The sequence below is a fragment of the Actinokineospora inagensis DSM 44258 genome, assembly GCF_000482865.1.
Classification (GTDB): domain Bacteria; phylum Actinomycetota; class Actinomycetes; order Mycobacteriales; family Pseudonocardiaceae; genus Actinokineospora; species Actinokineospora inagensis.
Genome location: NZ_AXWW01000032.1, coordinates 1 through 57,671 on the forward strand (window position 1 = coordinate 1; position 57,671 = coordinate 57,671).

The 57,671-nt window shown below is 68.4% G+C and carries 50 protein-coding genes and 1 pseudogene (1 of these 51 running past the window's edge); 27 read left to right on the forward strand and 24 right to left on the reverse strand.

Annotated features, from left to right (window positions below; translation table 11 throughout):
- Positions 1–362, forward strand: a 362-nt coding sequence (locus tag H504_RS41980) for a hypothetical protein (protein ID WP_035304328.1), incomplete at its 5' end; no start/stop codon positions are given.
- Between the two features lie 1,044 nt (positions 363–1,406).
- On the opposite strand, the gene H504_RS0113990 is transcribed toward H504_RS41980, so the two are convergent.
- The 4 genes from H504_RS0113990 to H504_RS0114005 form a co-directional block, all read right to left on the reverse strand.
- Positions 1,407–1,898, reverse strand: coding sequence for an NUDIX hydrolase (locus tag H504_RS0113990; protein WP_026423295.1), 492 nt, complete (start codon positions 1,896–1,898; stop codon positions 1,407–1,409).
- A gap of 64 nt (positions 1,899–1,962) precedes the next feature.
- The gene (locus H504_RS0113995) at positions 1,963–2,802 is read right to left on the reverse strand and encodes an endonuclease/exonuclease/phosphatase family protein (RefSeq protein ID WP_026423296.1); all 840 of its coding nucleotides are present in this window, start codon (positions 2,800–2,802) and stop codon (positions 1,963–1,965) included.
- Complete coding sequence (gene tmk / locus H504_RS0114000) at positions 2,793–3,431, reverse strand: dTMP kinase (RefSeq protein WP_026423297.1); 639 nt, start codon at positions 3,429–3,431, stop codon at positions 2,793–2,795. The genes H504_RS0113995 and tmk overlap by 10 nt, the downstream gene beginning before the upstream one ends.
- Positions 3,428–4,540: a radical SAM protein gene (locus H504_RS0114005; RefSeq protein ID WP_026423298.1), complete on the reverse strand. Its 1,113-nt coding sequence runs from the start codon at positions 4,538–4,540 to the stop codon at positions 3,428–3,430. Before H504_RS0114005 ends, tmk begins: the two co-directional genes overlap by 4 nt.
- Positions 4,541–4,728: 188 nt before the next feature.
- Between H504_RS0114005 and H504_RS34940 the strand changes: the two genes are divergently transcribed.
- Complete coding sequence (locus tag H504_RS34940; protein WP_084467679.1) at positions 4,729–5,841, forward strand: LysR family transcriptional regulator; 1,113 nt, start codon at positions 4,729–4,731, stop codon at positions 5,839–5,841.
- Positions 5,842–5,956: 115 nt separating this feature from the next.
- Here H504_RS34940 and H504_RS42400 read toward each other — a convergent pair whose 3' ends face one another.
- Positions 5,957–6,238, reverse strand: coding sequence for an endonuclease domain-containing protein (locus H504_RS42400; protein ID WP_035304329.1), 282 nt, complete (start codon positions 6,236–6,238; stop codon positions 5,957–5,959).
- 810 nt (positions 6,239–7,048) lie between these two features.
- Here H504_RS42400 and H504_RS34950 point away from each other — a divergent pair.
- A complete protein-coding gene (locus H504_RS34950; protein ID WP_245614244.1) occupies positions 7,049–9,469 on the forward strand; it encodes a tetratricopeptide repeat protein in 2,421 nt (806 codons plus the stop codon).
- Positions 9,470–9,618: 149 nt separating this feature from the next.
- Positions 9,619–10,242 carry a hypothetical protein gene (locus H504_RS0114025; protein ID WP_157440392.1) on the forward strand — a complete coding sequence of 208 codons (624 nt, stop codon included), beginning with the start codon at positions 9,619–9,621 and terminating at the stop codon, positions 10,240–10,242.
- 690 nt (positions 10,243–10,932) lie between these two features.
- Here the strand turns inward: H504_RS0114025 and H504_RS0114030 are convergent.
- A complete protein-coding gene (locus H504_RS0114030) occupies positions 10,933–11,247 on the reverse strand; it encodes a hypothetical protein (RefSeq protein WP_026423300.1) in 315 nt (104 codons plus the stop codon).
- 216 nt (positions 11,248–11,463) lie between these two features.
- Here H504_RS0114030 and H504_RS0114035 point away from each other — a divergent pair, with 216 nt between their 5' ends.
- The 3 genes from H504_RS0114035 (at position 11,464) to H504_RS43625 (ending at position 14,652) form a co-directional block, all read left to right on the forward strand.
- Positions 11,464–13,209: a sensor histidine kinase gene (locus H504_RS0114035; RefSeq protein ID WP_084467685.1), complete on the forward strand. Its 1,746-nt coding sequence runs from the start codon at positions 11,464–11,466 to the stop codon at positions 13,207–13,209.
- A complete protein-coding gene (locus tag H504_RS34955; protein WP_051385825.1) occupies positions 13,200–13,895 on the forward strand; it encodes a response regulator transcription factor in 696 nt (231 codons plus the stop codon). The genes H504_RS0114035 and H504_RS34955 overlap by 10 nt, the downstream gene beginning before the upstream one ends.
- A 628-nt stretch (positions 13,896–14,523) precedes the next feature.
- On the forward strand, positions 14,524–14,652 hold the full coding sequence (locus tag H504_RS43625) for a hypothetical protein (protein WP_281173622.1): 129 nt from the start codon (positions 14,524–14,526) through the stop codon (positions 14,650–14,652).
- A gap of 127 nt (positions 14,653–14,779) precedes the next feature.
- Here H504_RS43625 and H504_RS0114045 read toward each other — a convergent pair whose 3' ends face one another.
- Positions 14,780–16,213 carry an argonaute/piwi family protein gene (locus tag H504_RS0114045; protein ID WP_026423302.1) on the reverse strand — a complete coding sequence of 478 codons (1,434 nt, stop codon included), beginning with the start codon at positions 16,211–16,213 and terminating at the stop codon, positions 14,780–14,782.
- On the reverse strand, positions 16,210–17,619 hold the full coding sequence (locus H504_RS0114050; protein ID WP_084467687.1) for a DUF4365 domain-containing protein: 1,410 nt from the start codon (positions 17,617–17,619) through the stop codon (positions 16,210–16,212). The genes H504_RS0114045 and H504_RS0114050 overlap by 4 nt, the downstream gene beginning before the upstream one ends.
- Positions 17,620–17,970: 351 nt before the next feature.
- Here H504_RS0114050 and H504_RS0114055 point away from each other — a divergent pair, with 351 nt between their 5' ends.
- From H504_RS0114055 to H504_RS38665, 10 genes are all read left to right on the forward strand, one after another.
- The gene (locus tag H504_RS0114055; RefSeq protein WP_026423304.1) at positions 17,971–18,792 is read left to right on the forward strand and encodes a hypothetical protein; all 822 of its coding nucleotides are present in this window, start codon (positions 17,971–17,973) and stop codon (positions 18,790–18,792) included.
- A gap of 608 nt (positions 18,793–19,400) precedes the next feature.
- Positions 19,401–20,609, forward strand: a complete 1,209-nt coding sequence (locus H504_RS0114060) for an ABC-three component system protein (protein ID WP_026423305.1) — start codon at positions 19,401–19,403, stop codon at positions 20,607–20,609.
- On the forward strand, positions 20,606–21,091 hold the full coding sequence (locus tag H504_RS0114065) for a three component ABC system middle component (RefSeq protein ID WP_026423306.1): 486 nt from the start codon (positions 20,606–20,608) through the stop codon (positions 21,089–21,091). Before H504_RS0114060 ends, H504_RS0114065 begins: the two co-directional genes overlap by 4 nt.
- Entirely contained in the window at positions 21,088–23,043 is a 1,956-nt protein-coding gene (locus H504_RS0114070; RefSeq protein WP_026423307.1) for a DUF3732 domain-containing protein, read from the forward strand. The genes H504_RS0114065 and H504_RS0114070 overlap by 4 nt, the downstream gene beginning before the upstream one ends.
- Positions 23,044–23,335: 292 nt before the next feature.
- Positions 23,336–23,941, forward strand: coding sequence for a hypothetical protein (locus H504_RS41155; protein WP_157440393.1), 606 nt, complete (start codon positions 23,336–23,338; stop codon positions 23,939–23,941).
- A gap of 153 nt (positions 23,942–24,094) precedes the next feature.
- Positions 24,095–24,364 (forward strand): hypothetical protein, encoded by a 270-nt coding sequence (locus tag H504_RS0114080; protein ID WP_026423309.1) that lies wholly within the window; start codon positions 24,095–24,097, stop codon positions 24,362–24,364.
- 39 nt (positions 24,365–24,403) lie between these two features.
- Positions 24,404–24,580: a hypothetical protein gene (locus H504_RS41160; RefSeq protein ID WP_157440394.1), complete on the forward strand. Its 177-nt coding sequence runs from the start codon at positions 24,404–24,406 to the stop codon at positions 24,578–24,580.
- Positions 24,577–24,924: a hypothetical protein gene (locus H504_RS0114090; protein ID WP_026423310.1), complete on the forward strand. Its 348-nt coding sequence runs from the start codon at positions 24,577–24,579 to the stop codon at positions 24,922–24,924. Before H504_RS41160 ends, H504_RS0114090 begins: the two co-directional genes overlap by 4 nt.
- Positions 24,925–24,979: 55 nt before the next feature.
- Positions 24,980–26,428 (forward strand): WD40 repeat domain-containing protein, encoded by a 1,449-nt coding sequence (locus H504_RS0114095; protein WP_342668776.1) that lies wholly within the window; start codon positions 24,980–24,982, stop codon positions 26,426–26,428.
- Positions 26,429–27,870: 1,442 nt separating this feature from the next.
- Entirely contained in the window at positions 27,871–28,323 is a 453-nt protein-coding gene (locus tag H504_RS38665; RefSeq protein ID WP_157440396.1) for a hypothetical protein, read from the forward strand.
- Here H504_RS38665 and H504_RS34965 read toward each other — a convergent pair.
- Entirely contained in the window at positions 28,301–29,515 is a 1,215-nt protein-coding gene (locus H504_RS34965; protein WP_051385827.1) for a hypothetical protein, read from the reverse strand. The two genes, H504_RS38665 and H504_RS34965, sit on opposite strands and share 23 nt — an antisense overlap.
- Positions 29,512–30,687 carry an ImmA/IrrE family metallo-endopeptidase gene (locus H504_RS34970; RefSeq protein WP_157440397.1) on the reverse strand — a complete coding sequence of 392 codons (1,176 nt, stop codon included), beginning with the start codon at positions 30,685–30,687 and terminating at the stop codon, positions 29,512–29,514. Before H504_RS34970 ends, H504_RS34965 begins: the two co-directional genes overlap by 4 nt.
- A gap of 549 nt (positions 30,688–31,236) precedes the next feature.
- Here H504_RS34970 and H504_RS44030 point away from each other — a divergent pair.
- On the forward strand, positions 31,237–31,548 hold the full coding sequence (locus tag H504_RS44030; RefSeq protein ID WP_425394058.1) for a transposase: 312 nt from the start codon (positions 31,237–31,239) through the stop codon (positions 31,546–31,548).
- Positions 31,549–32,151: 603 nt separating this feature from the next.
- Here H504_RS44030 and H504_RS0114125 read toward each other — a convergent pair.
- Together H504_RS0114125 and H504_RS0114130 are read right to left on the reverse strand one after the other, a co-directional pair.
- Entirely contained in the window at positions 32,152–33,792 is a 1,641-nt protein-coding gene (locus H504_RS0114125) for an NACHT domain-containing protein (protein WP_157440398.1), read from the reverse strand.
- 40 nt (positions 33,793–33,832) lie between these two features.
- Positions 33,833–35,170, reverse strand: coding sequence for an NACHT domain-containing protein (locus H504_RS0114130; RefSeq protein ID WP_157440399.1), 1,338 nt, complete (start codon positions 35,168–35,170; stop codon positions 33,833–33,835).
- A gap of 303 nt (positions 35,171–35,473) precedes the next feature.
- On the opposite strand from H504_RS0114130, the gene H504_RS34980 reads away from it, so the two are divergent.
- Positions 35,474–37,669: an ATP-binding protein gene (locus H504_RS34980; RefSeq protein WP_051385830.1), complete on the forward strand. Its 2,196-nt coding sequence runs from the start codon at positions 35,474–35,476 to the stop codon at positions 37,667–37,669.
- Here H504_RS34980 and H504_RS0114140 read toward each other — a convergent pair.
- The gene (locus H504_RS0114140) at positions 37,614–38,714 is read right to left on the reverse strand and encodes a HesA/MoeB/ThiF family protein (RefSeq protein WP_035304354.1); all 1,101 of its coding nucleotides are present in this window, start codon (positions 38,712–38,714) and stop codon (positions 37,614–37,616) included. The two genes, H504_RS34980 and H504_RS0114140, sit on opposite strands and share 56 nt — an antisense overlap.
- Before the next feature lie 5 nt (positions 38,715–38,719).
- Positions 38,720–38,887, reverse strand: a complete 168-nt coding sequence (locus tag H504_RS41165; RefSeq protein WP_157440400.1) for a hypothetical protein — start codon at positions 38,885–38,887, stop codon at positions 38,720–38,722.
- Between the two features lie 193 nt (positions 38,888–39,080).
- Here H504_RS41165 and H504_RS0114150 point away from each other — a divergent pair, with 193 nt between their 5' ends.
- Positions 39,081–42,929, forward strand: a complete 3,849-nt coding sequence (locus H504_RS0114150) for an NACHT domain-containing protein (protein ID WP_026423315.1) — start codon at positions 39,081–39,083, stop codon at positions 42,927–42,929.
- A 60-nt stretch (positions 42,930–42,989) separates the two neighbouring features.
- Positions 42,990–43,139 carry a hypothetical protein gene (locus H504_RS41985; protein ID WP_169735388.1) on the forward strand — a complete coding sequence of 50 codons (150 nt, stop codon included), beginning with the start codon at positions 42,990–42,992 and terminating at the stop codon, positions 43,137–43,139.
- A gap of 362 nt (positions 43,140–43,501) precedes the next feature.
- Here H504_RS41985 and H504_RS34985 read toward each other — a convergent pair whose 3' ends face one another.
- Positions 43,502–44,044, reverse strand: a complete 543-nt coding sequence (locus H504_RS34985) for a Wadjet anti-phage system protein JetD domain-containing protein (protein ID WP_169735389.1) — start codon at positions 44,042–44,044, stop codon at positions 43,502–43,504.
- Between the two features lie 148 nt (positions 44,045–44,192).
- Between H504_RS34985 and H504_RS34990 the strand changes: the two genes are divergently transcribed.
- Together H504_RS34990 and H504_RS34995 are read left to right on the forward strand one after the other, a co-directional pair.
- The gene (locus H504_RS34990) at positions 44,193–44,564 is read left to right on the forward strand and encodes a hypothetical protein (RefSeq protein WP_245614245.1); all 372 of its coding nucleotides are present in this window, start codon (positions 44,193–44,195) and stop codon (positions 44,562–44,564) included.
- A 53-nt stretch (positions 44,565–44,617) separates the two neighbouring features.
- Positions 44,618–44,815: pseudogene (locus H504_RS34995) on the forward strand (rhodanese-like domain-containing protein); the annotation flags it as partial.
- Positions 44,816–44,845: 30 nt separating this feature from the next.
- On the opposite strand, the gene H504_RS0114170 reads toward H504_RS34995, so the two are convergent.
- The 4 genes from H504_RS0114170 to metK form a co-directional block, all read right to left on the reverse strand.
- Positions 44,846–45,958, reverse strand: a complete 1,113-nt coding sequence (locus H504_RS0114170) for an IS630 family transposase (RefSeq protein ID WP_026423316.1) — start codon at positions 45,956–45,958, stop codon at positions 44,846–44,848.
- Between the two features lie 289 nt (positions 45,959–46,247).
- The gene (locus H504_RS0114175; RefSeq protein ID WP_026423317.1) at positions 46,248–47,537 is read right to left on the reverse strand and encodes an MFS transporter; all 1,290 of its coding nucleotides are present in this window, start codon (positions 47,535–47,537) and stop codon (positions 46,248–46,250) included.
- Positions 47,534–48,547 carry a carbohydrate kinase family protein gene (locus tag H504_RS0114180; protein ID WP_026423318.1) on the reverse strand — a complete coding sequence of 338 codons (1,014 nt, stop codon included), beginning with the start codon at positions 48,545–48,547 and terminating at the stop codon, positions 47,534–47,536. The genes H504_RS0114175 and H504_RS0114180 overlap by 4 nt, the downstream gene beginning before the upstream one ends.
- Positions 48,544–49,725 carry a methionine adenosyltransferase gene (gene metK, locus H504_RS0114185; protein ID WP_425394059.1) on the reverse strand — a complete coding sequence of 394 codons (1,182 nt, stop codon included), beginning with the start codon at positions 49,723–49,725 and terminating at the stop codon, positions 48,544–48,546. Before metK ends, H504_RS0114180 begins: the two co-directional genes overlap by 4 nt.
- 249 nt (positions 49,726–49,974) lie before the next feature.
- On the opposite strand from metK, the gene H504_RS0114190 reads away from it, so the two are divergent.
- From H504_RS0114190 to H504_RS0114205, 4 genes are all read left to right on the forward strand, one after another.
- Complete coding sequence (locus H504_RS0114190; RefSeq protein WP_051385832.1) at positions 49,975–50,454, forward strand: ester cyclase; 480 nt, start codon at positions 49,975–49,977, stop codon at positions 50,452–50,454.
- Entirely contained in the window at positions 50,454–51,440 is a 987-nt protein-coding gene (locus tag H504_RS0114195) for a zinc-dependent alcohol dehydrogenase family protein (RefSeq protein ID WP_026423321.1), read from the forward strand. The genes H504_RS0114190 and H504_RS0114195 overlap by 1 nt, the downstream gene beginning before the upstream one ends.
- Positions 51,441–51,513: 73 nt before the next feature.
- On the forward strand, positions 51,514–52,065 hold the full coding sequence (locus H504_RS0114200) for a hypothetical protein (protein WP_026423322.1): 552 nt from the start codon (positions 51,514–51,516) through the stop codon (positions 52,063–52,065).
- Entirely contained in the window at positions 52,062–53,180 is a 1,119-nt protein-coding gene (locus H504_RS0114205) for an MAB_1171c family putative transporter (protein ID WP_026423323.1), read from the forward strand. The genes H504_RS0114200 and H504_RS0114205 overlap by 4 nt, the downstream gene beginning before the upstream one ends.
- Here H504_RS0114205 and H504_RS41170 read toward each other — a convergent pair whose 3' ends face one another.
- The 5 genes from H504_RS41170 to H504_RS0114230 all read right to left on the reverse strand — a co-directional run.
- Positions 53,181–53,462: a hypothetical protein gene (locus H504_RS41170; protein ID WP_157440401.1), complete on the reverse strand. Its 282-nt coding sequence runs from the start codon at positions 53,460–53,462 to the stop codon at positions 53,181–53,183.
- A 233-nt stretch (positions 53,463–53,695) separates the two neighbouring features.
- On the reverse strand, positions 53,696–55,828 hold the full coding sequence (locus H504_RS0114215; protein ID WP_026423325.1) for a xanthine dehydrogenase family protein molybdopterin-binding subunit: 2,133 nt from the start codon (positions 55,826–55,828) through the stop codon (positions 53,696–53,698).
- A 38-nt stretch (positions 55,829–55,866) separates the two neighbouring features.
- Positions 55,867–56,862, reverse strand: a complete 996-nt coding sequence (locus tag H504_RS0114220) for an FAD binding domain-containing protein (RefSeq protein ID WP_035304331.1) — start codon at positions 56,860–56,862, stop codon at positions 55,867–55,869.
- Positions 56,852–57,379 (reverse strand): (2Fe-2S)-binding protein, encoded by a 528-nt coding sequence (locus tag H504_RS0114225; protein ID WP_051385833.1) that lies wholly within the window; start codon positions 57,377–57,379, stop codon positions 56,852–56,854. The genes H504_RS0114220 and H504_RS0114225 overlap by 11 nt, the downstream gene beginning before the upstream one ends.
- A gap of 22 nt (positions 57,380–57,401) precedes the next feature.
- On the reverse strand, positions 57,402–57,671 hold the end of the coding sequence (locus tag H504_RS0114230; protein ID WP_026423328.1) for an MFS transporter. The gene runs 945 nt beyond the window's last position; 270 of the gene's 1,215 nt are visible here — the last part of the coding sequence; its start codon lies beyond the right edge, outside the window; the stop codon is at positions 57,402–57,404.

Sequence of the window (57,671 nt, forward strand, 5' to 3'; positions counted from 1 at the left end):
GCTACGGACTGCCCACCCCCGAGAAAATCACCCTCCGCCTGCGAGCAGGAGTCGACCCCACCGACGACCAGGTCGCCGTACACGTCCAGGTGGACACACTCGCCGCCATGGCCACCACCGTCCTGCACTGGCACAAAACCTTCGCCCAGGCCAACATCGACATCGTCGGAGGCGACAACCACAAGGGACCGGAAATCACCGTCCGCGGCATCCCCCTCGGTAGCCTGCTCCTCATCGACGTACTCGCCCACCCCACCACACGCGAATGCTCGACCATCCGCGGACACGTGCTCCACGGCAACGACGCACTCCACTGGCCCCACCAAGCCGCCGCCGGCGCCATCAACACACCCAGCACATAACACCCACCAGCCACCAAGGCCACCGACCGACATCGCGCTCCACCACCCCGAACACACGCCCCCCACTCACCCGGTGCCGGCGCGACGTTCACACCGGCGTCACCACCACCAGGAAGGCCACACCCATGCACAACCCCGAAATCGACCTCTACGCCAAATCGTCGGGAACTGCGCACTGACCCCCCACACCGCCGAGTTCACCATCGGCACCAGAAACGGCAACCTCATCCACCTCACCATCGACCACGACCGAATCCACGAACTCATCACCCAGGCCACCCACGCCCTCAACCAACTCAACCAGCGGCAGGACAACCGAGCCAACCCCGCCCCCACACCGGTGGCCTGACCAGCCGCAAGACCTCTGCCGGTCGAGGACCCACCACGACCCCGACCGGCAGAAACCCACACCGCCCACTCCCACGAACACACCGGTCAAGGCCGACAATCACAATCGACCGCCGCCGCGAGTCAATGTCGTCGCCTCCGGGGCATCCACACGACAAGCAGCCCGCTGCTGGGTTCCTGCGGTGCTCACCAAGGTCGCAGGTAGGGACGCCCACTCAAGCACTGTGACCGTGGAGCCGTTGCCACCACCCCAACAGGCGGCCAGCACGTGGGACACGAGCGGCTCCCACGAATTCGCGAAGAACACCACCCGGACCGGGCAACCGGCCCCTTTCACACACACCAGCGGACGCAGCGGCCTCGGGCACCGTGGGAAGGCGCTCTGACGTCTCCATCTCCGGCCACCGGTAATGACCGGTCACGACGTCTGCCTCCTCCAGGACATTGATGCCGTAGTTCAACACCTGTCCTCGCGGCCCGCGGCGCAACTGGGCCAGCACGCCATCAAGTATTCAGGCGAGCAGTTGTCGTAGGCGTCGCGGGTGATCGCGGCACCGATATCACCCGGTTGGGTGTCCTGCCTCCGCGCGGCGCGCCTACGACGCCGCTGACGGTGGCGGCTCCTGCCGCGACGCCATCATCGAGGCTGGACGTCCAGCACCGCCACGTTCAGGTTCCCGACGGCAGTGGGGCCGGTTAGTCGGCGAGTGTCAGTGGTTCTGGGCTGAACTGGTGGGTGAGGAGGTCGTGTAGGAGGGTGGGCAGTGTGGGGGGTAGGAGTTTGTCGTGGCAGTGGCGGAGTTCCTGGAGTGGCCACCAGCGGCGTTCGATGAGCCCGGTCTTCTCGTTGGCTGTGGGTGTGGGTGTTGTCTGGGGTGTTGTGGTGGGGGTTCGGGCGAGGAAGACGTGTTCGATGCGGTGGTGGTCGCGGCCTTTGTAGTGGAAGCGGGTTTCGCGTGTCCAGAGTTTGCGGCCGAGGTGCGTGAGGAGGATTCCGGTTTCCTCGGCGAGTTCTCGGCGTGCCGCGGTGTGGAGATCTTCGCCGTGGTCGAGGCCGCCGCCGGGGAGTTCCCACCAGTGGTGGTCGGGGTCGGTGGGGTCGAGGGCATGGATGAGCAGGACGCGGTCGGTGGGGTCCAGTAGGAGGACGCGGGCGCCGATGCGGGGTGTTGTGGTGCGGGTGGGCATGGCGTGGGCTGGTCCTCGCGGTCCGCTGGCGGGCGTGGTGTGCCTGCCGGACCGTGGTGGGGGTTCAGAACAGGGTCGGTTCCGGCTCGGCGAGTGTGGCCGCCGTGGCGGGATCGGACGTTAGCAGGCGTGTGGTGGCGGTCAGGGCCAGGCGCACCGAGAGTGCGGAGTGGTCGGTGAGTCGCGTGCCATCGGAGGCGAGTGTCCTGGTCTCGTGGAGGTAGTCGCACGCGAGCAGCGCGTCGGCCAGTGCGTGTGTGCCATGGGCGTGGTCGTAGCGGTAGCCCAATTCGGGTCGACGTGCCCAACTGTGTTCGACCTCGTGTGGGTGAACGTGCCGGAACAGGTCGCGTAGGCCGTGGCGGTGGGTGAGGTCGGCGTAGAAGTCGTGCTCGAATGGAGCGAATTGGCCCCGGTGTGGGGGTTGGTGGTGCGGTTCGAGGACGTTGAGGTCCCCGAGCAACAGCAGCGGAGCAGTACCCGCTGTGCTGGTCAGAGCCTGGGTGAAGTGCCGGATCCACTTCTTCTTGCGTTCGGTCTTCTCGGCGCCGGCATCTCGTGAGGGCACATAGGCGCCGATCACGCGCAGAGGCCCGTCCGTGGTGTCGATGATGACGCCGGTGGCGCGTGCGGGCAGGTAGTCGAGCGCGGCGTTGAGCGGGTCCGGGGTGGTCGGGAGTGTGCTGGCGATCATCACGCCGAGCTCGCCGGGGCCGTGGGTGGGGAAGGTGACCGCGTATCCGGCGGTGGTGAACGCCTCGGCGAGGTAGTGGCTGCCCGCGGTGGCTTTGGTCTCGGTGAGCACCAGGACGTCGTCAGACCGGTGGGTGAGCCAGCGCAGTTGGCGTTGGGCGCGGTCGAGGGAGGGGGCGCCGACGTTGACGGTGATCAGGCTCAGGGGCATGCCGCGCTCTTCTCGGTCAGGGCGTGGTGGACGAGGGACACGATGGCCGCGGCGATTGTCTCCGGTGGGTCGGTGGTGGCCTCCACCGAGGTGACCGACCAGTCCCGTTCGCGCAGGTTGTCGATGGCTCGGAGATAGCACCGGACCTCGCGGAGGCTGTTGTCCGGAGCGCGTTCGAAGCGGCTGTGGCCGCCGCGTGCCCTGAGGCGGGCGCTGATGACCTGGGCGTCGCCAGTGAGGACGACCGACAGATCAGGCTGGTAGACGCCCTGGTTGAGTTGCCACACCACCTCCGTGGGCACATCGTCGAGCCCTTGGAGGACCAGGGAGGACGCGACATACCGGTCACACACCACCACGGCGCCCTCCACCAGGGCGGGCAGGATCTCGGTATCGAGTTGGTGGTGGCGATCGGCCGCACACAGGCAGGCCAGGGCCATGCCGCGGTAGGTGTCCGTTCCGTGACGTGCCAGCTCACCCAGGCGGGCGCGGGAGGGCTGGGCTGTGGAGTGCACAGGCAGGCCCGAACGCGCGAGCGTCTCGGTGACGAGCCGAGCGGTGGTGGACTTGCCCACACCACCAGGCCCGTCCAACGTGAGTAGCAGGCCGGGAAGCCGAGTGGTGTTCACGCGGACGTCAGCGGCAACAGCCTGCGCCCATCCGCGGGTGCGGTGATCGGGCACTGCTCGGTGTCGACATCGCCGATGCGTCCACCCGCGGCGACGACGGCTGCCGGGCACCCCTTGCCGCAGCCCGAGCCCAGGGAGCACGCCGCGCAGGTCGGGTTGGCGCCGACCCGGTAGCGGTCGTGGAACCGGTAGTCGTCGAGGCGTTGAGCGATGTCGGAATCGGTGAGGATGTTGCCGACGATGAACTCCGTGTCGGCATGTCGAGCACCGGGGGTACGGGCTGCGAACACCAGGTACGGGCACACCGTGACCTCGCCGGGGGTGAACACGTAGATGATCGTGCCCGCCTCGCACCCGGCCAGCGGGCGGCCGGCGGTGTTGGGGAAACGGATGTGCGCGACGTCGAGGTCCGGGCCGTCGAAAGGGGCGGTCAGCTCGAAGATCTCCCGCATGTGCAGGGTGGTCTTGGCCAACCTCGCCCGGGATTTCACGCCGCGGCCCATGCTGCCGAGCGGGTTGAGCAACACATAGCGGGCACCGTGAACGCGGGCAAAGGCACAGAGCCGGGCGTACTCCTCGTTCTGCGCCAACGTGTTCGGCGTGCACAACAACCCCTGCAAGATCCCCACCGCGGCAAGCTTGGCCACGGTGGCGACAGTGACAGCGAAACTTGCCCGGTCACCGCGGAACTTGCCGTGCGACTCGGCCGCGAACCCGTCCAACGACACATTGCAATGCACCCCCAGGGCAGCCAGCGCGCCGATCCGGGCGTCGTCGAGCGCGGTGGCGTTGGTGCACACCCCGACACTCATCCCCGCGGACCGGAACGCGGCCACGATGGCCAGGAACTCCGGATGGATCGACGGCTCGCCACCGGTCAACGTCACCCGCGTGACCCGGGACGCCGCCAACCCGGGGATCACCTTCCCCACAACGTCTTCCAGCGACATCCGCCCACCGATCCTCGTCGCCGAGACGAAACAGTGCGCACAGCGCAAATTACAGTCCTCGTTGATCTGGACCAGCGCTTTGCGAAACGGCTGCTCCACCGTGGTGCGGAAGTAGCACGACGACGCCACCTCGTCGGTGGCGATGCTGCGAGCGGTCATCGGGAACCTCGCTTCCCCAAGCGGTACACCGAAAGAGCCCGAACGGGCGAAAACCCACATGATGTCCGCTCGGACAGTAGCGCGACCCGCGATGTCTCGGCGAACATCTCTGGGCCACCCCCACGCGAACTGCGGCCAACGACAACCCAACTGTCCCCACGAACATCAACGAACCCGCGGGGAGAACCATGCCTGGCACGGACACCGGCGCGACGGAAACCCTCACGGCGCTACTGGGATGCCCGCCTCACCTGCTCGACCTCAGCCTCGACCAACTCCGCACCCTCGCCGTCGTGCACGCCACTGGCACGGCCCAACGCGCCGCCCGCGCACTCGGACGCGAGCAATCCAGCGTGCAGAAACAACTCGACCACCTCAACAAGACCGCCACCCGACTCGTCGGCGAGGCACTCGTGGTCAAACAAGGCCGCGGCAAGGACTTCCTGTTCACCACCACCGGGGAAGAACTGGTCGCCCTGGCGCACAGCACACTCTCGGACTGGAACAACAGCCTGCACCACAGCCGACGACGACTCGGATCCACCGTCACCTTCGGCACCACCGAGTTCACCGTCCAGTTCCTCGGCGCCATCTGGCCCACACTCCGCCACGACTTCGAAGCCCGCGGCATCCACCTCACCATCGAACACGTCCGCACCCGCGACCTCTGGCGCACCCTCGACAGCAAGAAAGTCGACATCGTCTGCGGCAGCCTCGCCGCCCCACCCAACCAAACCCCCACCCACGACTACGACTTCCTCGAATGGCACCGAGAACACGTCGCCATCCTCACCAACCTCACCACCCGAGAACTCCCCGACACCCCCATCACCGCCACCCAACTACCCACCCTCCCCCTCCTCACCCCCACCGCAGGACTCCTCGCCGACTTCCTCACCCACTGGTACGGCCCCGACCACCACTCCACCCTCAACGTCATCGCCACCATCGACTCCCTCAACTACGGCCTCAACCTCCTCACCACCCACCTCCTCCACGGCTGCCTCCTCACCACCGACCGCGTCGCCGACGCCGCCCTCGACGGCCGCCTCCCCGGCCAAGGCCTCCGCAAACTCACCCTCGCCAACGACTACCACCCCCACCTCGAAATCGTCACCGGCATCCTCACCCGCAAACACGAACGCGACCACTACACCCCCGACCACCCTGCGCGTGCCGAAAACTACGTCCGCGCAGTTCAGGAGGCGTGTCGGTACTCGTGGATGACTCCGCCGATTCGGTCCAGTCGGCGTACGGTGAGGCGTTCGGGCCGAGGACAGCTTGGGCGGTGGCTTTGCTGACGGTGGCGGAGTCGCAGCCAGCGGTCTTTGCTGTTCGCCCCGCGGTGCCGTCGCTTCAGCCGAGACCGCCGCCGGGCTGTTAGGCTGCGACGATGCACAGCGGCGCATGAGACAGCTACCGGCCTTTGGGGAATGGGTCGAAGCCCATCAGCTCTATTCTGTCCTTATTCCACGAGCTTGCCTTGGTCGCGTCGGGGTGCCGGATGCCGAGATGCTCCGCGGGTGGGCTGTTGAGGTAGTCGGCCCACCTACACACGGACAGATGCGGGCACTTGTCGATGTTGTTGTTGCAGTGCGTGCACAGGAGCCCGCGGACGGCTCCGGTGAAGTGGTCGTGGTCCACCACCGTGCCGAAGTCGCGGCCGCATGCGTGGCAGGCCGATCCCGCCAGGTCCACCAATGTCGCTCGGATGCGTCCGAGCGGGGTGGATGTGTCGAGATCCGGTGGCCAGGCGGCACGTCCACCGAGGAAGTAGCATCGCACGCTCGCCGAGACATGTGCGGGATCGACTTCCTTATCCTGGAATTGAACCGTCCAGGTGACTTCTCGTGTCCGTTCGGAGTAGGCCCTTCCTGATCCCAGGGTGTGTCGAAGTTGCCGAGCCCGCGGCGGCGGCGTGGAGGAAGCTCCCGATAGTGGGTTCCATCGGTGTACCAGCGGAATCGACGGGTGTGGACGTTGTCGAGCGGTAAGAGGGCCGGAGTCAGCAAGTCCGGCTTGCGACCGCCCGAGCACAACGGAAACGTGCCCTCGAGCAGGTGGTAGCGCCCGTCATCACCCAACACCGCCCGGAGTGCCATACCGCCCCACCGGCGCCTACGCAGAGAACACTCGGTTCCAATGGCGTCGCGGACATGGCGGTCGACCGCGTCGTGGTCCAGCTTCAACGCCATCCTCGACAGGAGGTTCCTCCTCCGTCCTTCCGGCCATTCATCAAGCCCAACTGAGTTCGCCACGCGTTCACGCTATCGCGGCGAACACGCCGCGATAGCGCCGTTCACCGTGGCGAGCGCGCGTAGCGTCCAGTGCTTCGCCCCACAGGATAAGGTCCAGCTTGTGTCCTTGGATGACTCCGCACGCGAAGGTGCCGACAGACTCGACCCCGCCTCCGATTCGGCGGAGGACCGGGCGGTGACGGAGCCGAGGCAAGACTCGCTGCGGAGCGGCGTGGTCAACTCGGTGATGGGCGAGGTGTCCGGGTTGCTGGTGCAGGCGGGGCGAATCGAGGGCGGGGTACACCAGCATCACCACGCGGCAGCCAGGGCGACGGTGAGTTTTCCTCACCGAGCGGGTCCACTTCCCCTGCGAGCGGCGTCGTTCCAGCGCCGTGCGCTGTCGGAATCTCTTGCCCCGCTCGTGGACACCATCGTGTTGTCGGGGATGGGGGGCACGGGCAAAACCCAACTCGCGGCCGAGTATGCCGAACGTGCGTGGACGGCTGGTGAGATCGACCTTCTGGTGTGGGTCAGCGCGGGGACGCGGGACGCGGTGATCTCCAGCTACGCGCGTGTCGCAGCCGATGTGACAGGCGTCGAGGACGCCCGTCCGGACGACGGAGCGCGACGGTTCCTCGACTGGTTGGCCAGCACGTCGATGCGATGGTTGGTCGTCCTCGACGATGTCCGGACACCGGCAGACCTCGTGGAGCTATGGCCCGCATCCTCCACGACGGGGCAAGTGGTGGTGACGACCCGGCGTCGCGACGCCGCGCTGCAGGCCCAAGGCCGGGTCTTCGAGGTGGAGCCGTTCACGAGCGCGGAAGCGGAGGCGTATCTGGCCAGTGTCGTGGAGGGGCGACGGCATCTGTTGGACGGCAGCATTGATCTGGCCACAGCCTTGGGATGCTTGCCGCTGGCGCTGGCTCAGGCCGCCACGTACATGCTCGATCGAGAACTGTCCTGCACCGCCTACATGAGACGGTTGGCCGATCATCGAGTACGACTGGCAGCCGTGTTGCCAGAAAGGGAGGCCCTGCCGGACGCGCATCAAGTGACCGTCGCCGCGACATGGTCGCTGTCCATCGAGCTCGCCGACCGACTCGCACCCGTTGGCCTGGCGAGTCCTCTGCTGGACGTGGCTGCGCTTCTGAGCCCCGACGGGATTCCGGTGGGCCTGTTCAGGGCGCCGAGCGTGGTCAGCTACCTGGGTGAGCGGGCCGGACGGGCCGTCAATGGTCAGGATGTCCAGGATGGTCTGCGGTGCTTGCATCGGGTCAGTCTGGTCATCTTGGACGGGCCGGTCGTACGAGTCCACGGTTTGGTGCAGCGAGCCGCGCGAGACGACGTGACCCCGGACAAGCTCCAGACGCTGGCACGCGCGACGGCCGACGGGCTCCTGCACTTGTGGCCAGACGTCGTGCGGAACTCGCCGCTCACCCAGGTACTCCGGGCGAACACCGACGCCCTGGCGACCAACTGCGACGACCACCTCTGGCACGACGGTGCGCACGAGGTGCTGTTTCGGGCAGCGAGCAGCCTCGGCGCGACCGGCATGGTCACCTCCGCGGTCAGCCGATTTCGCTCGTTGCACTCCGCCGCGAATCACCGCCTGGGACCTGACCACGCCGACACCTTGACGACGCGCTCCGAGGCCGCCCACTGGCAAGGGGAGACCGGCGACAGCACCGGCACGGTGCGCGCGTTGACGGAGCTGCTCTCCGACCGGACACGAGTCCTGGGACCAGACCACCCCGACGTATTGACGACCCGCAACGACCTGGCCCATTGGCAAGCCCGCGCAGGCAACGTGCACGACGCGATCCGTACTGCCCAGGAGCTGGTGCTCGACCAGACCAGGCTGCTCGGAGCCAACGCCCACGCCACCCTGGTCACCCGCGCCAACCTCACCACCTGGCTGCGGCACACAGAGCAGCAGGCGCAGGTGCACGACACATTCGAGGATCTGCTCGCTGACCTGCTGCGAGTCCTGGGAACCGATCATGAACTCACACTGAAGACCCGAGCCAACCACGCCATCACACTGGCCGAGTCGGATGACCCGTCCCGAGCGATCCCCGTGTTCGACGAACTGCTGCCCGACCTCGTGCGAGTCCTCGGGCCAGACCACCCCACCACCCTCGACGGCCAACTGGCCGCAGCCGCCGCACGAGGACACGCAGGAGACCCGGCCGGTGCCACCGCGGCGTTCGAGGACATGCTGGTCGACCACCTTCGAGTGCTCGGTCCCGACCACCCCAAGACACTGATGACCCGACACAACATCGCTCATTGGACAGCCGAGGCAGGCGACCCGACGAAGGCCACACAGGCACTCGATGACTTGCTACCCGACATGCTGAGAGTTCTCGGCGCGGACCACCCCTACACACTGGCCTGCCGCTACGCGCTGGCCACCGTACGCGGGCAGGCAGGCGACCCGAACGGCGCCATCGCGGCGTTCCAGGAACTCCTCCAGGACCAAGAGCGCGTCTTCAGCGCCGACCACCCGCAGACCCTCGACATCCGCGGCACCATCGCCATCTGGCGCAACGAGGCAGGCGACTTGACGGGAGCCATAGCCGCCCTGGAAGCCCTGCAACCCGACCAACAGCGCGTTCTCGGACCTGAACACCCCACCACGCTCATCACCCGCGAAGCCATCGACATGTGGCGAGCTCTGTTTGGATGACCGCTTCTCCAGCACGTGCAGAGACCGCTCGCCTGCCCCGCACGCGCGGCTCCATGAAGTGTCGGCACCGTCATCTACTCTGGTCGCCTACCCGATGGTCCGAGGCGAAGGAGCAGGCAGGTGACAATCGCGCGGTTCGACGCCGCAGCATGGCTACCGCAGCCCACCTCCCCGAAACCCACCAGGCGGGGTGGCAACTGGTATCGCACTGGCTAGAAGCACAACAGCGGCGAATCGGCGCACCGGCCGTGCTGTTCACCGACGAACTACGAATCGGTTCCGACGGTTTGCTGGACACCTTCACCCGCGGCACCACCCACTTCAGCCTCCGCAGCGCCGGCCCACCGACCCCGGGACCCGTTCTGGCGTACCGCCCGACCTTTAAGGCACTGCGCGCAGCCCAGCGGATGGCAACGTCGGCCATCTGCGTGTGGGAACTCGGAGACACACCGATCCGGGGCTGGGCAGGCCAGGTCGGAGCGATCGACCTGACCACCGGGCTTCCCACCCCGGCGGACCAAGCTGTGCAAGAACACCTCGACGACTTGGTGTTCGCAGGCAACAACGGCTACGCCGACAAGCCCGGCCTCCGCGACGCCCGCCGCATCCTCACCGAACTACACGACCTCGGCCTGCCCACCGACACCATCCCCAGCAGCCTCGCCGCCCACACAGACCTCTCCACCGAAGCGATAAAGCGCATCGCCGCACTCCTCACCTCCCTGCCCCGCCCACCCCTCCAGCCCTACCAAGCCGACCTGGACCAACTGTGACTTTGTCCGGCCCCCGTGAAGCCGCATCCAGTCGGGAGCACGATGGGGAGCAAGAATGCGCTCAGAACAGCCGTGAGCGGCACTTGACAAAATTGAACGAACTCGTGTTGACCTGCGGAAACACCAATTCCGCAGGTCAACACGATATGCCGTACATAGTTCACACATAAAGGCTCTTTAAGCAGCGCTCAACGACATGCAACAGCATCCAGCAGAAGGTCAAATGCGTCGTACGGCTAGCTCGGGAGCCGCAGGTCGGTGAGCACTCATCTATCACCAGTCTCGAACGCCGCAGACAACATCCCAGCAGCCGCAAAACCCACCGACACCCAGTCATTACCCCCCATCTGGGCACACCAGGCCCAACCTGACAGCTCACCCCGCAGGCCCGAGTTATCGAGCCGAGTTTTGGAGCCCCATATGCTGGCCAGCAGAGAGATCCTTACGAACAGCCAGATTAGGGTCAAGCACCGGGCAGATCCGGATCAGTGCTGCGGGCAGCCTGCTCAGTTGCGACCATTCCACGGTTGCGACCGCAAGGCTGCTCGGCAACCCGGCTCAGTTCGAGTCGAGCTGGCATCGCTTCCTCCGATGACGCAGTCCCCGGCTGTAGCATACCGGGGACCGCGTCACGGGCCGAAGGACGACGCGCCTGTGCTCACATCACCGTTGGCGCCGGTTTGAACGGCCTCAGCAGGGCTTGATGTCGCGGACCGCGGCCCAGCCCGCGATGATGCGCGTGGCCGAGATGGTGTCTCCGGCGCCGATGGTGTGACACGGGCCGTCCGTGGTTCCGGCGATGTCGAGCTTGCGCTTGACCGTGTAGGAGTGGCAGTTGCGGATCGTGTAGTAGACGATTTTCAGTGGACCGCCAGGCACGTCGCCCACCGAGTAGCTCAATCCGCACGGAGCGGCGGCAGCCGCTTCCGACGCGCCCAGGACGGCCATTCCGGATGTCAGCAGTGCGATCGTGGCCGCCGAGGCGGCGAGACGCTTGGAGAGCATCGTCGTGTTATGCCTTTCTTACTGAAGAATCGGACGATCGTTTCGTGGTACGACGATATCGACTGCAGTGTCGAGGCACAGTCGAACAAGTCGCAGGTTCTCGTACGAATTCCACGGGTCAGCCGGTAACGCGCCTGCTCAGCACTCGATGGGTAGATCACCCAAAGCCGCACCCGACCCGGGACATCGGGGGGGTCGAGGTGCAACGATAGCGCCATGCCTGTGCCGCGCTCCTGGTCATCGCCGGTGAACGTGGCGATCGCGCGCCTGCTCGGCCGTCGTGCCAAGGTCAACCTGTTACTGCTTGTGCTGGTCGCGGTCGCCGTGTCGGTGCTGTGCGCGTGGCCGCTGTGGAAGCGGGCGCCAGGCTTCGCGCTGGTTCCGGTGTTCGTCTCGGTGTCGTTCTGCGGGTCGCTGCTCGTCCTCAACGACGAGCTGGGCCGGGGCCGCGGCGGCGCCACCTCGATCCTCTTGGTGGTCGCCGGGCTTGTCTGGCCCACCAACTACCTTTACGAGTGGGGCACGCCCCTGACCATCCACCTGTCCATGATCGGCAGCACGGTCTTCTGGTGGGTAAGCGCGTGCGCCTGCCTGATGTACCCCCAGCAACGCCTGGAGGGCTTGGAACGCGGATACCTGGTGGTGCAGGGCCTGTGCCTCGGCGGCCCCGAGATCTACCTGGTTCTCACCGGGGAGACCTACGACGCGCTGCCCTACTTCGAGTACGTCGCCCTGGGTTTCGGCATCGGGTTCCTCGGCGTCATGTCGATCCGCTACCGTCGGTACAAGGGCGTGGCCCGGAAAACGCTGATCCCGGTATTGATATCCGGTGTCGCGCTCGCGCTGACCGGCGCCTTTTCGTGGTTTCTGCTGCTGTCCAGCGGAATCTACACCCCGCGCGTCGATCAAGGCTTGGTTGACCTGGTGTTCTGCGTCCAGGGGTGTCTGCTCGTCGTCGCGGCACCCATCGGATTGGTGGTCGGCGGTCTCCGACGGAGGTTCATCCAGGCGGCGGTCGCCGATGCCCTCGCGCGGCTTCCCCCGGACGCGCCGCCCGAGGTCCTGCGGGAAGCCCTGCGCCGCGCGCTGCGCGACGACCGACTGGACATCCTTTACCGCTCGCCCAACCAGGGCGTCTACGTCAATTCGGACGGCCACACGGTGGAACCGCCCGAAGAGGACTCGGACAAGGTCGCGATCCAGCTCCACGCGGGCGGGGACCGCGCGATGGCGGTGCTCGTCGCGGACAGGCAACTCGCGGGCGAGGTGGCGCTGTTCGGGGACGCGGTCTCGGCACCGAGGCAACCCGTGCTCGCCGTGTGGTTGCAGGTCCACGAGCGGGCCAACCGGGAACAGCAGCGCGCCCTGTATCGGCGCCTCGAAGAAGAGCGGTGGAAGGAGCGCCAGCGGCTCAGCCGGGATCTGCACGATGGCGTCCAGCAACACCTCTACATCCTGGGGATGTGCCTGGCCCTGGCGGGCGAACAGGTGAAGGACGACGCCGCGGCCGACAGCGTCGAACGGGCGCGAGGCCAGTTGTCCGCCATCCTGCCCGCCTTCCGCGACCTGATCCACGACCTGGCGCCACCGGAGTTGGCCCGCAACGGGTTGGGGTGCGCCATCCACGCCCTCGTCGAACGCCAACCCATCTCCGTCGACCTGCACCTCGGCTCAGCCCGCGCCCCCATCTCCGTTGAGTACATCGCCTACCTCATCATCTGCGAGGCGCTTACCAACATCATCAAGCACGCGGTTGCGAACCAGGTCGTGATCATGACCGCGATACGCGAGAACGGCCTTGAACTCACGATCTCCGACAACGGCATCGGCGGCGCGGACATGAACCGCGGGATAGGACTGGTCAGCCTGCGGGACAGGGTCCAGTCGGTAGGTGGTCGACTGTCGCTGGATTCCCCGCCAGGGTCCGGTACTCTCATCGAAGCGAGGATCCCGTGCGAGTAGCTGTCGCTGATGACATCCCGCTGTTCCGGGAGGGCCTGGTTCTCCTGCTGGAGCGGTTCGGCGTCGAGGTCGTGGCCCAAGCCTGCGATGGCGACGCGATCGTGCGGGAGGTACGGGACCACAAGCCATCTATAGTGATCCTTGACGTCATGATGCCGCCGGGCGATTACGGCGGCCTGACCGCCGCCGAGCGGATCCACGCCGAGAACCCGGAGATCGGTCTACTCCTGCTATCGGGCTTCAACTCGACGCAATTCGCCCTCCGCCTCCTGGCCTGCGACGGCACCGGCGGACGGGGCTACCTCATCAAGGACCGCGTCACTGACCCCACCATCCTGCGCGACGTGCTCAAGACAATCGACGACGGCGGCGTCAGTGTCGACTCCGAAATAGTCAAGCGCGTCATGAACCCGAAGTACCAGCGGGGAATCCTCTCCGCGCTCACATCCCGCGAACTGGAAATCTTGGAGCTCGTCGCGCAGGGCCTGTCGAACAAAGGTATCGCGAAGCAATTTAAGCTAAGCGGGAAGACGGTCGACCGGCACGTATCTAACATCTGCGACAAACTAGGCATCTGCGACGACGAGGAGAACACCAGGCGCTCCATCATCATACTGAAACACTTCCAGGCCAACCACCTCTGCGACACCAGATGCGAATCTCCCTGCACCGCCTACCTTAGATAGCGGGACCATCCAGTCCGGGCACGCGAATACTCGCCAGAGGCTAGCCACGCTACTTCTGAAGGTGGACGGGTCCCGGCCAGGAGGCACAGCCCAGTGTCGGTGGTCGTCGCTAGGGCGATATCCGGGTACGGACGGTTCCCCGGCGAGGACGACGTGAGTACGCGCAACTTGCAGCGAAGCCACCAAGAGCGCCCTCTTCGCGCTCGACACCAATTGTGACCTTCTTCGGCGATCACCCAGAGAAGAAGGTGGTCGAGGGAGAGCAACCCCTTCGCGCCACCGTACACCTCACCAATCAACTGGCCACCGACCGGCAACGTCGGCGCGAGGGACACCGGACGTTCCCACACCACACGACTGCCCGCAGCCTCGATCAACCGCGTACGACCGTAGGACTCGCCGTCGAAGAACGACGACAGCAGAAACCCGCTGTCCAAGCCGACGACGCTTGTCTCGGACGGGTGAGAGTTCGCCTGCCACACCAGTTGCGGAAGCCGACCTGGTGCATACCGGTAGATCTGTGCGGACTCGTCGACCGGCATCACCTGCCCAGCCGTTGCTGACCCCCACGAACCGCACGGGACCCGGCCAGACATCGGTTCTGAGGTTCGGCGGCTTCGCTCCCAGGGTGAGCACGCCGTTCTCCGGGGAGATGAGCACAGCCGTCCCCGCGACCGAGGCCAACCGAGTCTCGCGGGTGTGGAACTCGTTCAACGACGCCTGCCACACCACGGTCAGTGGATCTCCCACCACGTGATCGACAGCCGACAACCCCAGGTCATACGTCGGTACTACCAATACGTCAGTCCGCATCGCCCGACCGTACCAGCAAGATGATCTTGTTTTAGGTAGGCGTTACAACACCGGCTGTTTCACACGGCGGACTACATGTAGAAGGCGTAGCGGCCTTGTGGTCGGTCTTGTGGGCCGAGGTGTCGGAGGATCTGTCCGACTTGGTTGGCGGTACGCAGGGTGATGGGTGGTCGGGCGTCGAGGTGGGTCTGGTTCCAGTTCATCTTGGTCAGCGCGAGCAGTTCTTCGGCGAGATGTTCGGGGCTGGACTCGGTGTCGACCATGCGGAATGGCAGTGGGGTGGGGATGTACATGCCGGGGTAGGTGCCATAGAAGGGGACGCTGCCGCGGGTGTAGAGGACGTGATGGTGGGCGTCGAGGCTGAGCAGGGTGCCGCGCAGGGGCGGGTGCGTCGCGGACCGGAAGAGCCGGACCGGGTCGTGGGTGGGGAACCAGAGCAGCTCGGTGGTGTCGATGTCGACGTCCTCAGCAGCGGCTCGGAAGAACCCCGCGGTCTCCTCGGGGGTGTAGGAGGAGGTCTTGTGCATCACCACGCGCGCGGGCAGGTGGTGGTGTTCCTGGCGGTAGCGGCGGAGGGCATCGGTGAGCAGGCCGTGGGCGTCGCGCTCGGTGAGATGAGGTTGCCGGTCACGGTGGGAGACCTTGGCCGCGGCGCCGCGGACGATGACGCCGTCGCCGCGCTGGTTGAACACCTGGGCGACGCTGGTCTCCAGGGAGGCGAGGTCGCCGCTTCGATAGAAGGTGACACCGACATAGCAGCTGTGGAGGTCGTCGGACTCGCGGGGCAGCCGCCACGGGACCCCACCGGCCTTGTAGTAGAGGGCGGTGTGCAGGTTCCACGCCAGGGTGGCGGCATCCTGCAGGCGCGGTTTGCTCCGGCCGGTCGGGGTGAAGGTGGGGTCCCAGGTGGTGCGGCGGATGATCTGGATGGGCCGGCTGTAGCGCATAGCCGCGGCCTTGAGCACGGCCCGGAAGTCGTCCACCGGCTCACCGGGCCGGGCCTTCTTCCACGGCGAGTCCGGGTCGGGCTCGGGCGCGGAGCGTTCGGGCAGTTGCTCGGGTCGAGCGATGAGCACCACATCACAGGCCGGTTCCTCGTCGAGGACGTCGAGTTCGGTGGCGTAGAGCTCCACCGCGGCCTTCACCGCGGCCTGGGGAGACAGGTCGGCGAGTCGGTTGAGGTCGCGTTCGCGGATGGCTCGTTCCAGCCGGGAGTCCCACACCAGGGTCGAGCGGAACCCGGCGCTGGTGTCGAACCCGGGAAACGGCACGAACAGCCGCCCGAGCCTGCTGTCCTTGGCCGCGATGGGTCGGCGGCAACCGTCCAGCCAGCGACGAAGGCCCTGGATGGAGGCGGGTGTGCCAACGATGCCGACTTTGATGGTGCGCACGGCCGTGTTGGTCGCGTCGGCGGGACCGTAGTCGGCGATCCCGTGTCGTGGGTCGATGTGGCGGGCACCGCCGCTGAACTCGAGCGGCGGTTCGTCCAGGATGGTCAGCTTCACGGTTCCACCTCGAACAAGGCCAGCTCGTCACCGTCCGGCGCGGCAAGGGTCACGATGGCGTCCAGGTCGTCGGCATCGCCAGCGCGGGGGTCGTCGAGCCAGGCGGCGTCGTTGATGGCTCGGTCGGCGGTGAAGCTCACCAACTCGCCGCAGGACAGGATCGTCTCACGCGGGTCGAGGACACCCTGCTCACCGCGCAGGTAGGTCGCCCACATGCCGGTCTGGCCGTGGACGGCGAGGTTCCTGTCGAGCCGCTTGATGCCTGCGAGATGCTCGGAGAGGAACAGCGAGTCGCGGTATCCGTCTCGGGTGTAGTGGTAGGTCGGGGTTAGCGCGCAGTACCACCGGCCCTCCAGTTCCAGGAACTGCCACTGCAGGGCGACGTGCTTGTAGTAGCCGACCGTCTCGGGATCGTTCTTCTTATACCTTGGATGGAACACCAGCCGCTGTCGACCACTCGCGCCGCGGAGGTGACGGGGCGCGAGATCGGGGGTGGCCCGAAAGTAGACGATCTTGCGTCCGCCGTGCCAGGCACAGTCGACGTCCACATCGCACCGAAGAGCAGCGTTGAGCAGTTGAACGAGCCAGCGTTGCCGAGCCGGGTCGGTGGTCCACTCCGCGGTCTCGACGGCGCCGGTGGGGCCAGTGGTGACGTGGCGCAGGGCGGTTTCCTCTGGTGGCAGCCAGGTGTGGACGTGTCCGTTGCGCAGGATGAAGTCGTGACGCAGGGCGGCCGGGTCGCTGTCGCGTTGCCGGGCGAGCACCTCGCGCGGGTCTGTGTACCGGGTCGGAGCGCTGTAGAGCAAGGCGGGGATGGTGACCGGCAGAAGGTTGCTGGTCAGCGCCTCCTCCCGGTACTCCGCGACCGCGACGTGGGCGCGGCCGTGCGGGTCGGCGAGGGTGAGCAGCCTGTGCGCCGCGTCCTGGTCGAAGCGCTGGGTCGCCTTGTCGAAGTCCACCCGGCCAGACGCGCGGTGGTGGGGATCGTCGAACCAGCTCTGGATGTGCGTCCACCACGCCTCACCCGTCTGGGGATGCGAGCAGATCAACAGGACCGGGTTGTCGGCACTCATCCAGTAGTCCACATCCGCCGGTTTGCACAGAAAGTGAAATCCCCGATCCGTCTCCCCCGGGAATGGTCGATCGCTGGCTTTGCTCTGCACGAGGATGATCCTGTTGGCAACCTCGCCGGTCGACGGGTCCCGCAACTCGATCTCCCCGTCGATCCCGGCGTCGAGAGTCCCGGAGCGCTCGTGCCAGACGAACCCCATCCGGTTCACCATCAGGTGAATCAGTGCGACACCACTGTCACCGATGTGCGACCCCACCCCGATCATCTTCCCGCGCACCGCACCATCACGCCCCAGCCTGGAAGCGGACCCTCCGCCCGCAGTGTGATCGACCATCGGCAACCTCCTTCACGATGACCTCGCACGCTACGCCCGAGGGAAGACAATGTGCGATGCGTGACCGCGCTGTGCCCTACCGGCTTCGCGCCCGTCCAGCGATTCCTGCAGCACGGTGGCATAACAGGACCGCGCGACTACGCGGACCGGACACGCGACCTCAAGGCCCAAGAGTGTGGTCTGCGACCTGCGACTCGACCGAGGGGGACTCATCCAACCGGGGGTGGACCGCCCACAAGCAGCCGCGAGTACTCTATGTGTCTGATTGACTACTATTCGGAGGTGGTTGTGGGGAAAGGCGCGCGGACCAAGAAGCGAGACTCTCGGCCATCCCACAGGTGGGTGGTGCCTGTGAATGGCCTGGAGATCGGCGCGGCTTCCGGGATGCTCACGTTGCGGGCTGGCTCGCAGAAGCCAGGAGTGCTGCCAGCTCGCGTGGTGGTGCCAGCGAACCTGGGCGAGGAGCTTCTGCGTGGAATGGAGGTGTCCGTCCGCGATGCTGAGGAGGACTACTGGAAGATCATTGGCCCGCTCGTGGGGTCGGCGCCCGCGCCGTCCGATGAGGACGCACTCGCCGAGCACATCCACGAGTGGCTACTGGATCAGGACTGGCCGCAGGCATTGCGAATGGTGCCGTATGATCAGCCGCCATTCTTGATCACCCACGCCGGGCATGTCGGGTTGGTGATCGATCCGCCGTACACCCCTCGTCCAGTGTTGCTGATCTTCGACCCACTCCAACTACAGCGCACCCGGACCAAGTTCGTGAACGCGATCACGCACGCCTATCAGACCCCACCGAGCGCACCGTGGTCGATGATCGAGAGTGTCACCGAGGTGCTGCGCTCGCTGAACTGCCAGCCGTGGCCCCTGAAGGCTCCCCCGCTCTCACCTGGCCACGCAGAGACCGAAATGAGGCAACGACGCGCAGAGTTCCTCGCCCGCGAACCATTCATCCGGCCCGAAGACAACGATCTCACACCCGACGCTGGTGCCCAAGGTGATCCGGCGGAATCGGTGACCGGGTGCGAGAGGTGTGCATTCAGCGTGGCTATCGGCGGCATCCTCTGCCTGTGCGGACACGACTGGGCCTGCCACGATGGTTCACCAAGCCTTGGCGAACCATGCACCCACTGCCAGTGCCAGGACATGCGTGCTCCCAGCGACCCCTAAGTCGCGCAAGCGAACGCGAGCGAAGTGGCCGTGGCCCAGTACATGCCGACAACGACGTCTTAGGATGCCCGGCGGCACTCGTGGGCACCTTTCTGGCGCATCGGAGCACTCAGTAGCTCGTATGGGAGCATGTACTTAGATCTTCGGCGACGTTGGCAAGGGCTCTCTTCGCCCCACAGGTGGGTGCCCGCCGAGCAGCGAGAAGGGCGGCGCGTTCGGTGTCGGCCCAGTCCAAGGCGGCCTTCGCGTCATCGAACACGCCTATGTTGAGGTCGGTGCAGGCAGGTTTGAACCGCACGACCACCTTCTCTTGTCATCTCCCAGTTGCCTCATCGGCAGCTCGACTGGGCAGCGTCGATGCCGCCTGGGCCCAGAACCAGCGCCTCGCCGCGGCGGTCAAGCAGGCAGCGGCGACGATCTACGAGCCCCTTACAGACTAGGAACCGGCACTGCGGGTCCTGGGTATGGTCTGCGTCGTCGGGCCGGGGTGGCAGAGTGGTCGCGCTGCGCACCTCGCTCGTCGAGCTGTGTAACAAATAGGTGGTCCATCACGGTTAACGGCGAGACAGGCGGAGGATTCCCAGCAAGGCTGCGTGGGGAGGTTCGGATTGGGCGAGCAGATCGATCTATTCGAGGCGTCGGCGTCGGCGGTCGGCTACCTCTACCAACTCCGCAAGGCTCTGTATTTCTGTGTCGAGCAGACCGGCGCCGGACCCGACTGGTCGGTGGCCATCGAAGCGGGCGACGACATCGAGGTCCACGATGACGCTGGCTCGGTCCTCTACCAGCTCAAGCACCGAACTCCGGGAACCCGGATGACCGACAAGGCCACCGACTTGTGGAAGAGCCTGCGGATCTGGGCCACCGACTGGATCGAACCCGCGGACGACCAAGACCGTCCCACTTTCTTCCTGCTCACGACCGCCGAGGCAGCCGAAGGCGGTGCCGCCTACCACCTCCGGCCTCCTGGCCCTGGCAGCCCCCGGGACGAGGTCAGGGCTCTGGAGTTGCTCGACCAAGCCCGCCACGACTCAAGGAACAAGGCCAACGAGGCCGCCTACAAGGCATGGGACGCGCTGTCGGCCGACCAGCGCCGATCTCTGATTGCCCGGGTCCACGTGCTCGATGCGGCGCCCGACATCGACGAGACGACCATGCGCCTTCTGCGCCTGCTTGGCCTCGCCGTGGGCCCCCAACACGCGAAGGTCTTCCTGGAGCGCTTGGACGGGTGGTTCTTCCGGAGGGTTGTCACCCAGCTGCGCAATCGGGCGTCCGGGCCGGTGACCGGTCTGGAGTTCGACCAGGTGTTCAGCGACCGCCGCGACGGTTTCGGCCCGGACAATCTACCCATCGATGACGACGTGGCCGAGATGGATGGCGCGGACGTCGATCACGGGGACCAGGTCTTCGTCCGGCAGCTACACCTCGCTGGCATCGGCGACAACCGGGTCCGTCGGGCGGTCAGCGACTACCTGCGGGCGTTCACCCAGCGGTCGCGCTGGGCGAATGACAACCTGCTTCGGCCGGGCGAGCTGGGTAAGTACGAGCGGCTCCTCGTCGAGGAGTGGTCGATCCGCTTCGATGCGATGCGCGAGGAGTTGGGCGATGAGACCGCCGAGGAGATCAGAGTTCGTGAAGCTCGCGCCATCTACAAGTGGGTCGAGCAGGAAGCCCGGTTCTCGATCCGGCAGGAGTGTCATGCGCCGTTCGTGACGATGGGCTCCTACCACATCCTCGCCGACGCGCAGCGGGTCGGCTGGCACCCTGACTTCCAGGTGCGCCTCATGGCGCTGCTCGAGCCGGTGTCGGGTAGATGAGCAGTCCCGTCGACTTCAGTCGGGAGGAGCGGGCGCTGTACAACCCGGCCTTTCTCGCCCTCGTCTGCGCCCGCGTCGTCCAAGGGCACGCGCAGAAGCATCAGCCCGGGTGTCCACTGCCCCTCGTGCTCACAGCATCCATCATGGCGTTGCAGCCCGCGGTTCGCGCTCTGCTGCCTCGTTCCAACGCCAGCATGACCGAATGGGCAGAGAGCAACGGGGCGGTCAGGGTCTACATGTCTACCAACACCCCCGGGCTCCTCACCGTCGTACGGCCGGGCCTGCTGTTCGCGTTGCAGAACCGGGTCCTCTTCTTGGAGGCGGCAGCGCTTACCCTGCGCGACAAGGCGATCCCGAAGGGAATCCGGAATCGGTCGGCCGAAGCCACCGCGGTCCAGAAGGCCGCCCACATGCTCGGCCGGTGGTTGCCCACCGGCGGCTCCACGGCCACCGTCCTCACCTTGCTTGGAGTACGACCATGACCTGGCAGCTGAAGTGCCTGACCCTCTACGGCAAGCAGCCTGACCAGGTCCGCACGCTCGAGTTCGAGCTCGGCAGGCTCAACATAGTCACCGGCGACTCCCTGACCGGCAAGACCTCCATCTGGGACATCACCGACTACTGCATGGCCAGCGGCGACAACCGCTACCCCATCAGGGCGGGCAAGCTGCGTCAGTACGTCAGCGTGTTCGCCGTGCAGATCGTCCTCGGACAGCATCAGCTGTTCGTGGCCCGTCCAGCAGCCAGCGGCACCACACCTTCTCCCCAGATGTGTCTGGTGTTCCAGCAGCCCGGTGACGCCCCGCTCGCCCGCGACCAGCTGCAGTTCACCTTCACTATCGACGCCGCCCGCAAACAGCTGGCCGAGTTCACCGGCATCGACCAGTCGATCCGCCTGCCGACCACCCGGGGCAACACCATGTCCCCGTCCATCCGCCACGCCCTGTACTTCTGCGTCCAAGCCCAGAACGTGGTCGCGAACCCGGACCACCTGTTCCACTCGCAGGGAGAGGACCACGGCCCCAGGACGATCCGCGACATCTTCCCCTACTTCATCGGAGCCGTGGACCCTGGACAAGCCGCGCGGCGCGCGCAGCTGCAACGGATGAAGATCGACCTACGCGACCACGAACGGGCACTCGCGCAACAGGAGTCCGCCGCACCGGCCTCCGGGCAGGCCCGCGCCCTGGTCAGGGAAGCGATCGAGAACTCCCTGCTCGACACCCGCGATACCAACACCCTCACCCTCGACGATGCGCTTGAGTCGCTCAGAACAGCCGCCGCCGCGCCCCTACCCGGCCTGCCGCAAACGCCCGCTGATGACGACGACCCACTGGCGTCCCTGGCCCGGGACAGGGATCGGCTGCGCATCACCTTTCAGCAGGCGCGCACCCGGCTGACCGACCTGAAAACCGCCCTCGGCGAACGCACCGACTTCATGACGCACGCACTCGACCACCGCGAACGCCTGACGTCGCTGTCCCTGCTCAAGGTCGGCGCCGACACCTCGCAGGACCAGTGCCCGGTCTGCAACAGCGTCGTGACCGACCCGAACGACGTCGTGACCTCGTTGCGAACCGACTTGGAGGAACTCAACGCCACTGTCGTCCACGTCAGCGACGACACTCCACAGATCCAGGCATTGATCGACGAGCAGGAAGAGTTGCTGCGCGAACACCGTCGTGCCCTGAGCGCCAACCAGGACGAGCGACAAGCCCTCGAAGCCGGTATACGCGAGGCCGCGCGATACCGCGACACAACGCTTCGCGCTGCGGCCGTCCGCGGACGCATCAGCCTGTTCCTGGAGAACTCCGAACGCTATACCGTCGCCCCGCGCATCACCGATCGTCGCGAGGAGATGCGCACGGACATCGCGAGCCTGGAAGAGGTCCTCGGCGACGATGTGCAGGCCGACCGGGTCAACAGCAGCCTGTCCCTGATCAACCAGAAGATCACCGCCAAGGCCCGCGCACTCGCCCTCGAACACTCCGACGCCCCCATCCGCCTGGACCTGCGTCGCCTCACCGTCGTGGCCGACACCCCCGACGGCCCGGTCCCCCTCAAGGAAATCGGCGGCGGACAGAACTGGCTGGGCTACCACCTAGCCGTGTTCCTGAGCCTGCACGAATGGTTCATCGACCACGACCAGCCCGTGCCCCAACTCCTCGTCTTCGACCAACCCTCCCAGGTCTACTTCCCCGCCGACTACAAAGGAGCCACCCTGCAGCCCTTCGAGGAAGCCGACAGGACCGCCCTCCTGCACGTCTACGAAGCCATCGCCGACACCATCACCGCCGCAGATGGAAAGCTGCAAGTCATCGCCATGGAACACGCGGACCTCGAGCAGCCGGTCTTCAGCACAGCAGTGATCCAACGCTGGCGAGACGGCCAAGGGGCAATGGTCCCAGCAGACTGGATCGACCTCGGGTCATGACATACGTCGCACAACCACTGCTGTAGAGCCAGTTGGGCCTTTCGTCATTTGATTTGCGCGGGCACTTCCCCTACGCATCTCGCCGCTGTGGCTGCCCCTCGCGTCGACTGTCGCACTGCGCCTCCCCACCTGCTCCCGACCGTGTCAGCACGCTCGACCGACCGCGAGTCCATCAGCTCCGCACTCGACAACGCGAGCTGAGCGGGCCAAGGATGTCGGTACCTCCAGGTAACGTGCCGGGCAAATCTTCACGCACCAGGAGGCACCAGTGAGCTTGTTGACATTCAGGCATATGGACGAAGCCGCCCTGATTCTCACAGACACGCTCGCCACGACTACCGAGGGTAAGCCCCTCATGTTCCAGTCCAAGGCATGGGCTGTACCGCATATGAATATGGCGCTGGCTGTGACCGGCCTTGCCAACCTTGGTGCGAGTTGGAATGAGTTCCTATGCTCATTCCTTGTCGCTCGCGACATCGATATGGTCGACCAGTTCGCACCCGCACAACTGAGAAAGATCTGGGATGAGTTCCAAGCCGATGAAGATCTCCCGACCTGCACCGTATATCACTTCGGTTTCCGCGAGACTTCGAACAACGTAGTTCGCTACACTTACCGTTCGACCAGCAATTTCGAGTCCGAACTCTGCGAACAACCAGGCTTCGGCATCAAACCGCAGCCAGTAGGCGACTTCGACGATTGGGTAGATCTTGCGAAACGCGTCCGCGCAGAACAGGATGCCCGACCCGCCAATGAACGAGTATACATCGGTGGCGAACTCTTCTTGCTGGTAGTTCAGAACTGGAAGACCCAAAATATTCGCCTGCACCGGTTTGACGATTACGAAAATCACTGGCTGGACATGAACGAACTACTTAGTCGGCAACCTCGCGACTAGCAACCCGTTGCGCATCTACGCTGAGGCGAGCGTGTCTACCGGCGGTTCCATAACCATCGGAACCCTTACTTTCTTGGCTGGCAGTTGCCCTGATGCTTGAAGAGCGTGTGGTGTACGATCTGGGCGCAGTCGATCACCTCTGGAGACCGTCCGATGGTCAAGCGTCTGTTCGTCGGCCTCGCTGCTGCGACGGTCACGGCCTGCACGTCTATGCCCGCACCGCAGGCCCATCCCGTCCCTGCCACGACCGAGCGACAATGCGGCACTGTGTCCTCCATCGGCGCGGACGGAGCTAAGCTCGCCGAAGGTTGGGTGGTCGTGGGGCAGGTGCACCAGTCGGCCTGCGCCGGTGACTATGACGGCCTCGCGACCCATATGTCCGACTTCCATGGCGGAATCAGCGTTGATGAGGTGGTCACGTAGTGGCGTGGGACCGAGTCGCGCACCCACTACCTGCGCAAGTTGGCTGAAACGCTGGAAGTCGCTCCGCATGTCACCCAGGGTGGTCTGGTCTTCTGCTCGCCTGCGGGTCCCGTGGCGGTCTTCGCGCGCGGTACGCACGACGTGCCCTCGTCGTTGTCGGATTTCGTGCTGACCCCGGGCGACGCCATCGTCCCGGTCCCGGAGTGTGACCGGTGAACGCCCGATCAAAGAAGCGGGCAGCGCCCGGGCAACGGCGACCGAAGGCCACCGAGGGCACCGAACCCGCTGGGACAACCAAGGACACCACTCAGACCAAGAGCGCCGGACATGCCGACGGGACCGGTTCCGCCGAACCGCCGGTGCCAGCACCGCCATCGCGGTCGTGGTGGAAGCGCACGGCCACCAAGCTCACCGCCGTGGTCGGGTCGCTGGCGTTGGCGGTCGTGACCGGCGTAGTGACCGCAGTCGCCACCAAGGCGGGCGACGAGGTCAGCCAACCGCTGCTGCGGGAGGGCTTGGGCGACCCGGTCGCAGCTCTGGGATCCGACTGGTCACCGTGAGCTGGGCACTGCCCTCAAAGGTCACGGCTCGCTGATGCCGGGTGTGGGCGCTGTGATGGTCGAGGACGGGACCTTCGCCGCTGCCTCGGTCAGGGAGGACGGTGAAGTTCTTCTCCGTGATCCGTTGTCCGGGGAGAAGCTCGCGAGGACCTTCGGCCGGCAGACGGGACGGGTGGTCGCTGCCGCGCTCGCCCCGGACGGGTCGTGGGTGGCAATCGCCGGGGAGCGAATGGTGCGTGTCTGGGACCCCGCGACCGGCCGTCCCATCGGCGAGCCGCTGCGCTTCCTCGATCGGTCGGTCTGCGCCGTCGCCCCCGTGCGTCTGCCTGACGGAGGCTCCGCGCTCGCGGTCGGCCTCGTGGACGCGCGCATCCAACTATGGGACTTCGTCTCCGGAGTGCTGCTGGGCGAGACCGAGCCGGGCGCCAACAGATTGGGATATGACACCAGCGAGGTTCGAGGCATATGCGCGCTGCCCGGCCCGGGCGGCCCCCGCGTGGTGGCCAGCAGCAAGTCACGCGGGGTACGCATCTGGACGGTCGCGAACATCCTCGGAAGCTCCCCGCGTGATCAGGAATCGGCGGTGAGCGCGCTAGCCGCTGTTCCCCGCCCGGCGGGCGAGCCTCTGCTGGCCTGCGCGTACGGCAACGGAACGCTGGATCTGGCCGACACCGCAACCGGTGTGACAGTCCGTGCGCCCAAAATCTTCGACGGAAAAAAGACCCTGGCCGTGGCGGCCGGCATCCATCAGGGCACCAGCGTGATGGCCGCCGCGGTCGACGGCGGGCTTGTCGTGGTGGATCTCGCCACGGAGCGGATCATCTACAGGAAGAGGCTCGATTGGGGCGTCAGGAGCCCAAAGATCGTACTGACTCCCGACGGCGGCTCGGTTTTCGCCGCCGCGTACACCTCCCTGTTGGCCATGACCATCAGGGACGAGCAAGGACAGATCACGGTGGTGTCCGACCTGCCGTACGTGATCAAAGGCATGGCCCATGTTTCGGTCGGCGACGAAAGCGCGGTTGCCGTCATCCTGGTCGACGGAACGGTTCATCGCTTCAACTCGACCACTCGAGAGAAGATGGACCCCATTCGTACGCCGTGCAACCGGCCGATAGCGTTGAGTGCCGGGACCATCAGCGACGACCGGCCCGCGCTGATCGCCATCGACGGCGAAGGGACAATCGTCGTGCTCGATCCGGCCACGGGAGCTCGACTGCTGCCGCCAATCCGGTCCGGTTTCAAGACCTACAGCGCCGCCACCGGCCACAACCGCCACGGCCAGCTTCTCGCGGCCCTGGGCAGTTCCGACGGCGCCATGACCTTCATCGACATCGAGCAAGGTCGAGAGGTGGCGGCTGCCAAGGCGCATCTGGGACAGGTCACGCACATAACGGTCGTCGCCCGCACGGATGGACCGCTAATCGTGAGCGGCGGCGCCGACGGTTGCGCCCTGGCCTGGGAGGGCATACCCAGCCCCGATCGGCCGAGCCGACGGAGTTGATGCTGGGCACGGTCATGCCTCCCTGGCGGGGTGGATCGGTCAGCGGGTGCAAGTGCCTGGTGCCGGGGCGCTCCCGGCGCCAGGTGGTCGAACGGTGGTGCCATGCGGCTCAGTCGGTCGTGGCCTCGTGCGGAGCCGCCCTCGCCATTCGGGGACTTCAAGCGCAGTGCTCATCGGCGTCAACGTCACTATCAACGTGAGTCTCATCGTCTTCTCCATTGTCACGCTGGCCAGGCTCGTATTCTTCCGAACCAGGACCGTGTACTGGTCGAAAATGCTGTCACCGGCTGTGAGCTGCGGGTTTCAGGCAGCTGGCTTGTTGTGGTTGAGCAGTCTTGCGAGGCGTCGTTTGCGCTTGACCTGTCCGGTCGGGGTGGGCAAGGGGATCACGTTCGGATCGTCGTCGGGTGCTCATAGTCCCTGACCTGAACATCCTGGAGCAGCGAGCTGCACTTTGATCGTGCCAGTGCTGAGACCAGGTAATCAGATCAGAGTGAGCTGAGCGGCCGCCCTCGGTGGGCACGTCGTGGTTGTAGAGACGAACGACGGGACATCCTCGGCCTACACCGTGCGTGCGCCGGGCACACGGTCCACCAAGGTCACGCAGTGTGGCAACATGCAGCGCGTTACCACGTGCTCCAAGCGTCCACCCGCGCCCAGCCGCAGCGCATTCTTCTACCAGAGCGCGCATCACCGCACCCGCGTGCGGGGAGCACTCCGGGGAGCAAACGGGGAGCAGAAATGCGCTCGAAAAGGCACTGAACAGCATTCAACGACTTGAAACGGACTCGCGTTGACCTGCGAAAAGCCATTCTCGCAGGTCAACGCGATATGCTGTACATAGTTCACACATAAGGGCTCTCCGAGCAGCGCTCAACGAGTCTCAACGACGTCCAACCGCAGGTCAACGGCATCGAGCGACTGGCTCGGGAGCCGTTAGTCGGTGAGCACTTAGTCATCACCACGGTCTCGGCCGCCGCAGTCAGCACCTACCAGCCGCAGTAGCCACCGACGCCCAGTCACGACCCCTTCCGATCGCACACGACCCGCCCCGGCAGCCTAACCCGTAGGTCAGAGGCATCGAGCCGAGTTTTGAGCCCCGCAGGTCAAGCCCTCCCTGTGCTACGTCACCGTCCCCGAGGTCTGATCTTCGTTGAGGGGCGGCAGATGAACCATCAACGAGGACCTCGACGGTTGGTGCTGCCCCCCGGGCGCCGTTCGTGTTGAATGGGCCCCGCCGCCGCCCGCCCACCCGCCACGATCTGAGGTGCTCCATGACTGCTTCCGTACTCGGTGCCGCGGTCCGTGCAGCATCAAGTCCATCGTGGACGGATGCGACCGCTGTCACGGTAGTGCGGTTGACGGGCAGGCCCGTGGGGCTCGCCCACGTGGTAGACGAACCGGAAGTGGCTCGTAGGCGGGAGTTCGCGCCCGCTCCGGCGATGTCCTTGGACGTCCTCAACTGCCTGATGGGTCTGCCGGTAGGACTGCCGGTTGCGACAGCGGATCTGACCGAGCGTGAGCGTGTCGCCGTCCGTGAGGCGCCCGCCCACGCCGTCGAAGTCCACCAGGGTGGTGTGGTGCGTCACGCCGTGGCGCCGGTGGCGGTCGAGCTGGCGTTGATCGCGGCACGCGACTGGCGGGTGGGCCTGCGGAGCGCGGGGGCGTTCGCGCCGTTCTGTGCCCGGGCTGTCCTGCTCACAACGCTTCCCTCTGACGAGGACGAGTTGCGTGAGCAGGCGCTGAGATTCGGCGTGGGCGTGTTCACCTCCATCGCGAGCGAACAGGCGGTGTTCTCTGAGCCGCGACCCTATGCGCGGCGACGCCACACGGCGGCGCAGTGGAAGTTCGCCGAGGATGTGTACAGCGCTCTCAAGGAACAGGGAAGCGCGTAGGCCTCGGGCCGGAAGGCCAAGGGGGCAGTTGAGCCCATGCCCGCAACGGGCGGGACACCTTGAACGCGTCCGGGATCTCGATTAGCTCGTTGACGGCCATCCGCGCCTCGACCGCCACTTCACACCGGTGCTTCCACCACCAGGTGCGGTCGGCCAGCGAGGCACACGACCGCATCTCCTCGCACCACTCGGACCATACGTGCACACCATGTGCGTGCGCGGCGACAGTGTCCTCACGGCCAAGGAAACCATCTAGTCCGCGGCCGAGGCAGGAGACGCAGTCGCACGTGGGCGGCGGCGTGTTCGCGAACCGCTCCGCGAGGAGACTGCCCTTGTGGAAGGACATGAGGGCGGGGTAGAGCACGCTGGGTGATGGATCCTGTGCACGCGCACGGGATGGCTCCCCCGGCGAGACGATGTGCCGATGGCTGCCACCGGTGCCGATCGACGCGACGAAGGCGCCGTGGCACATCGCGTCCAACGCGGTGAGGTCGGTACGGAAAACACCCACGTGCCCACCCTCGGAGACCAGGCGCCGCAAGTTGGGAACCGCCGACTTGTGACTGGCCACGGGGTCGCCCTGGCCACCGAGGAACACCACCTTCGGCGCCTGCGTCCGCGACAGGATCGCCAGCAACTGCGGGAAGTGCTCGTCTTTGAGCCACGCCGCATCAATGGGCACGCTGAGCAGCACGTCATCACGGTCGAGCACGGCGACCTGCGCGACGGCGGCTTTGAGCGGCTCGCTCTCACCCACGTGGAGGTAGCCGGTCGGCGTCATCGCGACCGAGGCTCCACTTTCCCGCTGCTGCCGGAGCACGTCGTCCAGCGACACCGAGAACAACCCATCGCCCTCGGGTAGGACGAAGGGGACGTCCGGCGTCGCTTCAGCCTTCTTGTAGCCTTCTGGGTCGGCGATCAAGATTCCCCTGTACCCGCCGTCCCGCAGTTTCCGGACTCCGCGAAGGGCCATCACACCACCCAGCACCAAGCCGGGAGCGGACGGCGGGAGGCTGGGTAGCAGGCGGGCCCCCGCCTCGTACGAGGCGTGCACGAGCACCTGATCGGTCAGCGCGGCGACGGCCCCGCCGGGAGCGACCGGTCCGGGGCACCGAGCGAGCGCGGTGATGTCCGTGGAGTCGGTGGGTGGGCGCGGGGCGGGTACATCCGCCCGTGGCGTGTTGTCGGTCATGAAAGCACCTCGTACAGAGGGGAACAGGTGGCACGCGGGTTCCCACCCAGAGGCGGGCGGTAGAGCGAGTCGAACTCTTCCCGGTTGAGCAGGACGAGTTCGGCGAGGTCGTCAGGGGTCCGGTCGGCGTCGAGGTGCCACCGCACGATGTCGGGCACCGCGCCGGGTCTCTCGGCGTCCAGGGGGTCCGGCTCGGTGGTCCGGAACCCGAGGCTGGTCATCTCCACGGCCAGGTTGCGGTACTGCCAGTCGGTGATCTTTCCCAGAGTGTGGGCTCTGCGCATCAACGCCCACACCGATACCCTCCAGCGCCTCTTGAGTTCGATGAGTGCCCGCAGGTCGTTGGCCGCTCCCAAGTCGTCGCGGATGTCCTTGGCGGGCATGAGGAGCTCGGCGGCAAACCGGTCCGCCTGCCGCTCCTGGTCCGGGTGCGGCATCGAGTGCATAACCATGTGGCCCAGCTCGTGCGCGAGGGTGAACCGCTGTCTGTCTCCCGGGGTGCCCGCGTTGAGCAGCACGACCGGGTCCTCATCGGGGACGAAGCAGCTCACCGCGTCGACCGGCACACTCGTGTTCCCGGAATCGAGGGGGACCGGTGGCAGCAACTCCCTGGTCAGCACCAACCCACCCGCTCGTTCCACAGCCCCGACCACCGAGTCCAGTGGTCCCGCGGGGAGCCCCCACTCGGCCCGGACAAGGCGGGCGGCGTCTTCCGGTGAGGTGAAGTCGTCAACGTCGACGCGCGGAACCGCCAACTCTGCACACCTGGGGACGCCTGCCACCAGCCGCCGTAGCTGTGTCCTGCTCAGGTGCAGCAATGCGTGGATGCGGCGCAGCTCCAAGGCGGGCGCGGCCTGCTTCTTGCGGTGGTGGATCAGACCGACCCCGGCGCCCATCTCGGCCTCGGCGCGGGTCAGCAACCCGACTGGGTAGCCGAGCGCGGAGGCGAACAGCTCCAGCCGGTCACCGGTCACCGTGAGCCTGCCACTCTCGGCGCGACTGACGTACGCCTGACTCACCTTCGATCCAGGCCCCTCCAGCGCCTGCATCGCGGCGGCGACCTCGCCCTGCCGAAGCCCTCGCGACTCGCGCGCGATCACCAGCATGCGAGCCTGCGCGACGCCCTCGTCCATCAGCTTCCGCCAACCTTCGATCCACAAATGAGTCCTCACGATAGCACCTCGGATTATACGGCGCGACGTGCAACAGTCAGCGGCGTCCGCGCACCCACCACACGGCCGCGCCCGTCGGGGGTGTGGTGCCGAAGTCAATCGCACCTGGTCGCGAGTACGGGTCGAGATCTCTCAGCGCCCACCGGTCCGGGAGCTTTCGGACGCGCTTGTCAGCATCGCGTTCAGCACAGCCCCGCCCTTGACGTCTGGGAGGGCGCCCAGCAGCGCCGCCGCAGTGCTACGTGGCAGGGTGCCTAGGAGATCGGCAGCCTGCTGAGCGGGCAACATAGCGAGGATTTCCGCCGCTGGGACCGCGCCCTCCTTGGGGCCTGCCGATACCTCAGCGTGCTCGTGTTTGAGGTCTGGCCTGATGCGGTGATACTCGGCGACGGCCCACGCTTCCCGCCATGTCGGCAGCTTCCGCCACGACGGCGTGTCACCACTCGGCTGGAGATCGGTCTCAGCGAACGGCTCGTCGACATTCCCCTCGTCGGGTGCTCCGGGGGCCTTGGACCGTGTCCCACATGGTGGCCTGTCGTTGAGTTGATCATGGTTGAGGGGCGTTGGTCGTGGATCGTTCCGGAGGGGTTGTGGGAGCTGGCGCGTCCGCTGCTGCCTGCGGAGAAGGTGCGTCCGCAGGGTGGTGGGGTGCGGAACATCGAAGACGAGGCTGTGTTTGCCGCGATCGTGTACGTGGTGGTGTCGGAGTGTGCGTGGCGGGGGTTGCCGCCGTGTTTCGGGGCGTCGAAGTCGACGGTGCACCGTCGGTTCGTGATCTGGGCCAGGGCGGGCGTGTGGGCCCGGCGAGTTCAGACGGTGGAAGCATCTGAACTCGCCCACGTGTACGTTCAAAGGTGCTGAATGCAGTTCAGCGCAGTTTGGAGCGTATTTCTGCTCCCCGTTTGCTCCCCGGTGCGCTCCACGCACGGGGGCGCCGTGATACGCGCTCTAGTAGAAGAATGCGCGGTGGCTGGGCGTAGGTGGACGTTAGAGTACGTGCTAGGGCGCTGGATGCTGCCGCGCTGCGTGACCTTGGTGGGCGTAGTGCCCGCCGCGCACCGTGTGGGCTATGGGTGTCCCGTCGTTCGTCTCTACAACCACCGACGTGCCCACCGAGGGTAGCCGCTCGGCTCACACTGATCAGCTTACCCGGTCTCAGCGCTGGCACGATCTCAATATGTCGCGTCCGGTACTCGGTGGTTTGATCAAAAGTTCAGATCGCTGCGCCTGGATGTTCAGGTCAGGGCTGCTGAGTCAAGTTTTGGAACCTCACGCGGGTGGAACGCATTCGCCGAAGGCTGGGTCAGCTCGCTGTTACGCGAATGCACCAGCCGACTGCTCATCACGAGCGGCCACTTCTAGAACGTACTGGATGTCCATGTCGAGCATTACAATGCCAACCGCAGCCACCACGGTCGCAGCATGAGACTACGAGCACCCGACGACAACCGGAACGGAGGGTTGTCAGGGCAGATCGAGCACGTGGTTGGTCGCCATGGCGAACAGATCGGCGAAGCGCATGCGTGTCGGTTCGGGGAGGTCTGACAACAGTCGGCGGGCTTGGTTCGCCCAGACGCCGACCGCGAGTGGTGCGCTGGTGGTCAGGCCGGTGAACCGGTCGAGCAGGATTTCCAAGCGCCGTTCGGCGGGGAGCTCGGAGAGGGTCAGCGCGCGCTCCACCGAGGGGTCCGGTCGCTGCTGCACCACTGTCAGCACGACGCTGAAGATCTCCTCATCGGCGGGGAAGGCCAGGCACAACCCGGCGGCCAGACGGGTCCGGTTGAGCGGCGCATCGAAATCGGCGTTCGCGAGTCTGGCCAGTGCGAGTTCGGCAAAGGTCTCCCGAGTCGCCACCAAGGCTACCTTCCTGGTGAGTTGAACGTCGACCTCGCCGAGCAAAGCTCGCTTGGTGAGATCCAGAAGACCGACGCGGATCTGCGGCGATGTCTCCAGGACAGGGTCTTCCAACAGCATCTGCACCGCGAGTTCGGTCGCCGGACCGGTGGTGCGCAACGCCGCGGCGATGGCGTCGGCGGAGTCCAGCGAGGGGATGCCCACCGGGCGGTAGAGATCCCCGACCATCTCGGCCATGGCCGTCTCCACCCAAGGAACGCTGGCTCCGATCGCGTTGAGCAGGGTGCGCACGCCGATCCGGACGCTGTCGTCCGGGTCGACGCGGGCGAGGTGGGACAGTGCGCCGAAGGTGTCGCGGTCGATGTCGTTGCCGTGGTCTGCCACCAGCCCGCTGGCGGCGGCCAGGCGGACCGCGCCGTCGTCGGCGTGGAGCCGGTCGCGCAGCGCTGTCCGTCCCGCTCGGCTGCGGGTCCAGCCGACCTGTCGAGCCAACTGCTCGGAGTCGGGGCGGCCTTCGTAGCGCCGGAGCAAGGGGGCTGTGTCCGACTCCTCGAGCGCGGCCAACGCCGCGGCGTCCTCCGCTCCCACCGGCAGTCCCTTGCTCAGCCTGCGCCGCAGGGCGGCCTGCGCCGCGGGCGGATCGACCCGGTACAGCGCGGCGGCGGCTCCGACCGCGTCCGCGACGCTGCCCACGGTCGAGGCGAGAAGGGTCAAACCCGGGGTTCCGCTCCAGGCCAAGGCTTCCCAGGTCGTCGGGTCGGACGGGTCGTGTCGCGCGGCCAGTACCACGCTGACGACCTCGGCCTGGTCGACAAGGTCGGTTCCCGCCACCGACTCGGCCAATGCGGTCGACGAGATGAATCCGGCGGTGTGCAACCGCCACAACGCCGCCACGGCTCCGGCGATCTCGTCGGTCTCCGCGGTGCTCCCCGAGTTCACCAGGACCGAGGTGTACCAACCCAGACCGTCACCGCGCTCGGCAATCCACCGCCACACCACCGGCCCGATCCTGCTCTCCACCGGCTTCTCGTGGTCCATCCCCAAGGTGAAGTCGAGAACCCCGCTCCATTCCGGGCTGAGCCAGCAGCGCCGCTCCAGCAGGTCGCGCACCTGCCCCTCGGACAGCTTTCCCATCCGTTCCGCGGCGAGGAACTCGTGGACGCTGCGATGCACCCACAGCACCGATCCCTCGCCCAGCGGAGCGGCGCGCGCCGCGGCCCCCGAGTGCACCAGGAGCCCGATCGTGCGCACCACGCTCCACGTTCGGCTGCGCCCGCCGAACCGCTCCAGGTCAGCGCCCGCCAGGATCGTCTCGCAGTCCGCGGGCGCAATGTCGTCGCCAGGTCGAACCGCCTGCGGCCATGTGCCAGGCCAGCTCCATTAGCGCGCGGTGGAGCTGGCCGCGGTGGGCCGGGTCCTGGTGCGGTGAGCCTGACGGGGTTGAGCCGGGCTTCCACTGACGACTGAGGAACCGCCCCAAGACCTGCCGGTACAACTCGGAGCGCGTCTGCGCCACGGTCTCTTCCTCCGCCACCCAGGCGCAGAACGCCGCGATCAACGGGACGTGCACGAAGCGGCGCAACGGTGAGCGAGGCGCGATCGCGGGCAACAGCCGTTGTTCAGGCAGTGGCTGTCCGCGATAGCGGAACCACGCCCGCCAGAGGTGGCGCACCTGGGTTTCCGCCAGCACACCGAGTTCGAAGTACCGCGGTGCGGAGTACTCTAGGTCGCCGTCCGCGTCGGCGACCCCGAAGGGGTCCGAGTAGCCGGTCGGCCGGGAAGCGAGCACCAGCCTGGGCCCGCCGGGGTGAACGACCAGACCGTGCAACCACCGCACCGCCTGCCGGGCCGCCTCCCGGTGGTCGTCGTCGAACACCTCGTCCCAGGCGTCCACGAGCACGTGAACGCCGCTCTGCTCACCCAGCAACCGATCCTCGAGGTAGTCGCGGAGTCTGGCGTCAAGGGTGAACCCGCTCTCCCTCAGCGGCAGCATCGCCGCGCCGAGCACTGCGTTCGACGGTGCCTTCCCCGCGGCCCAGTGGGCGGCGAGCTCGGCGGCATGGGTGAACAGCGGAAGGACGAGTTCGTCCACCGGAGCACCGGACTCCAGCGCCGCCAACGCCGAGCGGGCGAGTTGTCTGCCGTGGTGCCTCAGCAGCCACGTTTTCCCGTAGCCCGCGTCTGCTAACACCACGGCCACAGCGACCTCTTCCACGGCGCGGTTCCAGCTCACATCGCCCTGCCGGGTATCCCGGAAGCCGAAGGAGGGGCCACCGTCGACCCGGCGTTCGGGGATCTCATCCCACGCGGTGACCATGCGCTGCTCGAAGTTCGCGTCGATATCGGGATCCGGGAGCCAGGCCATCGTCCGGCCGAGGACATCGATCACGGCGCCCAGGTAGTGCCGGATCTCGGCGGCGACCTCCTCTGCGGTGGCCTTCTCCGCGTCTCCTGGCGGCTTCGGCAGAGTGCCTCCGTGGGCGACGAAGTCCGACACCGCGTGGTGGTAGTCGACCCATTGCGCGACGTCCTCGTCGGTGCCGCCGCAGGCGCTGATGATCTTGCGGGCCCAGGTGAGCCGGGCGGGCGTCGGCTTCCACCGGGCTTCGTTGGTGAGCAACCAGGACATGTAGCTCTCGCTGCAGTTGACCCTGTGCGCGAGCGACTTCCGGTCGATGCGTGCGCGCTCGAGCCACTGGCGCAGTGCCGAGCTGTACGACGCGCCTGGCTCCCCACCGGTCACCGGCGTGGGTGGCCGCCCTGGTCCAGCGCGGCGCGCAGGGCGAGTTCGCTCACTCGCCATACCCGCATCGTGACCATCGCGTTCAGTCATCGCGAGCAGCGTATCCGGCGTGGCGGCCCGCAGTGGGGGAATCCGAAACCGGTCGCTCGCGCGCCGCGCGGACGCGACCACCGATCCGACACTGGGGTGATGGACGACAACGTGACAGTTCACAACACTGTCGAATCGAGCCGCGTCGACTGCGTGGTGCAGGCCGCGGTGGTGCACGAAGTAGTGGTCGAACCCCGGCGATCCCACGAGCCCGAGCGGCAGCTGCCCGCTGGCCTTGGCGACTTCGTCGGCCGCGCGGCGGAGAGGTCGTTGCTCGACGCCGTGATACCGGATGATGTCCCCCGCACCGAGGCGCGGTCCTCGGTCGTGGTGATCGAGGGCGCGCCGGGCGTCGGCAAGACGAGCTTGGCGCTGTGGTGGGCGCACCGCGTCCAGGCCCGGTTCCCCGACGGCACCCTGTTCGCCGACCTCCGCGGACACGGTCCTGGCGCCCCCGCGCGGCCCGCGGAGGTTCTGGCGAGATTCCTCACCGCGGCGGGTTTTCCACCACGTCGTCTGCCTGCGGACGCCGAGACCCTCACCGGGCTGTACCGCACGTGGGTGTCAGACCGCCGAGTGCTGATCGTGCTCGACAACGCCGCCGACGCCGCGCAGGTCAGACCACTGCTGCCGGGGACGGGCAGCTCCATGGCCCTTGTCACGAGCCGAACCGCGCTGTTCGGGTTGGCGATCACGGCCAATGCCCGGCGGGTCGTCCTCGCGCCGTTCACCGAGGCCGAGGCCACAGACCTCGTTCTCGGTGTCGTGGGAATGGCGCGTGCCCACGCCGAGCCAGCCTGCGTCGGTGAGCTGGTGCGGTTGTCCGCCGGACTGCCCATCGCTGTCCGGGTGCTGGCGGCTCGGGTCGCCAGTCGTGCGGACCTCACCCTGGCCGAGCACGTGGCCGACATCGAAGGGGAAGGGCGCCTGGAGGCCATGAGCCGGGGAAGCGACGGCCGCTCGACCCTGCGGACCGTGTTCGACTGGTCCTACCGGCACCTGGACGCCGAGCACGCCAGGCAGTTCCGACTGCTCGGCCTGCACCCGGGCGTGGAGTTCTCCGCAGGCGCCGCCGCCGCTCTCACCGGTCGGTGCGACCGAGCGACCCGCCGGGCCCTGGACTCCTTGGTCGACGTGCACCTGCTGACCCCGGTCGGCAGGCAGCGCTACCGCGTCCACGACCTGCTCCACGAGTTCGCCGCCGAGCGGGTGGAACCCGACGACGACCCCGACTGCGCGCTCGCGGGGGTGTTGCGGTGGTACGCCCACGCCGCGACGCTGGCGGATCGACTCGTCTTCCCGATCCACCGCCACATCGGGTGCACCGTGAGATCCACAACCGCCCCGCCGCACTTGGTGGACCGCGAGCAGGCGTTGGCGTGGTTGAGGTCCGAACAGGCCAACCTGGTGGCCGCGCTGCACACCGCCGACCAGGCAGGGCTGCCGGACACGACGATGGCGTTGGCGGCAGCGGCGCGTTTCCTCGGACTCGGCCTGCGGACTCACTGGCGGGCCCAGGTGGTGGCCGAGACCGCCGGACTGACCGCGGCCCGCCGCGGCGGCGACCCGCGGCTCGAACTGGCGTTCCTGAGACGACGAGCGGACACCCACCAGGTCGCGGGGCGATGGGCGGAGTCGGAGGCCGACTTGGTCCTCGCGCTGGAGATCGCGCGCGAGCACGGTGGCGTGATCGCCCGGGCAGAGGTCCTGTGCGGCCTCGGGCGCGGCTGGAAACTGCGGGGACGTCTCCTCGAGGCCTTGGCCTGCTTCACCGAGGCGGCGGCGTTGGTCGACAAGGACGCCGACCCGCTTCTGCGCACCGTGGTGGCCACCAACCTCAGTCAGGTGAACGCCGGACTGGGCCGCTACGCCGAGGCCCTGCGCCACGCCGAGCACCAGCTCTCCCTGCGGGAACTGGCGGGCGACCTCGGAGGGTGCGCCTACGCGAAGCACGACCTGGCGGTCGCGCGGCAAGGGCTCGGGCACCACCGCGCCGCTGTGCGCCTCGGACGCCAGGCGGAGGCCGTGTTCAGGGAGATGGGCGGCTCAGAGCGGCTTCTGGCGGGCGTGCTCACGACGGTCGGGAGGTCGTTGGTCCACTTGGGCGAAGCGGGAACCGCCCGGGGCCGGTTCGCCGAGGCTGCGGACCTGCTCGGTCGCCTGGGTGACGACCCACCCGTGCGAGTCCCCGCCGCGCGCGGCGGCGGGGACTCAGTGCGGGGCTGGTCTGCCGCGGTGTTCACGCCGAGTCCGGTCCGCACGCCGGGCACCGGGGATGCGGCGCCGCCGGGGTGATGGTCCTGGCACCCTCGACGGTGATGAGGTTGATGGCGTGCTGGCGGTTCTCGCCCAACGCGGGAACCCCAGTCACCATGCTCATCACCCCGTGCGCGGCCAAGAGGCCCGTCATACCGCTGGTGACCGCGTTGGCCGCGTGCGGTGCCCGGCGACCGATGCCCGGTGACCACTCGGTGGCGACCGGCCGGACGGCCTTCATCGAACGATCGACCAGGCGCAGACACTCGTAGCAGGGGCCGGTTCCCGGGCGGAACAGCCCAACCGTCACCAGCGGTCCCTGGTAGCCCCCCAACACCCACGGGGTGCCGGAGTCGAGGCAGGCCTGGTTGACCCAGGACCTGATATCGGCGGGCGCGTCGGCCGCGAGCAGCAGGACGTCGCAGTCGGCGATCAGCCTGGCGACGCTGCCCGGACCGTCGACGTCGCGGTGCTCGCCGGTCACGAGCACACCGGAGTTGGCCGCACTGAGCTTGCGCACCGCCACCTCGGTCTTGGGGAGGCCCAGGTCGTCCTCGCCGTAGAGGACCTGGCGGTTGAGGTCGGACCAGGCCACCAGGTCGCGGTCGACGCAGTGCACGTGCCCGACGCCGGATAGGACCAGCGCGAGGGCCGCCGTGCACCCCACCCCACCCAACCCCAACACCGACACCTTGGCCTCGCCGAGCCTCGACTGCGGGTCCGGCTCGGTGGGCGGACCGCCCGCCATCCAGCTCAACAGCGCCATGCCTCGGCTGTACCGGTCGAGCTCGGCCCGGGACAGCCCAGTGGGTGACCGCTCGTCGGCGTCCTCGACGTGACCCGCCCGGACCAGGTCGTCCACAGCGGCGGCGACCACGTGCGGCGCCAGGTCCGGGTGCGCCTCGCGCAGTCGCGCGGACACCTGCTCGACCGTCTTGGACCCGTCCAGCGACTCGAGCAAATCCCAGGCCCAGACCTGGGGGGTCTCGAGGACGTCGGCGAGCCCGTCGACGGATCCGCCGATGCGGATCTCCCCGTCGGCCATCCGGACGGGTCGGTGCGTGTGCTTGATCCGGGGCCGCATCGCGGTCACGCCTCCAGCGAGTCGTAGCAGGACACGAGCTGCTGCTCCGCCCGGGTGAAGTTGAGGACGGCGCCGACGACCACACGCCCGTCCTCACCCGCCCGCGGGGTGATGGCGCCTAGTGTTCCGTCATCGACGAACCCCGAGGGCTGCTGTGCTGCGTACCGGTCCACCACTGGCCTCCCAAGACCATCCGTCCTCCCGCCCGGCGGGCGGGGTGGAATCGGCGACCAGCCAAACCCGAAGATCGTTTTTGTGTCACATGGTGCATAACCTGACCCCGCTGACCTGCTTTTTCAGCTCCCAACCGAAGTATTCCGGTCGCTTGGTGAACCGCCCGGCGGCGCGCGTACGCCGTCGCCGGACATGACCGGCGCGCGGCGGCGCCCCGGGCCCGGGCGGGCGCCCAAGCCGGTGCGGGAGGGCGAGCCGGGTGCCTCGTACGCGACGGCGTTGCGTCGTTGGCTGGAGGTGGCCGAGGTCGACCAGAGAACGGTCGCCAGGAAGATCAATGTCTCCGACACCACGGTCTCGGAGTGGTTGCGCAACTCCCGCGACTGGAAGGCCACCCCGACGGCGCTGACCAACGCCCTCAAGATCATCGATGCTTGCGAAGGCGACCAAGCCGACAAGCAGCGGTGGATCCAGTACCACAACGAAGTGGTCGTCTTCCAGACGGGCTACGGCGACGAGTTGCCGGTTCCCCCCGAACCGCGCGCGGCGGTGGCGACGCCTGCCGAGGTCGTGTCCGATGTCGAGGCACGCCTGCGGTCGTTGTCCGACCGGCTGGCCGTCGAGCTGGACACCGCGAGCGGGCAGCGGCACGACGACAGCCCGACGCGAGGCCTGAGCACCGGCCTATACGTACGGCGCACCCAGCAGGACGACGTGATCGGCATGCTCGCCGCCGACGGCCACAGCGAGCCGATCCTCGTCCACGGATCTGCGGGCGAGGGCAAGAGCAGCTTGCTGTGGGGTCTCTACCGCGAGCTCGCCGACCACCCGGTGCTGCGCCCCTACCTCCTGAACTCCCCTTGGCTGACCGGTGCGGACGGCGGCTCGCCCCTAGTCTCGATCGACGAGCTGGTGAGGGTCGCGCAGGGCCGTGACCGCGCAGGCCGGACCGCCGTCTTCCTCATCGACACCGTCGACCTGTTGCTGCACGACGAGCTGCACCGGCAGCAGGTCCTTGATCTCTGCGAGCTCGTGGGGGCCGCAGGCGCGGAGGTGGTGCTCACCTCACGCCCCGAAGAGGCCCTGACCCTGCCGAGCAGGCTGTTCCGCACGGTCGGTCTAAGACCTTACGACGACGCGGAGCTGCCCTTGGCCGTGGTGAAGCACATCGCCGCGTTCTGCCCCGGCGTCGTCACCGCCGACCCGCGGGCGAAGGTCGAGGAGATCATCTCGGCGGCGGCACGCGGGCTCACCGTGCGCGAGATCGTGCTAAACCCGCTCAAGCTGCGCCTGCTCTTCGAGCTGTACGAGCCCTACTTTCCCTCACTGGAGCACGACGTCTCCAGCCTGTACGAGACGTACTGGGAGCGCCGGGTGCGGACCGACCGGCGGGCGGAGGTCGGCATACCCGTCGGGGCCGACCTGGGTGCGACCGCGGAACACGCGGGCATCGCCCTATTGGCTGCCGGGCGCACCGAGCTCGGGCACGCGCTGATGCTGCGGTCGACCACGGCGGTCGCCGAGGCAGGACAGGGCCCGGCGCGCAGGGCGGAGGTCGCCACCGCGATCCAGTCCCTCGTCGAGCGCGGCGTGCTCGTCCGGTCGGCCCGGGTGATCCGCTACTTCCACCAGACCATGTTCGAGTACGCCGCCGCCGTCGGGCTGCTCGGTCGTGACGGTGAGCGGGCGCTCGAGTTCCTGGTGCGGCACCTCGAGGCACATCCGGACGACCTGTTCGTCGGCGCCATCCTGGAGCAGATGCTGATCCTCGCCGTGGACGACCCGTTCGTCGCGGTAGCGGCGGAGGGTGTCCTGGAACGCATGTGCGACGGAGGTGTCCCCGCTCTGCAACGGATCGCCCTGGGAGTCGTGGCGCACCGGCCCGCCCTGGGCGGGGTCACCGAGCGGCTGATCGACACCGTCGACGGCGCCGCGTTGCGCCGCTACGCCCAGGCACTGCCTACGGTGACCAAACCGGAGGTCACCGACCAGGTGGCCATGCTGGTCCGTGTGTGGCGCCGCGACCCCGGTGCCCGCGAGTCCGTGCTGGGGTCGTTGGAGCGCCTCGGTGCTCGCGACGCGGCAGTGGTCATGGCTGTGGTCCGCGACCTGGACTGCGTCACCGTCGCGCTGAACTGGAAGGGGTCGCCCGCCCGCATGACCAAGCTGGTGGCCAGGGTGCTGGTCACCGCAGCGGATGCCGACCCGACCTGGGCGTGCGCGCAGCTGCTGGCCATGGTCAGGGCCACCGCGGCGAACAAGGCGCACCGCAGCGTCCCGCTGCACATCCTCGACCTCCTCGCCGATCGGTGGTCGGTTCTCGGCTCGGCGGCCGTCGCGGACGAGATCCAGCAGCTCGTCGTGACCCTCCAGGAGCGCCACGACGCCAACGCCAGGGACACCCGCCAGGCGCTTGGGCGGATCCGCGGGAAGGTGTGGCAAGGCCTCCTGGCCCGAGACGGGGCCGGTCCCTGGTGGGAGACGACCATTGACTACCTGTGCGCGACGCTGGAGGACGACTACTACTCGGTCGGGGCGAACGCGGATCTGCACGCGATAGCCGACCTGATCGACCGCGCGGTGCTGTCAGCGGACACCGCGGTGCGCACGGTCAACCGCCTCACCGAGATGCCCGGCTTCGGCACGTTCGCGCTCGGCGGTCTGTTCACCAGGGTCCTGGACTCCCCGGCCCGCGAAGCAGCGCACCCGGCAACGGCCACCGTGTCGGTCATCGTCGACCTTCTGGGTGGGCTGCCCGCGCCCGGCAACAGGCCCGCCACGCGAGAGCAGCGGCTGGCCCACGTCGCCCGGAAAGCCCTGCGCGACGCGCGACTGTCTCCCGAGGTGGTCGCGGAACTGATGACAGCCGTCCCTGCGGCGGCCGAGCAGGCGGCGTGGCTGGCGGACGACTACCTCGCCGTTCTCCTTGTGCCCGCTGCCGTGGGCGGACACGAGGTCGCGCGTCGGGCATTGGCGGCCACCGCCGAAGGTCATGGCGCGCTGTCGCCCACCGGTCTCAAGAACATCAGCTACGACCTCACCCACTACGCGGACACCTGGCCGGACGCGGTGGCTTTGCTCGTCGCCCTGTCGATCCGCCGGATGTCGGCCACCCCGCTCTCCGCTGTGGCCGAGTCGCCGAGCGACCGCGTGCTCGGCGCACTGGTCGGCCAGTCCTCCCAGCTCACCCGGCTCGTCGACCGGCTGTTCACCGTCAAGGCCGCCCAGCGTGACGCGGCGAGCCTGTGGCGCAATCTGTACCGAGCGGGAGCCGTCCCCGCACCCGGCCACGAGCAGTTGCTGCTGCGGTTCCTCGAATGCTCCCAGCAAGCCGCGCGCGGCAACATCCTCGAACTGGCCGTCGACGTGGCGTTGGACCTCCCCGCTCGTCAACACCAGGTCGAGCGGACACTGCGCGACCTGTTCGAGGTGGATCGCACCACCCGCTCGGTGGTTCCGGTGCACCGCGGTAGCTCCTCGCACGTGGCGGGGATCGCGCGTGGAGCGTGGTTGCGCCTCGCGTCGGTCGGCACCTCGGCCGTCGACGTCGAACCGGCTGAGTTGGTCGCCATCGCCTCGGCCGCGCCGACGAGCGCCGACATCCTGGTCGTCCTTGGTCGCAAAGTCATCGGATTGGCCCGGTCCGGGCAGGCGGAGAGGGCCGCTGATCTGCTCCTGCGCGTGGCGGCCGCCGCCACCGATATCGGACTCTCGGGAAAGCAGAAGCAGACCGCCGCCAACAACCTGCGCTCGGCCATGCGTGCGACCCTCCGGTCGACAAGCCTCGAGGCGCGGCGGGCACTACTCGCTCGCACCCCGGACCTGCCGCCCGCCTTCGCGCGGATCCTGGTGGCCGCCGCGGCGCAGGAGGACTTCCCCGAGCTCCGCCCCGCGCTGGCCGACCTCCTCGGCCGCGACGTGCCCGCCGAGGTCAAACAACAGATCCACGACGACATCCGCATCCGATCGCGCTCCGCGGCTAAGGGCGCATTGCCGCGGCTGCTCCTGCCGTTGGCCAGCACCTGCGGACCCCAAGCGTGACGCACCACCCTCCGAGACCGGGGCGACACGACGTGCACGCCGAACGCTGGGATTGGGTCAGTGCGATGTGAATGCACCGACCGGCTGCTCATCATCAACGGACGCCACCTCCGGCACGTACTGGACGCCTGCATTGAGCACCACAGCGCCCACCGCAGCCACCAGAGCCAGGGCATGAACTACGAGCACCCGACGACGGCCCGAACGTGATTCACTGGCCCACCCCAACTGGCCGAAACCATGCGCGAGGTCGTTAGCCGGACTGCTCAACCACTATCATCCCGCCGCCTGAACCCGCGCTCACAGTCGGTGACGGCATTCTCGACCAGCACAGGGGTTTTCGCGGTAGCTGTACTCGAGGTGGCCACGCTGCGCGTGCCCCGGGTGAACTAGTTCCCGCCACGTACAGGGTGTGGGCTATGGGTGTCCGGCCGTTCGTCACTGTGACCACCGACGTCCCCACCGAGAACAGCAGTTCGCATCACAATGACCAGACCACCCGGTCTCGCCCCTTGATACACCGCCAGCCAGTGCTTGGTAAATTGATCAAGAAGCATGAGCCCGCCACAGCGTTACGACAGCCCGGCGAGCACTTTCGCGAGGTGGGGGAGGAAGTCTTCATACATCGACTCCTGTTCTCGCCCTTCTCCGTTCAAAGTGATGGCGGCGGCCAGGTCCCGCAGGTCGACTGAGTCGGTGTCCGCCAAAACTCCGGCGAGTTGCTGGCCGCGTCTGAGTTGTTCGGCATTCTGGCGGCGCCATGGCCCCGTCTCCCACAGCGAGACCGTCATCCCCACCGAGGACACAGGCCTGGCGAGTCTGCGGGCGAGGTCGACGACGATCTGGATTCCGTCGGCGTCCAAGTCGCACCACGCCGCGATCGGACGATTGACGAACCGCGACAGCAGCGCAATCATGCCGCTGCTGGTGTAGCCCTTCCCCCAGACGCACAACCACCGCTCGACCACCTCGGGGATCTGGCACACCTTTTGGAAGGTGTCCTTGTTCTCCACGACCAGCACGCCGCGCACTGAGTCGATGTCCACCGTGCCCGTCAGCGTGAGTCCTGTCGTAGGCAACCCGATCCAGGGTTCGCTGGCCGAGGCGTCGGCCACCACGTCACCGACCCGCCACAGGAGCGGGCCGCGGAGCAGGACCTCAGTGTCAGTGTCTTCCACAGCGCGCGCAGGCCGCCCGGTGGGACGACAAGCGCCTCGCCGCGTACGCGGAGTACGGGGACGCGGTGAAGCACATGGTCCGGCTGTGCCGCCGCATCGCCGAGACGAAAGGGTGCTGTCGACCGGCCAGGCCACCGACCTCGCCGACGCGTTCGAGGACCTCGCCGACGCGGAGACCCGGCGGGCCGCGCGGTGGGAAACCGTCCTGCTCCTCGGCGAACCGGCGACGATCTCCGCCGCGCAGGCCTGGAGCGAGCAGGTGTGGGAACTGGAGCGGATTCTCCGCTCGGATCACCCCGACGCATCCCGGTTCGCCGACACCTACCGGAACACCATGCGACTGCGAAACGAGTTCCACGCCCGTGCCCGTGCCGACCTCGGCATCACCAGCGGTCAGCTCCCCGACCTCACCTGGAAGACCCTCGAAACGCCACCCGATCACCGCACCACATCCTGACTACGGCCGCCCGGGTTCTCGAAGGCGGTCAGGTTGATCGGTCACGGTTCTCCGGCTCTCACCGCATCGACGGGTTCGACGAGAACACGCCGGTAGTGGTGCTGTGCAACGAGGGTTACGCGTCCAGCTTCGCGGCGCGCGACCTGAGACGGATCGGCTTACCCCACGCCACAGACCTCATCGGCGGCTACCGCGCCTGGCACGCGGCCGGCCTGCCGACGATCGCAGGCGGCACCTCGCCGGTCCCCTAGTGCGTTGACCACATTGGTTCGCCGTGTTGGTCAGGCTGATCGGGGGCGGCCCCATCGGTGTTGGCGTTCGCTGCGGATGCGGGCTCGTTCTTTGCGTTGGGCTGCCAGGACGTCGGGGTGTCGGGCGTTGGCGTTGCGCCATCGCAGGTATGCCTGGATTCTGCGGGTGAGCACGGTGTGGTTGGGGTGGTTGGAGTTGCTCATCGTGAAGGTGCGCAGTGGCCCGAACTGGGCTTCGATCGGGTTGGTCCAGGAGGCGTAGGTCGGGGTCAGGCAGAGCTCGACGTTGTTGCGCGCGGCCCACTTGCGGATCTTCGGGGTCTTGTTCGCCGACAGGTTGTCCATGATCACGTAGATCGGGGCGCCGTCGGGTCTCGCCGCTCTGATCGATTTCAGGGCGGTGAGGCTGCGATCGCCGCCTTTGCGGCGGCGCATCACGCCCCAGAGTTGGTCGTCGCCCAGTGAGTAGCAGCCGTGGAGGTAACGGATGCCGTGGGTGCGGGTATAGGTCGCGGGTAGCCGGTCCGGCCGGGATCGTGGTGACCAGCCGGCGCCGTGGTGCGGGCGGATCGACAACGGCCCGAACTGGTCGAAGGCGAAACACCGCTGCGGGAACAGGCTCGTGACGTGCTCGATCCGGTCGAGCTTGGCGTCGAGGTCCGGGTCGGTGGATTCCTTCCAGGTGCGGGTGCGCTGGAAGGTAATGTCGTGTTCGCGCAGGATTTGGCGGAGTCGTTCTCGTCCGATGCCTACTCGTCGCAGTGGGTTGCGGGCGAGGTGGTCGGCGAGTTTGCGCACGCTCCACCGGGTGAAGGGCTTGCCCAGCTTGCCGGGCCGGGTGGTGGCCGTCGCCACGATGAACCGTTCGTCATCGTGGTTGATCAGGCGGGGACGGCCTCCCGCCCACCGAGGGTCCAGCGCGGCCAGCCCCCGTTGGTTGAAGGCATGGATCACGTCGCGGACGGTGTCCTCGTGCGCGCCGAGAAGGCGGGCGATCGCGGGCACCGGAGTTCCCGAGGCCGAGGCCATGATGATCATCGCCCGCCGCACGCGGATGGACTCGTGTTTGCCACGACGAGTGATCCGCAGCAGCGTGCGGCCCTCGTCCTCGGTTAACCGCCGTGCTCTCACCGGTTCGGCCATCGACGTTTCCTCACGCTCGACAATGACTGCGTCGCTGTCGAGCGTGAGATCAACACCGGTCGGGAGTCCAGCACCTCGACCGGCGTGTCATCACCCGGTGAACGTTCGTGGTCAGCGCACTAGAGAAGCAAGCCGACGAGTCGTCGGGTCGCCTGACGGATCGGTCGGCGCCCCACGGAGCAACGCACCCTCCCGCCAACCCAAACCCCCCGCCAACGCGACACGCCCCGCCCAGACTGCTCGATGGGGTGCGGCTGCCCCCGGATCAACTCGTCCGGTGGTCAGTGGCTCAAGCCGCCAGTGGTGCGCCGCTAGTAGTGCGAGTCGGGCGCAGTACGGCATAGGCGGTCACGGCGGCGGCAAGAAAGCACAGGGCGAACAGGACGAATACCGGATACAGGTCCGTTCCGGCGAACCAGCCGACGACGATCGGTGCCAGCAATGCGGCCACCCTGCCCGCCGCATTCGCGGCGCCCACGGTGGTGGCGCGTTGATGGGTGGGGAACAACGAGGGTGTCAGTGGGACTATGCCGCTGAATCCGCCCTCCTGGGCCATCGACAAGGCATAGCCGACTGCGATCAGCACAGGCAACGCGGGGAGGACGCCGAACCAGAGGACCAGGCAGGCGGCGGCACAGGCGGTCGTGGTCACCACGGCCACCGGGCCCCAGCGGGCCAGCAAGGGCAGCACCGCGATCCTGCCGACGATCGCCGCGGCTTGGAAGCCGATGCCGTAGCCGAGCACCTGCGCGAGTGGCATGCCCGCCAACACGAGCAGGGTCGGCAGCCAGAGGATCAGGCCGAAGTAGGCGAAGCTCCAGCAGAACCACAGGCAGCACACCAGCACGCGGGCCCGCCCCAGGCCGGAGGAAGCAGGCAGGTCTGGCGAGACAGGCGGGGACGGAGGCAGCGTCGCCGGATCGGCGACCGGGGTGCCGGTCACCCAGCGGACGGCTGCCTCGGCTTCGGCGATCCGGCCTCGGCCCAGCAGGTACGTGGGTGTCTCCGGGACCGCGCGCCGGGCGACCAACAGCAGCAGCGCGGGTGCGGCGGCGGCCAGGAACACCCCGCGCCAGCCCACGTGTGGGAGCAGCCACCGGGCCAGGGCGGTCGCGGCCAAGGCGCCGAGCGGGAAAGCCAAGCCCCACAAGGCAAGCACACGTGCGCGAGCCCCGCTCGGCATGAACTCGTGCAACAGAGCCGTGTCCACCGGGATGAACCCGCCCATCCCGAAACCCACGACGAAACGCAACACCCCCAGCTGCACCGGATCGGCCGCGAGCGCACACGACGCGCCCGCCAGGCCGAAGACCGCCACCGTGATCTGGAACGCGGGTCGGCGACCGATCCGGTCGGCGACCCGGCCGAACAGGACCGAGCCGACGAGCATGCCCAGCATCGCCGCGGACACCAGCAGGCCGGTCTGCACCGGCGTCAGCGCCCACGCACGCAGCAGCACCGGCGCCACCAGCGACATCACCTGCAGGTCGACGGAGTCCAGGAACGCGCCCGCCGCGCAGACCGCGAAGACCACCCAGTGCCTGCGGGTCAGCCCGCCCGACTCCAGGTGGGCGATCATGGCGTGCCCGCCCCCCGGTCGATGGTGACCGAGCCGACGTGCGCGGCCAGGTCGACCTCGGCGGCGCCGCCGTAGGTGCGGCCGACGGTGCTGAGCAGGGTGCTCAGGCCGACGTCGTAGTCCTGCGCGCCCTCGGCGGTGAGCACGAACCCGGCCAGCACGCAGCCCAGCTGCGCGGCCCGCTGAACGCCGAGGCCGCAGACGATCCCGGCGACGAACCCGGCGCGGAAGGCGTCGCCGACGCCGGTCGGGTCGACCGGGACCAGGTCGGCCACGGCGGCGACCTTGATCGAACGCTCCCCGGCGGACTCGACGACCACGCCGCCCGCGCCCAGGGTGGTGACCCAGGCGCCGACCCTGGACAGCACCTGCTCGTCGGTCCAGCCGGTGCGGTCGAGCAGCAGGCCGTGCTCGTACTCGTTGGTGAACAGCCAGGTGGCGCTCTCGACCAGGGACCGCACGTCTGCGCCGTCGACCGAGGCCAGCTGCTGGGACGGGTCGGCGGCGAACGCCCACCCGTTCGCCTGGCACTCCCGGGTGTGGCGCAGCATCGCGACGGGGTCGTTGGGCGCGACCAGCACCAGGTCGACCCCGCCCAGGGTGCCCACCACCGGCGCCAGCCCGATGTGCCTTGCCTCGGCCATGGCGCCGGTGTGGAAGGCGGCGATCTGGTTCTGCGCGTCGTCGGTGGTGCACAGGAACCGGGCGGTGAGCTCGGTGGCCGACACGCGCAGGCCGCTGGTGTCGACGCCGAACCCGGCGAGCCGGTCGGCGGCGTAGTCGGACCCGACGGCGCCGACGAGGGTGGGGCGCAGGCCGAGCCGGGTGAGGCCGTAGGCGATGTTGGCCGCGACACCGCCCGGCCGCATCCGCATCCGGTCGACCAGGAACGACAGCGACAGGGTCGCCAGGCGGTCCGGGACGAGCGCGTCGGTGAACCTGCCGGTGTAGCGCATCAGGTAGTCGGTGGCGATGGAGCCGGTGACGACGACCCTGGGCGCCGCCGTCATAGGTTCACCGCGCGGCGCAGGTCGTCGGCGCGGTCGGCGCGCTCCCACGGCAGGTCCAGGTCGGGGCGGCCGAAGTGGCCGTACGCGGCGGTCTGCGCGTAGATCGGGCGCAGCAGGTCCAGGTCGCGGATGATCGCGGCCGGGCGCAGGTCGAACACCTCGCGGATCGCGGCCTGGATCTTCGCCGGGTCCACCTTCTCGGTGCCGAAGGTCTCCACGAACAGGCCCACCGGCGCGGCCTTGCCGATCGCGTACGCGACCTGCACCTCGATCCGGTCCGCCACCCCGGCGGCGACGGCGTTCTTGGCCACCCAGCGCATCGCGTAGGCCGCCGAACGGTCGACTTTCGACGGGTCCTTGCCGGAGAACGCGCCGCCGCCGTGCCGGGCCATGCCGCCGTAGGTGTCGACGATGATCTTGCGTCCGGTCAGCCCCGCGTCGCCCATCGGTCCGCCGATGACGAACCGCCCGGTCGGGTTCACCAGCAGCCGCAGGTCGCCGGTGTCCAGTCCGAGGTCGACGATCTCCGGGTGGACGACCCGCTCGCGGATGTCGACCCCGAGCAGGTTCGCCAGGTCGATGCCGTCGGCGTGCTGGCTCGACACGACCACCGTGTCCAGGCGCACGGCCCGGTCGCCCTCGTACTCGATCGTCACCTGGGTCTTGCCGTCCGGCCGCAGGTACGGTAAGTCGCCGTCCTTGCGGACCTTGGTCAGCCGCCGGGAAAGCCGGTGCGCCAACGCGATCGGCAGCGGCATCAGCTCCGGCGTGTCCGTGCAGGCGTAGCCGAACATCAGACCTTGGTCGCCCGCGCCCTGCCGGTCGATCTCGTCGGCGGCGTTCTCCACCCTGGCCTCGTGCGCGACGTCCACGCCTTGGGAAATGTCCGGCGACTGCGCGCCGATGGCCACGTTGACCCCGCAGGAGCTGCCGTCGAAGCCCTTGGCGGACGAGTCGTACCCGATGTCCAGGATGACCTCGCGCACGATGCCCGGGATGTCGGCATAGGCCTGGGTGCGCACCTCCCCGGCGACGTGCACCTGGCCGGTCGTCACCAGGGTCTCCACCGCGACCCGGGAGCGGGGGTCCTTGGCCAGCAACGCATCCAGCACGGCGTCGCTCACCGCGTCGCAGATCTTGTCCGGATGCCCCTCGGTCACCGACTCCGAGGTGAACAGCCGGGTGTCCTGTCGGCTCACCGAAAACACCTCCCGCTCCCGGCGCGACTCGCCGTCACACCGACGCTAGGCGGCGGACCGCGGCCGCACATCAGGGCCAGCCCTCATTTCCCGCCCCGCGCCGGGTTCCGGCATTCCGGGCAACCGGACCGTCCTATTCGGACACCGTGATCGACTGCGATTGACGCTGAGCGGCGAACGTGGCTAGCCTCGGGAGCACCGACCGGGTAGGTCTTCTGGGGAGGCGGCATGACCGACATCGGCTCGTCGAACGGCGCCAGGGCAACGACCACCGACCACACCGGGCTCCAGGAACTGCGCAAACGGCGCATCGCGCTGCTGTTCGAGCGGATCATCACGCACAACGAGCTGCACCTGGCCGACGAGGTGTTCGCCGAGGACTTCCACTGGCCGCAGTTCGACCTGCACGGCCCGGACGGGGTGCGCACCTGGGTCACCGACTTCCGCGCCGCCTTCCCCGACGTGCTCGACACCGTGCAGGAGCAGGTGGCCGAGGGCGATGTGGTGATCACCCGGGTGCGCGTGATCGGCACCCAGTCGGGCGAGTTCCGCGGCCTGCCGCCCAGCGGCCGCCGCGCCGACTTCACCGCCGTCGGCATCGACCGCTTCCGCGGCGACAAGGTCGTCGAGCGGACCGCGCTGTTCGACTTCGTCGACCTGATGCGCCAACTCGGACACACCCGCCTGGACCTGCCCGGGGTGGCGTGATGGCGCGGATCGTGCGGTTCCACGAACTGGGCGGGCCGGAGGTGCTGCGGGTGGAGGAGTACGAGCCCGCCGCGCCGGGGCCGGGCGAGGTGCTGGTGGACGTCGCCGCGATCGGGCTCAACCGGGCCGAGGCGAGCTACCGGCGCGGCCGCTACTTCGAGCAGCCGCGCGTGTTCCCGGCGAGCCTCGGCTACGAGGCGGCGGGCACGGTGGCGGCCGTCGGCGAGGGCGTCACCGGCATCGACCCGGGCGCGGCGGTCAGTGTCCTGCCGTCCTTCTCCATGAACGACTACGCCGTCTACGCCGAGCGGACCATCGTGCCCGCGGCGTCGCTGGTCGCGCTGCCCGAGGGGTTCGACGCGGCGGCGGGCGCGGCGGTGTGGATGCCGTACCTGACCGCGTTCGGCGGCCTGGTCGACGTCGCCGGGCTCGGCGCAGGCGACCCGGTCGTGATCACGGCCGCGTCCAGCAGCGTCGGGTTGGCCGCGATCCGGGTCGCCCGGCAGGTCGGTGCCGTCCCGGTCGCGCTCACCCGGACCGCGGCCAAGGTCGACGCGGTCCGGGCGGCGGGCGCCGAGCACGTGGTGGTGACCGACGAGGTCGGGGTCACCGCGGGGATCGAGGCCGCCGTCGGGGCCGCGCGGGTGGTGTTCGACCCGGTGGCCGGGCCGGGCGTGGCCGACCTCGCCGCGGCCACCGCGCCCGGCGGCACCCTGGTGATCTACGGCGGGCTGTCCGGCGAGCCGACCCCGTTCCCGCGCTCCGCCCTGGCCAACGGGCTGGCCCTGCGCGGTTTCCTGCTGTTCGAGATCATGGGCGACCCGGCCAGGCGCGCGCGGGCCCTCGACCACATCACCGAGCACGTGCGCCGCGGTGACTACCCCGCCGCCATCGACCGCACCTTCGGACTGGCCGACATCGTCGCCGCGCACGAGTACCTGGAGTCCAACCGGCAGATCGGGAAGATCGTCGTCACGGTGCCCTGACCGGCGACGCGCCCCCTCCGCGACACCCGGCCGCGCCGCGCGGCCCCGACGCTGTCCCTGGAGAACGCCCACCATGCGCCTGCCCACCGCCCCGCCCGTCCGGTCCAGGACCAAAGAGGTCTCCCGCGCGTTGCGCCACTGCGCCGACCGGCTCGCCGAACTGGACGTGCCCACCGGGACCGATGTGGCGGGCGTGGCCCGGCTGCTCGGCGCCCGCACCGGCAGGCTGGTCCACCTCGCCGCAGTGCCGATGACCTCGGGGGCGCCGTCGGGGATGTGGCTGGCGCTGCCCGCGATCGACCTGGTCGTCTACGACGCGGGCACCACCCGCTCGCACCAGGAGCACATCATCGCCCACGAGCTGGCGCACCTGGCGTTCGGCCACCGGGGCACCGAGCCGGTCGACGACACGACCGCGCGGCTGCTGTTCCCCACCCTGGACCCCCGGCTGGTGCGGGACATGCTCAGCCGCGCCGACTACAGCGACCGGTGCGAGCTGGAGGCCGAGGTGATGGCCTCGCTGCTGCTGCGCAACGCGCACACGGGCGGCGACACCCGCGCCGACGACACCGTCCTGGGCCGGTTGGAGCGGTCCTTCACGCTGGTGGGCGGGACCGTGAGTTGACCACGTCGCTGCACGTCGGCTGCGTCGTGCTCGGTGTGCTGGTGCTCATCCCCCGGTTGGCGGGACTGCTGCGTAGACCGGGAGACCTGCTCAACACCGCGCTGTGCGGCTACATCGCGTTGTCCGCGCTAGGGTTCGTGGTGCTGCTGCCGCCGGTGGGGGCCTGGGTGGACGGGGTCACCGGCGTCGCGAACGCGGGCGGTCTGGTGTCGGTGGTGTGCGTGTTCGGGCTGACCGGCGCCCAGCAGCTGCTGCTCGCGTATTGGACGCACCCGCCGGAGCAGGCCCGCCGCCAAGCGGGTGTGCGGCTGGCGCTGACCGGCCTTTTGACCGTGGTGTTCGTGGTGATGTTCTTCCTGCTGCGGCCCAGGGTCCAACGCTTCCACGACTTCTACGTCAGCTACACCCACCAGATCAGCCAGGCCCCGTACCTGCTGGTGTATCTGTTCGGGTGCTTGGCGGGCCAACTCGACGTGCTGTGCTCCTGCGTCCGGTTCGCCCGCATCGCCGACCGTCCCGCGTTGCGTCGCGGCATGTGGACCACGGCGGCGGGCGCGGCCGTCATCCTGGTCTACGGCGCGGTCCGGACCGCCGACGTGGTGGCCGGGCAGTTCGACGTGGACCTGCGGTCCTGGGAACCGGTGGCGTGGCTGTGCAGCGACATCGGCTCGGCCCTCGCCCTGCTCGGCTGGACCATCCCGACGCTGGGCGGCCAGGCCCGCGCGATCCGGGAGTGGGTGCGCGACTACCGCATGTCGGCGGCGCTGTATCCACTGTGGTGGGTCCTGCAGGACGCCGTCCCGTCGGTCGCGCTGATCCCGCCGGTGAGCCGGGCACGGGACCTGGCGCGGGTGCGCAACCTCGGCTTCTGGCTGCACCGCCGCGTCGTGGAGATACAGGACGGTCTGCGCGCCATCCGCCCCCGGGTCGACGCGGCACGCGCGGAACTCGCCGCGGGCGGGTGCCCCACGGGACTGGCGGCTGCCATCGCGACAGCGGAGCTGCGGGCAGGTCCACCGCCGACGGACGGGTCGACCGCGGAGTACCACTGGCTGGTGACCCTGGCCCGCGAGTTCCGGGCACCGGAGGGAAGATCCCCGGCCGTGGTGGAGTGATCAGGGCAGCCGGGTGGGAATGGACCGACGGGCGGCCAGGTCGTAGATCTCGTGTTGCCGCCAGGCGAGCCCCAACGCCACGGCGGCCGCGCGGTCGGGGACCAGCCGGACCAGGCTCAACACCACCCGCTCGTGGGGCACGTCGTACCAGGCTCCGATGACCCAGTCCGGCTCGGCCGACAGTATCGACGCCTGATCATGCAGGAAGGCGCGCAGCGACCGGCCGCCGTCGGTCAGGAAGACGGGGGCGGCCACGACCCGCGCCCGGTCCCTGCTGCCCACCGCGAACCCGCGCGTCGGACATGTCCCGTATCGAGGGTCGAAAGTGAAGCCGCCCTGGGTCCTGGTCTGCCACAGGAGCGGATCCCATTGCACCGCCGGGAAAGGTCCGCCACAGCCCATCGGCGCCACGGCGGTCGCGATCACCATGGAGGTGAACGCGGAAGCCAGGCGCGCCCTGAATCTCCTCTCTCCCGCCACCCACCCCCTCATCCCCACCCGGTATCGGCCGGGGATCACAGGAGGTTCTCCGGGGTGATGGGCAGGGAGCGGATTCGCTTGCCGGTGGCGTGGAAGACGGCGTTGGCGATGGCGGGGGCGACGCCGACGGCGCCCAGCTCGCCGATCCCCCGGGCGCCGATGGCACCGGAGTGCGGGTCGTGCTCGCCGACGAAGGCCACCTCCAGCTCGCCGACGTCGGCCTGGGTGGCGACCAGGTAGCCCGCCAGGTCCTTGCTGACGAACCGACCCAGCTCGTGGTCCAGTGTGGACTGTTCGAGCAGGGCCTGGCCGATGCCCCAGATCAGGCCGCCGGTCATCTGGCCGCGCGCGGTGAGCGGGTTGATGATCCGGCCCGCGTTGTAGACGGCGACGAGCCTGCGCACCCGGCAGGTGCCGAAGTCCTCGTCCACCGCGACCTCGGCGAACACCGCGCCGAAGCTGTGCAGGGAATGGCCGGTGTCGGTGGGCGTGAAGCTCCCGTCCGCGGTGACCTCGACCAGGTCGTGCTCGGCGAACAGGTCGGCGAGGTCGACGACGCGGTCCGGGTCGCCGTCCAGTTCCAGAGTGGTGCCGGTCAACGAGACCGCGTCGGCTCCGGCCAGCTCGGCGAGCTGGGCCGTGAGGGTGGTGGCGGCGGCGGAGATGGCCGATCCCACGCTCAACGTGGTGGAGGAACCGGCGGTCATGCCGGTCTCGGGCAGGTCGGTGTCGCCGAGGCGCAGCGTGACCTGATCGGCCGGACAGCCCAGCACGTCGGCGGCCACCTGCGGCAGGATCGTGTAGGTGCCGGTGCCGATCTCCTGGCAGCCCGCCTCCACCACCACCGTCCCGTCCACCCGCAGGCGCACCCTGGCCGACGCGGGAAACCGGAAGGTCGCCATGACCGCGCTCGCCATCCCCCAGCCGACCAGGTCGTGCCCGTCGCGCACGCTGCGCGGCGCCAGCGGCCTGCGCTCCCAGCCGAAGCGGCGGGCGCCCTCGCGGTAGCAGGCGCGCAGGTCCTTGGCGGCGAACGGCAGCCCGCTGGTGGGGTCGACGTCGGCGTGGTTGCGCAGCCGCAGCCACAGCGGGTCGACCCCGAGCTCGTGCGCGAGCTCGTCCATGAGGGACTCGGTGGCGAACGCGCCGGGTCCCTCGTGCGGGGCGCGCATGGGGGTGGGCAGGATGGTGTTGACCGGCGCGATCCGGTGGCTGGTGCGGATCGCGGGGGCGGCGTAGAGCACGCGGGTGGCGTTCGCGGCCATCTCCACGTACCCGCCGTAGGTGGCGGTGGGGCTGACCGAGTCGTGCTCCAGCGCGGCGATCCGCCCGGTCCGGTGGGCGGCGACGGTGATCCGCTGACGGGTGGGCGGCTGGTAGCCGTGCGAGGTGAAGCTCTGCGCCCTGGTCAGCACCAGCCGGACCGCGCCACCGAGGTGCACGGCGGTCATCGCGGCGATGATCTGGTGCGGCCACACGTAACCCTTGGCCCCGAAGCCGCCGCCGGTGTACTCGGCCACGACCCGGATGTCCTCCCTCGGCAGCCCCAACACCGACGACAGCACCGTCCGAACGCCGAACACCCCCTGCGTGGCGTCCCGGACGAACAGTCGCCCGTCCCGCCACTCGGCGTGCGTCGCGGAGGGCTCCAGCGGGCTGTGGTGCCGGGCGGCGGTCGTGTACACCCTGGCCAGGGTGACCTCGGCGGGCTCGGGCGTGCCGACGTTCGTGTCGGCGGGCCCCCAGCGCGGCGGCGGCGAGGGGACGACCAGGTCGGTGACGGCGGTGAAGTCGGTGATCGCCGCGCGGACCTCGTAGTCGACCCGCACCAGGTCCGCCGCGGCCCGCGCGTGGTCGAGCGTGTCCGCCACCACGACGGCGACCGGTTCGCCGTCGTAGTGGACCTCGTTGTCCTGCAACGGAAGTCTGCCGCCGTAGGGCGCGCCGACGGGCGGGGCGAGCCTCGGGGCGTTCTCGTGGGTGAGCACGGCGACGACGCCGGGTGCCGCCGACGCCGCCGTCGTGTCCACTGTGGAGATCGTGGCGGCGGGCACGGTCGCGGTGACCAGCGCGAGGTGCCGCAGGTCCGGGCCGGGGTGATCGGCGGCATACCGGGCGACGCCCGCGACCTTCGCCGGACCGTCGACGCGGGTCCGAGCCCGGCTCATCCGATCCTCCTTCATCTCATGCTCCCGCGCGGGCACGGTCATCGGTGGCTGCCCGCGGCGCGGAGGGCACGGACCGCGGCGCGGGCGGCCAGTTCCACTTTGAACACGGCCCCCGGCAAGGGGTCGGCCGCGGCGAAGGCGGTGTCGATCGCCGATCGGACCGCGGGGGCGCCCAGTTCGAGTCCGACCAACGCGGACTCCGCCTCGGTCAGCCGCCAGGGGTGACCGGCGACCCCGCCCACGGCGAGCCGGGCCGACCGGATCACGCAGCCGTCGAGGACGACCTCGGCGGCGCAGGAGACCAGCGCGAACTCGAAGGACGCCCGTTCCCGCACCTTGAGGTAGGCCGACCGGCTCCCCGCGGCCACCGGCGGCACGGCGACGGCGGTGACCAGGTCTCCTTGGCGGAGCACGGTTTCGGCGTCCGGGCGGTAGAACTCGGTGACCGGGATGGTCCGCTCCCCCGCCCGCGACTCGACCAGCACCTCGGCGTCCAGCGCGGCCAACGCGACGGCCAGGTCGGACGGGTGGGTGGCGACGCAGTCCGGGTCCGCGGTGAAGACGGCGGTGCCGCGCTGGACCCCGCGCCGGGCAGCGCACCCGCTGCCGGGGGACCGTTTCGCGCAGGGCGTGGGCGCCTCGGCCCGGAAGTACGGGCAGCGGGTCCGTTGCGCGAGGTTGCCCGCCACCGTCCCCAGGTTCCGGACCTGCGGCGAGGCGGACAGTTCGAGGGCCTGCGCGATCACCGGGTAGGTGGCCCGCACCCACCCGTCGGCGGCCACGTCGGCCATCCGCGCCAGCGCGTCCAGCACGATCCCCGGCCCGCCGAGCGGCGGCCGGGGCTCGACGCGCACCGCCTGGCCGCGCAGGGCGGCGAGGTCGACGAGCAGGGGCGTGCGGTCGACACCGGAGCGCAGCAGGGTGACCAGGTCCGTGCCGCCCGCGATGGGCTTGGCCCCGGGGGTGTCCAGGAGGGTGAGGGCGTGGGCGGTGTCGGCGGCGCGCACGTAGTCGAACCCGGTGTCAGCGGGCATGGGCCGGGTCCACGGGGTCCGCCTGCGCCGCTTCCTGGATCGCGGCGATGATCTGAGGGTAGGCGGCGCAGCGGCAGAGGTTGCCGCTCATCCACTCCCGGATTCGGTGCGGTGCGGTCGCGTTCCCCTCGGCGATGCAGGCCGCAGCCGCCATCACCTGGCCCGGGGTGCAGAAACCGCACTGCAGGGCGTCGTTGGCGACGAACGCGCGTTGCACCGGGTGCGGGTTCTCGGGCGTGCCGAGACCTTCCACCGTGGTCACGTCGTGCCCGTCCTGCATCACGGCCAGGGTGAGGCAGGCGTTGACCCGGCGGCCGTCCACGTGGACGGTGCAGGCGCCGCACTCGCCCCGGTCGCAGCCCTTCTTGGTGCCGGTGAGGCCGATGACCTCGCGCAGGGCATCGAGCAGGGTCATCCGCGGCTCGACGACGAGGTGGTGCTCCACGCCGTTGACGCGGAGGGAAACCCTTGCGGTGACGGGTATCGCGGTGCGGTTCTCGGTTGCCTGCTCGGTCATCGTCCCTCCTTTCGCGGCGGGGTCACGGCTTCGTCGGTCGGGGCAGGGAATGCTGGTAGACGAGGGCGCCCAGGAGTGCCGCGGCGGCGCCGACCACGGGGATCCAGGGGAAGCCCGCGGAGGACAGCAGCAGGCCGCCCGCCGCGGAGCCGAGCGAGGTGCCCAGGTACATGAAGAAGCTGTTCCAGGCCATGACCGAACCGCTCGCGGTGGGGAAGGCGGCGACCAGGCGGGACTGGTAGGCGGGCAGGCACGGGTAGGCGGCCAGGGCGAACAGGCCCAGCGCGGCCAG

Coding starts and splice junctions, on each gene's coding strand:
- H504_RS0113990 (WP_026423295.1), bottom strand. CDS start 1,898: ATGCCCACCCGCACCACAACACCCCGCATCGGCGCCCGCGTCCTCCTA.
- H504_RS0113995 (WP_026423296.1), bottom strand. CDS start 2,802: ATGCCCCTGAGCCTGATCACCGTCAACGTCGGCGCCCCCTCCCTCGAC.
- H504_RS0114005 (WP_026423298.1), bottom strand. CDS start 4,540: ATGACCGCTCGCAGCATCGCCACCGACGAGGTGGCGTCGTCGTGCTAC.
- H504_RS34940 (WP_084467679.1), top strand. CDS start 4,729: ATGCCTGGCACGGACACCGGCGCGACGGAAACCCTCACGGCGCTACTG.
- H504_RS0114025 (WP_157440392.1), top strand. CDS start 9,619: ATGGCTACCGCAGCCCACCTCCCCGAAACCCACCAGGCGGGGTGGCAA.
- H504_RS0114030 (WP_026423300.1), bottom strand. CDS start 11,247: ATGCTCTCCAAGCGTCTCGCCGCCTCGGCGGCCACGATCGCACTGCTG.
- H504_RS0114035 (WP_084467685.1), top strand. CDS start 11,464: ATGCCTGTGCCGCGCTCCTGGTCATCGCCGGTGAACGTGGCGATCGCG.
- H504_RS0114050 (WP_084467687.1), bottom strand. CDS start 17,619: ATGGTCGATCACACTGCGGGCGGAGGGTCCGCTTCCAGGCTGGGGCGT.
- H504_RS0114065 (WP_026423306.1), top strand. CDS start 20,606: ATGAGCAGTCCCGTCGACTTCAGTCGGGAGGAGCGGGCGCTGTACAAC.
- H504_RS0114070 (WP_026423307.1), top strand. CDS start 21,088: ATGACCTGGCAGCTGAAGTGCCTGACCCTCTACGGCAAGCAGCCTGAC.
- H504_RS41155 (WP_157440393.1), top strand. CDS start 23,336: ATGGACGAAGCCGCCCTGATTCTCACAGACACGCTCGCCACGACTACC.
- H504_RS0114080 (WP_026423309.1), top strand. CDS start 24,095: ATGGTCAAGCGTCTGTTCGTCGGCCTCGCTGCTGCGACGGTCACGGCC.
- H504_RS0114095 (WP_342668776.1), top strand. CDS start 24,980: ATGGTCGAGGACGGGACCTTCGCCGCTGCCTCGGTCAGGGAGGACGGT.
- H504_RS38665 (WP_157440396.1), top strand. CDS start 27,871: ATGTCCTTGGACGTCCTCAACTGCCTGATGGGTCTGCCGGTAGGACTG.
- H504_RS34965 (WP_051385827.1), bottom strand. CDS start 29,515: ATGACCGACAACACGCCACGGGCGGATGTACCCGCCCCGCGCCCACCC.
- H504_RS44030 (WP_425394058.1), top strand. CDS start 31,237: ATGGTTGAGGGGCGTTGGTCGTGGATCGTTCCGGAGGGGTTGTGGGAG.
- H504_RS0114130 (WP_157440399.1), bottom strand. CDS start 35,170: ATGTCCTGGTTGCTCACCAACGAAGCCCGGTGGAAGCCGACGCCCGCC.
- H504_RS34980 (WP_051385830.1), top strand. CDS start 35,474: ATGGACGACAACGTGACAGTTCACAACACTGTCGAATCGAGCCGCGTC.
- H504_RS0114140 (WP_035304354.1), bottom strand. CDS start 38,714: ATGCGGCCCCGGATCAAGCACACGCACCGACCCGTCCGGATGGCCGAC.
- H504_RS0114150 (WP_026423315.1), top strand. CDS start 39,081: ATGACCGGCGCGCGGCGGCGCCCCGGGCCCGGGCGGGCGCCCAAGCCG.
- H504_RS0114170 (WP_026423316.1), bottom strand. CDS start 45,958: ATGGCCGAACCGGTGAGAGCACGGCGGTTAACCGAGGACGAGGGCCGC.
- H504_RS0114175 (WP_026423317.1), bottom strand. CDS start 47,537: ATGATCGCCCACCTGGAGTCGGGCGGGCTGACCCGCAGGCACTGGGTG.
- H504_RS0114180 (WP_026423318.1), bottom strand. CDS start 48,547: ATGACGGCGGCGCCCAGGGTCGTCGTCACCGGCTCCATCGCCACCGAC.
- H504_RS0114190 (WP_051385832.1), top strand. CDS start 49,975: ATGACCGACATCGGCTCGTCGAACGGCGCCAGGGCAACGACCACCGAC.
- H504_RS0114195 (WP_026423321.1), top strand. CDS start 50,454: ATGGCGCGGATCGTGCGGTTCCACGAACTGGGCGGGCCGGAGGTGCTG.
- H504_RS0114200 (WP_026423322.1), top strand. CDS start 51,514: ATGCGCCTGCCCACCGCCCCGCCCGTCCGGTCCAGGACCAAAGAGGTC.
- H504_RS0114215 (WP_026423325.1), bottom strand. CDS start 55,828: ATGAGCCGGGCTCGGACCCGCGTCGACGGTCCGGCGAAGGTCGCGGGC.
- H504_RS0114220 (WP_035304331.1), bottom strand. CDS start 56,862: ATGCCCGCTGACACCGGGTTCGACTACGTGCGCGCCGCCGACACCGCC.
- H504_RS0114225 (WP_051385833.1), bottom strand. CDS start 57,379: ATGACCGAGCAGGCAACCGAGAACCGCACCGCGATACCCGTCACCGCA.